Source organism: Pseudomonas sp. Pse1, assembly GCF_024519635.1.
Taxonomy (GTDB): Bacteria; Pseudomonadota; Gammaproteobacteria; order Pseudomonadales; family Pseudomonadaceae; genus Aquipseudomonas.
In genome coordinates, this window is sequence record NZ_JALJRO010000004.1 from 1 (window position 1) to 56,980 (window position 56,980).

Consider the following 56,980-nt stretch of genomic DNA (forward strand, 5'->3'; position numbering starts at 1 on the left):
GAACGTCAGCAGGGTGATGCCGAAGAACGTGGGGATCAGCAGTCCCAGTCGGCGGGCAATAAAACTAAACATCTTCAGGTGTACCTCATCAGCCGGTTAGGCGTACCGGCCAGCCCAGGGTGCGGGTTGGCCGGGGTTTTTTTCTACTTCACCTGGGTGGTGGCGAAGTTATTGTTGGTCAGCGGATTCATGTGATAACCGTCGACATTCTTGCGCATGGCGGTAAACATTTTCGGGTGCGCCTGGTCGATCCACACCACTTCGTCGTGGAGGATGGCCAGGGCTTTTTCATAGAGGGCAGCACGCTCGGCGGTGTCGGTGGTGGACCGAGCCTGGGTGATCAGTTCCTGAAATGGCTGGTTGCACCAGCGGCTGTAGTTTTCGCCGTTTTTGGCGGCTTCGCAACTCAGCAGCGGGGTCAGGAAGTTATCCGGATCACCGTTGTCGCCGCTCCAGCCGGCGGATACCAGGTCGTGTTCGCCTTTCTTCGCGCGCTTGAGCATTTCGGCCCATTCCATGACTCGGATGTCGATCTTGATACCGACTTTGGCCAGGTCAGCCTGGATCAACTGCGCACCCAGTTGCGGGTTCGGGTTGGTCGGCCCACCGGCGTTGCGGGTGTACAGGGTGAAGACCGTACCTGGCGGTACCCCGGCTTCCTTGAGCAGGGTGCGAGCCTTGTCGAGGTCCTGGGGCGGGTTCTGCAGTGCCGTGTTGTAGCCTAGCAGAGCCGGCGGATACGGGTTGACCGCGGTAATCGCGTTGCCTTTGCCGTACAGGGTGTCGACGTAGGTCTGCTTGTCCAGCGCCAACTCGATGGCCTGGCGCACGCGCACATCGCTCAAGTATTTGTGGCTGGTGTTGATCGCGGTGTAGCCGGTGGACATTGAGGCGATACCCACTACTTGCAGGTTCGGATCGGCCTGGATGCTCGGCACGTCATCGGGTTTCGGGTACAGCGCGACCTGGCATTCGTTGGCCTTGAGCTTTTGCAGGCGCGTGTTGTTGTCCGGGGTGATGGCGAAGATCAGTGGATCGGCCGGCGCCTTGCCACGGAAGTATTCCGGGTTGGCCTTGTAGCGGACCTGGGCATCCTTGGCGTAGCGCTGGAAGATGAACGGTCCGGTGCCAATCGGTTTGCTGTTGAGGTCGGCCATTTTATTGGCCTTGAGCAACTGGTCGGCGTACTCGGCCGAGTGGATCGAGGTGAAGGCCATGCCGAGGTCGAGCAGGAATGGCGCCTCGGGACGGTTCAGGGTGAACTTGACCGTCAGATCGTCGACTTTCTCGACGCTTTTCAGCAGGTTCTGAAAGTCCATGCTTTCAAAGTACGGGAAACCGACAGTGGACTGCTTGTGCCACGGGTGGTTCGGGTCCAGCTGGCGCTGGAAGCTCCAGACCACGTCGTCGGCATTCAGTGGCCGCGTCGGTTTGAAATAGTCGGTGGTGTGAAAGGTCACGCCCTGGCGCAAGTGGAAGGTGTACTGCAGGCCGTCCGGGCTGATTTCCCAGCGTTCGGCCAGCGCCGGCTGGATCTCGGCGGTGCCGGGCTTGAAGTCGACCAGACGATTGAACAGGGTTTCCGCTGCCGCGTCGGCGGTCACGGCGGTGGTATAGAGCACCGGGTCGAAACCCTCCGGGCTGGCTTCGGTGCAGACCACCAGGGGTTTTGCCGAAGCGCCGATCGCTGTCGCCAGCAGGGTGGCGGCGAGCGCGGCGCGCAAGGGAAGCATATTCATGTAAACCCTCCGTAACCAATGAGGCAGATTAGTCGTTGAGGCCGATTCGTCGAATTGGCCTCGGTGTTGTTGCGACTTACAGGATGTTGAACGGAATGGTGGTGACCAGACGGAACTCGTTGATGCTGCCGTCAGCCTGGTTCTCGCTCGCCCGGTGCGCGGTGTAGGTGCCGCGTACGGTGGTGGCTTTCAGCGGACCGCTCTGCACCGCGTAGGTTGCACCGATGCCATATTCATAGTGGTGCTCGCCGTCCTGCGCCTGGATGCCGTCGTAGCCGGTACCGGTGTAGTGCGTGCCGTCGATGCCCCAGCCGCGCGCCTGGTAGATGTTGAACTTCAGGCCCGGTACGCCGTACTCGGCCATGTTCAAGCCGTAGGCAACCTGGAAGGATTTCTCGTTCGGGCCGTTGAAGTCCGACAGCAGGGAGTTGGCCAGGTAGATGCCGTTGGTTTCGTGCAGATAGTCGAAGTACTCGTTACCGTTCACTTGCTGGTAGGAGAAGGTCAGGGTGTGTGCCTGGTGGGTCAGGCCGAACGACAGCGAGTAGGTGTCGTTGTCGATGTTGCCCAGCTTGGCTTTGCCTTCTTCCTGGGTCTTGTAGTAGTTCAGGCCGGTGGTCAGGCTCACGACCGAGCTGTCGCCCAGCACGTGGGTAGCGCCGAAGTAGTACTGGTTCCACAGGTCTTCAGCCTGGGTCGCCCAGAGGCTGGTGGTCAGGCTGGCCAGCGGCGAGTAGCTGATGCCGGCGGTGTTGACGTGATCGGCTTCGGCATTGATGTCGCCGTATTCGGAGCGGAATTTGCTCAGACTCTCTTCGGTACGCGGTGAGTTGCGATCGAAGGTGGCGAGGTCAAAGGCCAGGTTGTTCAGCTCTTCGCTGTGCAGCGCCACGCCCTGGAAACTCGAGGGCAGGGCACGGTTGCCGATCACGTCGACCTGCGGGCTGCTGAAGTTCATGCGGCCGGCGGTCAGGGTGGTGTTGGACATGCGTGCCTTGACGTTGGCCAGGCCCAGCTTGCTCCACTGGCCCTGGGCGTCGCCGCCTTCCTTGGTCAGGGTGCGGTTGTTGCCCGCGCCTGGACGAGTGCCCGGTGCGCCGCCGTTGTTCGAAGCGAGGTTTTCCCGATCACGTTCCAGGGCGATGGCGTTGTACGCCGCCAGCTCGGTGCTGAAGCCCACGGTGCCTTCGGTGAAACCGGAGTTGTATTTGATGATGGTGCCCTGGACCCAGTTGATACGACGATCAGTCGGGGTCGAAACACCATCTTTCTTGTAGGCGAACTTGCCGCCGCGCTTCAGTTGTTCGTTGGCGTACCAGTTACGGGTACTGCCGTCGATCTTCTGGCCTTCGACGAAGCCGGTGGCCTCGGATTGGGCGTTGCCGGTGTTCACAGTCACCGGGTTGAACGCCTGGCTTTGTGGTTCGGCGTAAGCGGTGGCGGTGATGCTGCTGATGGCCAGGGCCAGCAGTGCGGTGTTGCTCAGTTTCATCAGTGAAGCTCCTTACTTTCTTTTTATAAACACCGGTCTTTGTGGTTGATCCGGTTAGGTGGTTAACGCATACAAGGCATCGCAAACGTTTGCATGAGGGCAGATCGCCGATTTCAGGCAGCAGTGTGGCGTGAGGGCGAATTTCGCCCCCAGGTTTGGTTAATGGTTTATTGGTCTATACCGACACCGGAGAACACGTTACGGCCGAAGGGACTGACCTTGAAGCCTTCGACTTTGGCGCTCAAGGGCTGGTTGACCGTCGAGTGGGCAACCGGGGTGATCGGCACTTGCTGCTTGAGCAACTGCTGGGCCTGTTTGTAGAGCACCGTGCGCTGGTCACGGTCGGTGACGATCTTGGCTTGCTTGATCAGCTTGTCGTACTGGGGGTCGCACCACATGGAGTAGTTGTTGCCGCCAATCGCGTCGCAGCTGTACAGGGTGCCCAGCCAGTTGTCCGGGTCACCGTTATCGCCGGTCCAGCCGATCAGGCTGATGTCATGCTCGCCGTTCTTGGTGCGCTTGATGTACTCGCCCCATTCGTAGCTGACGATCTTCACTTTCAGGCCGATTTTTGCCCAGTCGGCCTGGAGCATTTCCGCCATCAGTTTGGCGTTGGGGTTGTACGGACGCTGCACCGGCATGGCCCACAGGGTGATCTCGGTGCCTTCCTTGACACCGGCAGCGCGGAGCATTTCCTTGGCTTTTTCCGGGTTGAAGGCGGCGTCCTTGATGGTCTCGTCGTAGGACCACTGGGTTGGCGGCATGGCGTTGACCGCCAACTGGCCGGCGCCCTGGTACACGGCATTGAGGATGCCTTGCTTGTTCACCGCCATGTCCAGCGCCTGGCGCACTTCGAGCTGGTCGAACGGCTTGTGGCGCACGTTGTAGGCGATGTAGCCGAGGTTGAAGCCGGGTTTTTCGATCAGTTGCAGTTTCGGGTCTTTCTTCAGAGCCTCGACGTCCGCCGGGCGCGGATGCAGGGTGACCTGGCATTCACCGGCCTTGAGTTTCTGCACGCGCACCGAGGCGTCGGTGTTGATCGCAAAAATCAGCTGGTCGAGCTTGACCCGGCTTGGGTCCCAGTACTGTTTGTTGCCCGCGTAGCGGATCTGCGAATCTTTCTGGTAGCGCTGGAACACGAACGGCCCGGTACCGACCGGCTTCTGGTTGATTTCGCTGGGTTTGCCGGCGGCGAGCAACTGGTCGGCGTATTCGGCAGATAGGATCGAGGCGAAACTCATGGCGATGTTCTGGATGAACGCGGCGTCTACCGTATTCAGGGTCATGACCACCGTCAGCGGCCCGGTCTTCTCGACCTTGGCGATGTTCTTGTTCAGGCTCATCCCGTTGAAGTAGGGGAACTCGGTGGGGTAAGCCTTGCGGAAGGGGTGCTCGGCATCGAGCATGCGGTTGAAGGTGAAGAGCACGTCGTCGGCATTGAAGTCGCGGCTCGGTGTGAAGTACTTGGTGGTGTGAAACTTCACCCCTTCGCGCAGGTGGAAGGTGTAGGTCAGGCCATCCTCGGATATATCCCAGTTGGTCGCCAGGCCCGGCACCACGGTGGTCGCGCCTTTTTCGAACTCGACCAGGCGGTTGTACAGCGGCTCGGCGGCATCGTTGTCGGTCGCGGTGGTGTATTGCGCGGTGTCGAAACCGGCCGGGCTGCCCTCGGAGCAGAACACCAGGCTGTTGCTTGCAGCGTGACTGATGGATGTGGCGGCCAACAGGCCGGTGCCCAACAGGGCGGATAAAACCAGTTGATGGCGCATGACGCTCCCTCTCTTATTCGATGTAAACCCTTGTCCCGTCCGGGGGACGTGCGGGTACAGATCCATGGATTCAGCAAAACCGGCTCCAATACGATACGACCGGTCGTCGACGGTAGTCAGTCGAGGCTCGGGTAGTAAATGCGTAAGGTCCGAAAGACAGGTAAGAAAAGTCGACGCGTCGTAGCCCTGCGAAGTAGTTCGCAATGCTATGGATGTGTAGGCAAAGTCCGCTGTCTGGGCAGGTTGCGCCGTGGCGACGTCATTGACGTCGCCACGGCTGACCCTTACTTGCTGACGCTGACGCCGTAGAAGGAGTTCAAGCCAAACGGGCTGATCTTGAAGTCCTGCACGGTGTTGCGCATGGGTTGATACACCGTCGAGTGCGCGATAGGTGTCATCGGGACTGCATCTTTGAGGAGGTGCCTGCTTGTACAGCTCGGTGCGTTTTGCAACGTCGGTGGTCGCCTTGGCTTCCTTGATGATGGTGTCGTACGGCTTGTCACACCATTTCGAGAAGTTGTTACCGCTCAGGGAGTCGCAGCCGAACAGCACGTTCAGCCAGTTGTCCGGGTCACCATTGTCACCGCTCCAGCCAATGATCATGGCCTGGTTCTCGCCACCTTTGGAACGCTTGATGTACTCGCCCCACTCGTAGCTGACGATGTTGACCTTGAGGCCGATCTTCGCCCAGTCCGACTGCAGCATTTCAGCCATCAGCTTGGCGTTCGGGTTGTACGGACGCTGGACCGGCATGGCCCACAGGGTGATTTCGGTGCCCGGCTTGATGTCGGCCTTTTTCAGCAGTTCCTTGGCCTTTTCCGGATCGTACTTGGCGTCCTTGATGGTGTCGTCATAGGACCACTGGGTCGGCGGCATGGCGTTGACCGCCAGCTGGCCGGCGCCTTGGTAAACCGAGTCGATGATCTGCTGTTTGTTCACCGCCATGTCCAGCGCCTGGCGAACTTCGAGCTTGGCCAGCGGGTTGGCGTCGGTGCGGCCCTTGAGCACCGGCATCACGTTGTAGGCGATGTAGCCGAGGTTGAAGCCGGCCTGGTGCGGCAGTTGCAGGTTCTTGTCTTCGCCCAGGGCCTTGAGGTCGGCCGGACGCGGGAACAGGGTGACCTGGCACTCGTTTTTCTTCAGCTTCTGGATACGCACCGACGGGTCGGTGGTGATGGCGAAGATCAGGTTGTCGATCTTCACGTCTTCAGGCTTCCAGTAGTCCTTGTTGCCGGTGTAGCGGATGTTGGAGTCTTTCTGGTAACTCTTGAACACGAACGGACCAGTGCCGACCGGCTTCTGGTTGATGTCGCCGGGCTTGCCTTCCTTCAACAGTTGCGCGGCGTATTCGGCGGACTGGATCGAGGCGAAGCTCATGGCCATGTTCTGGATGAATGCGGCATCGACAGTGCCCAGGGTGAACTTGACGGTCTTATCGTCGATTTTCTCGATGTTCTTGATGTTGGTGTCCATCCCCATGTCCGTGAAGTACGGGAACTCGGTGGGGTAGGCTTTGCGGAACGGCATGTCCTTGTCGATCATGCGGTTGAAGGTAAACAGCACGTCGTCGGCGTTGAATTCACGGGTCGGCTTGAAATACGGTGTGGTATGGAACTTGACCCCTTCGCGCAGGTGGAAGGTGTAGGTCAGGCCATCCGGGGACACGTCCCAGCTGGTCGCCAGGCCAGGCACCACGGCGGTGCCGCCACGTTCGAACTGGCTCAGGCGGTTGAACATGGTTTCTGCCGAGGCGTCGAAGTCGGTTCCGGTGGTGTACTGGCCTGGGTCAAAACCGGCCGGGCTCCCTTCGGAGCAGAACACCAGGTTAGTCGCAGCGGAGGCGAAGGGTGCGCTAGCTAGCAAGCTGGCGCCGACTAAAAACGGAATGACCGCGTGTTTGAGCATGGTGGCCTCATGATTTGTTGTCATTTTTGGAATTAGAGGACGACCTCGTGAGTCGACCTGCGGATACTTATGCAGGGGCTATACCCAATGCAAGATGCAGAGCGGCTACAAGGATTAAACAGTGGTACGAACGTACCTTAATGTCGCATATGTATAAACTTTGCCGCATTTGACCGTTTGCGCAGGGTTTTTTCAGTGCAATGGTCGCACCAATATGGTGCCTGGGCGGTAGCGCTCGCCCCCTGTTGGAGCGGTGGTGTTACCGAACTATACGTACAGCCTAGACGGCTTTTTCGTGTTGGCGAGAGGGAAAACAAACCCGCAGGAGGCCCTGCAGGTTTTGTCGCACGAGGGGTTACGGCATCAGTACTTCAATCGAGCCATCGGCGGTCATGCTCACCTGGCTGGTGCCGGCTTCGACATCCGGGGTGACCGGTGCTGAATCCATGGCGGCGGCCTTCATCATCATCGGCGCGCGCATGTAGGGCTGTGGATAACCGTTGGTGTTGAGGTTCAGGTTGACGATCTTGTAACCCTTGCCGCCCAGGGCTTCGGTGGTCAACTGGGCGCGAGCCTTGAACGCGTTCACCGCCTGCTTGAGCAGGGCATCTTCGCTGGCCTTGCGGGTCGGGTCGGCAATGGCGAAGTCCATGCCGGCCATTTTCAGTCCGGTGAGCAATTCGCCGGTGAGCTTGGACAGCGCGGCGAAGTCCGAGCTTTCCAGGCGCAGTTCGGCGCGCTCACGCCAGCCGGTGATTTTCTGGCCCTTGTCGTCGTAGATCGGGTAGCTGTTGCGGCTGCCCTGGCGCAGGGTCACGTCCTTGACCTGGCGGGCCTGGCCGAGGGCCTTGTTCATGGTGGTGCTGATGTCGGCGGCGAGCTTGGCCGGATCGGTGTTCTGCTCTTCGGTGTAGAGCGTCACGATCATCAGGTCGCGGGCCACTTCCTGGCTGACTTCGGCGCGCAGGGAAATCTGGTTGTAGTGCAGTTCGTCCGCGGCCAGGGTCGGGAGGCTGGCCACGGTGCCGGCGCTGAGGGCGAGAAGGGCGACGCTGCGGCGAAAAGTGTGCATGAAAGCTCCTTGGATAATGCGCAGGGATAATGGTCCGAGCCTGCGTTGACCCATCAGACTCTAGCTTTTAATGTCCGGTTCACCCAGTTACAACTTCTATACAGATCTGAACGTGGCGGCGGAAAAAACCTCGTAGGAGCGAGCGTGCTCGCGAAAAACGTAAACGATAACGCGGTCCTTCTGAACAAACGTGGCGCTCTCAAGTTTTTCGCGAGCGGGCTCGTTCTTACAGACCTGTGGCGCTTTGCCGCACTTTTGCCTGTCGGCGCCCCTGCTTGGTTATACTCGACGCGATCCGCCTGGAGCGCTCATCAGGAGAGCTCATGCTCGCCCCCGTACAACTGCTATCCGCAACGCGCCAGAACCTCTGGCGTCTGACTTTCATCCGCACCCTGGTGCTGGCCGCCCAGGCCGGTTCGGTCGGGCTCGCCTATTGGTTCGATCTGCTGCCGCTGCCCTGGCTGGAGCTGGCGGCGACCCTCGGTTGTTCGATGCTGCTGTGCGCGTTCACCGCCATCCGCTTGCGCACCTCCTGGCCAGTGACTGAGCTGGAGTACGCCGTGCAGCTGGCCTGCGACCTGTTTATCCACAGTGCGCTGCTGTACTTCTCGGGCGGCTCGACCAACCCGTTCGTTTCCTATTACCTGGTGCCGCTAACCATCGCCGCGGTGACCTTGCCCTGGCGTTATTCGGTGATCCTCTCGGGCATCGCCCTGACCATGTACACCTTGCTCCTGGCGCAGTTCTATCCGCTGGAAACCTTCCCGATGTACCGGGAAAAAATGCAGATCTACGGAATGTGGCTGAGCTTCGCCCTGGCGGCGGCGGTGATCACCTTCTTTGCCGCGCGCATGGCCGAAGAGTTGCGACGCCAGGAAGAGTTGCGCGCGATCCGCCGTGAAGAGGGCCTGCGCGACCAGCAACTGCTGGCCGTGGCGACCCAGGCGGCCGGTGCCGCCCATGAATTGGGCACACCGCTGGCGACTATGAGCGTGCTGCTCAACGAGATGCAGCAGGATCATCAGGATCCCTTGCTGCGCGAGGACCTGGGCGTGCTGCAGGACCAGGTCAAGCTGTGCAAACAGACCTTGCAGCAACTGGTGCGCGCCGCCGAGGCCAATCGCCGGCTGGCGGTGGAGATCCAGGACGTGAGTGTCTGGCTCAAGGAGGCGCTGGATCGCTGGCACCTGATGCGCCCGGAGGCGACCTACCGCCTGCTGCACATGGGCATGGGCGAGGAACCGCGCCTGGCGCCACCTCCGGATCTGACCCAGGCGCTGCTGAACCTGTTGAACAACGCCGCCGATGCCTGCCCCGAAGGGCTGGAAGTGACGCTCGACTGGGACGCCCTCGAGCTGACCATCAGCATTCGCGACCACGGTGCCGGCGTGCCATTGGCGATTGCCGAGCAAATCGGCAAGCCATTTTTTACCACCAAGGGTAAAGGTTTCGGCCTCGGCCTGTTTTTGAGCAAAGCCAGCGTGACACGCGCCGGTGGCTCAGTGAAACTCTATAGTCATGAGGAAGGCGGTACGCTCACCGAGCTGCGCCTGCCCCGTGCCGCACGAGGAGACGAACATGAGTGAAGAGATCCAAGTCGAAGGCGAAGACCTGCCGCATCTGTTGCTGGTAGACGACGACGCCACATTTACCCGGGTCATGGCTCGCGCCATGAGCCGTCGCGGTTTTCGCGTGAGCACCGCCGGCTCGGCCGAGGAAGGCCTGGTCATCGCCCAGCAGGACCTGCCGGACTACGCCGCGCTCGACCTGAAGATGGACGGCGATTCCGGGCTGGTGCTATTGCCCAAGCTGCTGGAACTCGACCCGGAAATGCGCGTGCTGATTCTCACCGGCTATTCGAGCATTGCCACCGCCGTCGAGGCGATCAAGCGCGGCGCCTGCAATTACCTGTGCAAACCAGCCGACGCCGACGACGTGCTGGCCGCCTTGCTCTCCGAACATGCCGACCTCGACACCCTGGTGCCGGAAAACCCGATGTCGGTGGACCGCCTGCAATGGGAGCACATCCAGCGCGTCCTCACCGAGCATGAAGGCAATATCTCCGCCACTGCCCGAGCCCTGGGCATGCACCGCCGCACCTTGCAGCGCAAGTTGCAGAAGCGCCCCGTGCGCCGCTGAACCTGCGCTGAACGAAATTTGCCGGCCTTCGCGACAAACCGAACCGATCATCTATGATCGGTTCGTACATCCTGTATTTTCTACCGAGCCTGAACCATGAATCAGAACGCTGAATATTCCGCGGTCAACGATGCGGTGCGCGGTGATTTTTTCCGCCGTGTCTGGCAGATGATCACGCCGTACTGGCGCAGTGAAGAAAAGGGCAAGGCCTGGGTGCTGTTGATTGCGGTGATCGGCCTGTCGCTGTTCAGCGTAGCGATTTCGGTGTGGATCAACAGTTGGTACAAGGACTTCTACAACGCCCTGCAGAAGAAAGACGACGCGGCGTTCTGGAGCCTGATCCTGTATTTCTGCGGGATCGCTGCGGTGGCGATTCTCGGCGCGGTCTACCGCCTGTACCTGACGCAGATGCTGACCATCCGCTGGCGGGCCTGGCTCACCGAAAAGCACTTCAGCCGTTGGCTGGCGCACAAGAACTACTACCAACTGGAGCAGGGCGGCTACACCGACAACCCGGACCAGCGGATCTCCGAAGACCTCAACAACTTCACCAGCAACACCCTGAGCCTGGGCCTCGGACTGATCCGCACCGTGGTCAGCCTGGTGTCGTTCTCGATCATTCTGTGGGGCGTGTCCGGCAGCATTGAAGTGTTCGGCTACACCATCCCCGGCTATATGTTCTGGTGCGCCTTGGTCTATGCCCTGGTGGGCAGCTGGATCACCCACTTGATCGGCCGCCGGCTGATCGGCCTGAACAACCAACAACAACGCTTTGAAGCCGACCTGCGTTTCTCCATGGTTCGCGTGCGCGAGAATGCCGAGAGCATCGCCCTGTACAACGGCGAGGCCAATGAAAACCAGCGTCTGAGCACGCGTTTCGGCAGGGTCTGGCACAACTTCTGGGACATCATGAAAGTGTCCAAGCGCCTGACCTTCTTCACTGCCGGTTACGGCCAGATCGCGATCATCTTCCCGTTCATCGTTGCCGCGCCGCGCTACTTTGCCGGCAAAATCGAGCTCGGTGAGCTGATGCAAATCAACTCGGCCTTCGGCAACGTCCAGGAGAACTTCAGTTGGTTCATCAGCGCTTACGCCGACCTCGCGTCCTGGCGCGCCACCTGTGACCGACTGCTGAGTTTCCGCCAGGCTATGAGCGAAAACGAAGAGCGTGCGCCGGCCATCGATGTGCAGCAGCAAGGACATGAACTGAAAGTGCAGCACGTTGGCCTCGATCTGGCGGACGGCCGGCATCTGTTGACCAGCGCCGACATGACCGTGGAGCAGGGCGACCGGCTGATGCTCAGCGGCCGCTCCGGCAGTGGCAAAAGCACCTTGCTGCGGGCCATGGGTGGCTTGTGGCCGGCCGGGCATGGGGCGATTCGCCTGCCCAGCGCGCGCTATCTGTTCCTGCCGCAAAAGCCTTATTTGCCGATCGGTACCCTGCGCGAGGCCCTGAGTTATCCACAAGCGGGTGATACCTATGCCGCCGAGCGCTATGAGCAGGTGCTGGAAACCTGCCGACTGCCGCACCTGATCCCCCGCCTGGACGAAGCCAACCACTGGCAGCGTCTGCTGTCGCCCGGTGAACAGCAACGTCTGGCCTTCGCTCGCGCCCTGTTGTACGCGCCGCAATGGCTGTACATGGATGAAGCCACGTCGGCGATGGATGAGGAGGACGAAGCCAGCCTGTACCAGGCGCTGATCGATCAACTGCCGGGCTTGAGCATCGTCAGTGTCGGCCACCGCAGCAGCCTCAAGCGCTTCCACCCACGGCATGTGCGGATCGAAAACGGCCATTTGCAGGAACAGGCCGTGATCGCCTGAACCGGCGATTGACCTGCAATGCACGCATAAAAAACGCGGACATTGCAGGTCAGCAGTGATCGTACAACTTCGCTGCGCTATGATGTGTCAATCACTGCTCGCCTGAGACCGATGTTGCCATGGAAAACCCGATCGACACCCCCCGTCTGCCCCGCAAGCGCCGCAGCCTCGCGCAGGAGCTGGTGACGGTGCTGACCGAGCAGATCCGCGATGGGTTGCTCCAGCGTGGCGACAAACTGCCCACCGAGTCAGCGATCATGGAAGCCCATGGCGTCAGTCGCACGGTGGTGCGTGAAGCGATCTCGCGCTTACAGGCGGCGGGCCAGGTGGAAACCCGTCATGGCATCGGCACCTTCGTCCTCGACACCCCGAGCCCGAGCGGATTTCGCATCGATCCGGCCACCGTGGTGACCCTGCGCGATGTGCTGGCGGTTCTTGAACTGCGCATCAGCCTTGAAGTGGAGTCCGCTGGCCTGGCCGCGCAACGCCGCAGCCCCGAGCAACTGGCACTGATGCGCGCAGCCCTGGATGCGCTGAACGAAAGTGCGGCCCATGCCAGCGACGCGGTGGCCTCGGACTTCCAGTTCCACCTGCAGATTGCCCTGGCCACCGGCAACCGCTATTTCACTGACATCATGACCCACCTGGGCACCAGCATTATCCCGCGCACTCGCCTCAACTCGGCGCGCCTGGCCCATGATGACCACCAGCACTACATGAGCCGCCTGGCCCGTGAGCACGATGAAATCTACGACGCCATCGCCCGCCAGGACTCCGACGCCGCCCGTGCCGCCATGCGCCTGCATCTGACCAACAGCCGCGAACGCCTGCGCCACGCCCATGAAGAAGCCCAGGCGCAGCACGGCTAAGCGCCTTTTCCGGCCCATCGTTGCGCATTGATCAGCAGTCGAGCCCTCGACTGCTGAGTGTCGGACATCTCATGACTCTCTCGATGATCACGTCCTGTGGTGCATGAAATCGAATTTCCAATTCGATTTATTTATTCTTTTAAAATCAATTAGATATCTAAAATTTAGGCGCGTGATCGGGAGAAATATCCCGACGGCGGATGAAATGCAGTTGACGGTTGTATTTTAAGTTGTACGATGACATACAACTTCAGCCAAGGCTGAGCGGCTTTTCATCACAACGTGCAACCCAGGGTGTTCGAATAATGAATCCACAAGAACTGAAGTCCATCCTCTCTTCCGGTCTGCTGTCCTTCCCGGTCACCGACTTCAATGCGCAAGGCGATTTCAACCGCGACGGCTACATCAAGCGTCTGGAATGGCTGGCGCCGTATGGTGCATCGGCGCTGTTCGCCGCCGGTGGTACGGGCGAGTTTTTCTCCCTGGCCGCCAGCGAGTACTCGCAGATCATCAAGACCGCCGTCGACACTTGCGCCACCAGCGTGCCGATCCTCGCCGGTGTCGGTGGTTCGACCCGCCAGGCCATCGAATACGCACAAGAAGCCGAGCGCCTGGGCGCCAAGGGCCTGTTGCTGCTGCCGCACTACCTGACCGAAGCCAGCCAGGACGGGGTTGCCGCCCACGTTGAAGCCGTGTGCAAATCGGTAAAAATCGGCGTAGTGGTCTACAACCGCAACGTCTGCCGCCTGACCGCACCATTGTTGGAACGCCTGGCCGAGCGCTGCCCGAACCTGATCGGTTACAAGGACGGCCTGGGTGACATCGAGTTGATGGTGTCGATCCGTCGCCGCCTCGGTGATCGCTTCAGCTACCTCGGCGGCTTGCCAACCGCAGAAGTCTACGCCGCGGCCTACAAGGCCCTGGGTGTGCCGGTTTACTCCTCGGCGGTGTTCAACTTCATTCCGAAAACCGCGATGGACTTCTACCACGCTATTGCCCGAGAAGATCACGCCACCGTTGGCAAGATCATCGACGACTTCTTCCTGCCGTACCTGGACATCCGTAACCGCAAGGCAGGTTATGCCGTGAGCATCGTCAAGGCCGGGGCAAAAATCTCCGGCTACGACGCAGGTCCGGTACGTGCGCCGCTGACCGATCTGCTGCCTGAAGAATACGAAGCACTGGCCGCCTTGATCGACAAGCAAGGTGCGCAGTAACAACTTGATCAAACAAGGCCGCTGAGCAATCAGCGGCCTTTTGCGTAAGGAGACTGCCGTGGCAGACGTAAAGCGATTCGACAACTACATTGGCGGCCAATGGGTAGCCGGTGCCGACTACTCGACCAACATCAACCCATCGGAGTTGTCCGATGTGATTGGCGAGTACGCCAAGGCTGACCTGGCTCAGGTCAACGCGGCCATCGATGCGGCTCGCGCAGCCTTTCCCGCCTGGTCGACCTCGGGTATCCAGGCGCGCAGCGACGCGCTGGACAAGATTGGCAGCGAAATCCTCGCCCGTCGTGAAGAACTCGGCACCCTGCTGGCCCGGGAGGAGGGCAAGACCCTGCCCGAAGCGATTGGCGAAGTGTCGCGTGCCGGCAACATATTCAAGTTTTTCGCCGGTGAGTGCCTGCGTCTGTCCGGCGACTACCTGCCGTCGGTGCGTCCGGGGGTGAACGTCGAAGTCACTCGCGAAGCCCTGGGCGTGGTCGGCCTGATCACCCCGTGGAACTTCCCGATTGCCATTCCTGCCTGGAAGATCGCCCCGGCCCTGGCCTACGGTAACTGCGTGGTACTGAAGCCGGCCGACCTGGTACCGGGCTGTGCCTGGGCCCTGGCGGAAATCATCTCCCGAGCCGGCTTCCCGGCGGGCGTGTTCAACCTGGTAATGGGCAGCGGCCGGGTGGTTGGCGAGGCGCTGGTCAACAGCCCGAAAGTCGACGGCATCAGCTTCACCGGTTCGGTGGGTGTCGGCCGGCAGATCGCGGTCAATTGCGTGTCGCGCCAGGCCAAGGTGCAGTTGGAGATGGGCGGCAAGAATCCGCAGATCATTCTCGATGACGCCGACATCAAGCAGGCGGTCGAGCTCTCGGTGCAAAGCGCGTTTTATTCCACCGGCCAGCGCTGCACCGCGTCGAGCCGGTTGATCGTCACTGCCGGGATTCACGATCAATTCGTCGAGGCCATGGCCGAGCGAATGAAGTCGATCAAGGTCGGCCATGCGCTGAAATCCGGTATCGACATCGGTCCGGTGGTGTCCCAGTCCCAGCTTGAGCAAGACCTGAAGTACATCGACATCGGCCAGTCCGAAGGTGCGCGTCTGGTCAGCGGCGGTGGCCTGGTGACCTGCGACACCGAGGGCTACTTCCTCGCGCCAACGCTGTTTGCCGACAGCGAAGCCGCGATGCGCATCAGCCGCGAAGAGATTTTCGGCCCGGTGGCGAACATCGTTCGGGTTGCCGATTACGAGGCGGCGCTGGAAATGGCCAACGACACCGAGTTCGGCCTGTCGGCGGGCATCGCCACCACGTCGTTGAAATACGCCAACCACTTCAAACGCCATTCCCAGGCCGGGATGGTGATGGTCAACCTGCCGACCGCCGGCGTGGATTACCACGTTCCGTTCGGTGGGCGAAAAGGTTCATCCTATGGATCTCGTGAGCAAGGTCGCTATGCACAAGAGTTTTACACGGTCGTAAAAACTTCCTACATCGGATCGTAATTCACGCAATACCTGTGGGAGCTGGCTTGCCAGCGATAGCATTATCCCGGGGTGACTGACACCCCGAGTCGCCTGGATCGCTGGCAAGCCAGCTCCCACAAAAACAAGATTTACCCGCGCATAAAAATAATCAGTGGGAGTACTTTTACATGCAAGCGACCAAGCCGACCCACGTCCGCTATTTGATCCTGCTCATGCTGTTCCTGGTGACCACGATCAACTACGCCGACCGTGCCACTATCGCAATCGCAGGCTCCAGCCTGCAAAAAGACCTCGGCATCGACGCGGTCACCCTCGGCTATATCTTCTCTGCCTTCGGATGGGCCTACGTCGCCGGACAAATTCCCGGAGGCTGGCTGCTGGACCGTTTCGGCTCGAAAAAAGTCTACGCCCTGAGTATTTTCACCTGGTCCCTGTTCACCGTGCTGCAAGGCTTTGTCGGTGAATTCGGCATGTCCACTGCGGTGGTCGCACTGTTCATGCTGCGCTTCCTGGTCGGCCTGGCCGAGGCGCCATCCTTCCCCGGCAATGCGCGTATCGTCGCCGCCTGGTTCCCCACCGCTGAACGCGGCACCGCCTCGGCGATCTTCAACTCGGCGCAATACTTTGCCACCGTGTTGTTCGCCCCGCTGATGGGCTGGATCGTCTATTCCTTCGGCTGGGAACATGTGTTCATCGTCATGGGTATCCTCGGCATTATCTTCTCGCTGGTCTGGCTGAAAGTGATCTACAGCCCGCGTGAACACCCGCGGATCAACGACGCCGAGTTCAAGCACATCGCCGACAACGGCGGCATGGTCGACATGGATCAGAAGGGTAAGAAGTCCGACGGTCCAAAATGGGATTACATCCGCCAGTTGCTGACCAACCGCATGATGCTCGGCGTGTACCTGGGCCAGTACTGCATCAATGGCATCACCTACTTCTTCCTGACCTGGTTCCCGGTATACCTGGTGCAGGAGCGCGGCATGACCATCCTCAAGGCTGGCTTCATCGCCTCGTTGCCAGCGATCTGCGGCTTTATCGGCGGCGTGTTGGGCGGGGTAATTTCCGACTACTTGTTGCGCAAGGGGCACTCCCTGACCTTCGCCCGTAAGGCGCCGATCATCGCTGGCCTGCTGGTGTCCAGCAGCATCGTGGCTTGCAACTATGTCGAAGTGGAATGGATGGTGGTCGGCTTCATGGCCCTGGCCTTCTTCGGCAAAGGCGTTGGCGCACTGGGTTGGGCGGTGGTTTCCGACACCTCGCCGAAACAGATCGCCGGGCTCAGCGGTGGTTTGTTCAACACCTTCGGTAACATTGCCTCGATCACCACGCCTATCGTCATCGGCTACATCATCAGCTCCACCGGTTCGTTCAAGTGGGCCCTGGTGTTTGTTGGCGCCAACGCCCTGGTCGCGGTATTCAGTTACCTGGTGATCGTCGGCCCGATCAAGCGGGTGGTGCTCAAAGAGCCACCAACCAACGGCGGTTCCGAAGCCGCTGGCAAATTGTCTCAAGCGCATTCCTGAGGAGCGGCGTCATGCAGTTGATTGAACATTCCGACTCGCCGCGCTACATCCGCCTGCACGAGCGGGACAACGTGGTAGTAGTGGTCAACGACCAGGGCGTACCGGCGGGGACGGAGTTCCCCGACGGCCTGGTGACCGTGGATTTCGTACCGCAGAGCCACAAGGTGACTCTGCAGGACATTCCCGAAGGCGGCCAGGTGATTCGTTACGGCCAGGTCATCGGTTATGCCTTGCAGCCGATTCCCCGTGGCAGCTGGGTCAAGGAAGATCAACTGCGTATGCCCACCGCGCCGCCGCTGGATAGCTTGCCGCTGTCCACCGAAGTGCCGGCGGCGCAGGCGCCACTCGAAGGCTTTACTTTCGAGGGTTATCGCAACGCCGACGGCACGGTCGGTACCCGCAACATTCTCGGGATCACCACCACCGTGCAGTGCGTCACCGGCGTCCTCGATCACGCGGTCAAGCGGATCAAGGACGAGTTGTTGCCGCGCTACCCCCATGTCGATGACGTGATCGCCCTGACCCACAGCTACGGCTGTGGCGTGGCGATCACCGCCACCGATGCCTACATCCCGATTCGCACCGTGCGCAACCTGGCGCGTAACCCGAACCTGGGCGGCGAAGCGCTGGTGATCAGCCTCGGTTGCGAGAAGTTGCAGGCCGGGCAAGTGATGCATGACAACGACAGCTCGGTGGATCTGAGCGAGCCGTGGTTGTATCGCCTGCAGGACGCCAGTCACGGTTTCAGCGAAATGATCGAGCAGATCATGGAGCTGGCCGAAGTACGCCTGAAGAAACTCGACCAGCGTCGCCGGGAAACAGTGCCGGCCTCGGAATTGATTCTCGGCATGCAGTGCGGCGGCAGCGATGCGTTCTCCGGCATTACCGCCAACCCGGCCCTGGGCTTTGCCTCGGACCTGTTGCTGCGGGCCGGGGCGACGGTGATGTTTTCCGAAGTCACTGAAGTGCGCGATGCCATCTACCTGCTGACCTCGCGGGCGGAAACCGAAGCGGTGGCCGAGGAGCTGGTGCGGGAAATGGACTGGTACGACCGTTACCTGGCCAAGGGCGAAGCCGACCGCAGCGCCAACACCACGCCGGGCAACAAGAAGGGCGGGTTGTCGAATATTGTCGAGAAGTCCCTGGGCTCGATCGTCAAGTCCGGCAACAGCGCGATCAACGGCGTGCTCGGTCCGGGCGAGCGCTTCAAGCGCAAGGGCCTGATCTTCTGCGCGACGCCGGCCAGCGATTTTGTCTGCGGCACCTTGCAACTGGCCGCCGGGATGAACCTGCATGTGTTCACCACCGGTCGGGGCACGCCTTACGGCCTGGCCATGGCGCCGGTGGTCAAGGTCTCGACCCGCAGCGAACTGGCGCAACGCTGGCCGGACTTGATCGACATCGATGCCGGACGGATTGCCACCGGACGGGCATCCATCGAGGAGCTGGGTTGGGAGCTGTTCCACTTCTATCTGGACGTGGCCAGCGGGCGCAAGGAAACCTGGGCGCAGCGGCACAAGCTGCATAACGACATCACCCTATTCAATCCGGCGCCGATTACCTGAGACCTGTGGGAGCGAGCCTGCTCGCGATGAGGCCATTAGCAACACCGTGGCGCCTGAATCGCTGGCAGGCCAGCTCCCACAGGGTCATCAGCGTAATCCTGGGCGCTGGCTTGTCGGGACACCGCACCGGAACGATCCAGCAGACGCCAATGTCCCCGGTGGCTTATCATTAGCCACCTAACGACACCTCTATCCCCAAGGTCCCCGGCATGCTGGCAATTTTCCTGCAAACCCTGAGCATCACCGCCCCGGTGTTTGCCATGTTGTTCCTCGGGGTTTTGCTCAAACGCATTAACTGGATCGACGACAACTTCATCCACGTTGCCTCCTCGCTGGTGTTCAACGTCACCATGCCGGCGCTGCTGTTTCTCGGGATCCTCCACGCCGACCTGCATTCGGCGCTCAAGCCCGACCTGCTGATCTATTTTTCCCTCGCCACCCTGGTCGGTTTCGCGATCGCCTGGGGCTGGGCTATTTTCCGTTGCCCCCGTGAAGATCGCGGGATCTACACTCAGGGCGCGTTTCGCGGCAACAACGGAGTGATTGGCCTGGCGCTGGCGGCGAGCATGTACGGCGCCTACGGGATTTCCCTCGGGGCGATTCTCGCGGCGCTGGTGATCCTGTTCTACAACACCCTGTCGACCATCGTCCTGGCGGTGTACAGCCCGGTGATCAAGTCCGATCCGTGGAGCATCTGCAAAAGCGTGGTGAGCAATCCGTTGATCATCAGTGTGCTTGCGGCGGCGCCGTTCGCCTACTTCCAGATCCCTTTACCGGGTTGGCTGGAAACCTCCGGCAGCTACCTGGCGCAAATGACCCTGCCGCTGGCGCTGATCTGCATCGGCGGCACGCTGTCGCTGGCGGCGTTGCGCAAAAGTGGTGGGATGGCCCTGAGTGCGAGCCTGGTGAAGATGATCGGCTTGCCGATCCTGGCCACGGTGGGCGCCTGGTTCTGGGGCTTTCGCGGGGCGGAACTGGGGATCCTGTTCCTTTACTTCGGCAGCCCGACCGCCGCAGCCAGTTTTGTCATGGCCCGGGCGGCCAATGGCAATCATGAACTGGCGGCAGCGATCATTGTGATCACGACGTTGATGGCGGCGATCACCACCAACATCGGCATTTTCGTACTGCAGTGGGGCGGCTGGATCTAGCGCGCTTCGGCGCTGTAGCTGTCGATCACTTCCTGCGCCGCACGGAAGGCTTCCATCGCCGCTGGCACGCCGGCGTACACCGCGCAATGCATCAGGGTTTCGCGAATCTCGTCGACCGTGCAGCCGTTGTTCAGCGCGCCGCGCACGTGGCCCTTGAGCTCCTGCGGGCACTTGAGCGAAGTCAGCGCGGCCAGGGTGATCAGGCTGCGGGTCTTGAGTTCCAGCCCGCCACGATTCCACACCGCGCCCCAGGCGTGCTCGTTGACGAAGTCCTGGAAGGGCCGGGTCAGCTCGGTGGCGTTGCCCATGGAGCGGTCGACGAACGCGTCGCCCATGACCTGGCGACGTACTTCGATGCCGGTCGGTTTGCTGGAGCTGGATTGATCGGTCATGGCGATTCTCTTTTGTTGTGTTGGCGGCGCCAGGCGCGCAATGACGTGAACAGCAAAAATGCCAGCAGTGCCGGCAGGACATACAGCAGCATCAGCCGCTCGAGTCGGCCGGCCAGCGGCATGCCCATGGTGAACGACACCACGTGCAGACCGTAGACCGCGTACAGGGCCAGCAGCAGCAAGCCTTCGGCGCGGGTGATGCGGTAGCCGGTGTAGAACATCGGCAGGCACAGCACGGTGACGCCGAGCATCACCGGCAGATCGAAATCCAGGGCGTTAGGGGAGACCGACAAGGGTGTGGGTGCCAGCAGCGCGGTGATGCCCAGCACCCCGAGCAGGTTGAACAGGTTACTGCCGATGATGTTGCCCACCGCCAGGTCGCGTTGGCCGCGCAGGGCGGCGATCAGCGAGGTGGCGAGGGCCGGCAGTGAGGTGCCGACGGCGACGATGGTCAGGCCGATGATGCGTTCCGAGAGGCCCAGTTCGACCGCCACGTCCACCGCCGCCGCGACCAACAGGCGACCGGCCACGATCAGCAGGGCCAGGCCGACCAGCATCAGCAGGACGCTGCTATTCCAGGGTTTTCCCGTCGACGCAGATACGCGGAGGGCTTGCTGCGGATCCGCTGCGTGCCGGGACTGGCGCCACAGCAGTCCGAGATACACCACCAGCACGCCAAGCAGGAGTGCGCCGTCGAAGGCGCTGAGTTGTTCATTCCAGGCCAGACCGAAGACCAGCGCGCTGGCGCCGATCAGCAGCGGGATGTCGAGGCGCAGCAGGTGCCGAGACACTCGCAGCGGGATGATCAGTGCGGACAGGCCAAGTGTTACCAACAGGTTGAAGATGTTGCTGCCCATCACGCTGCCGACGGCGATGTCGCTGTTCTGCGCGAAAGTCGCTTGCAGGCTCACGGCCATCTGCGGTGCGCTGCTGCCCAGGGCGACGATGCTCAGGCCAATGATCAGCGGACGTACCTTGAGGTGGGCTGCCACGCGTACTGCCGCGCGTACCAGCATTTCCGCGCCGATGATCAACAGCAGCAGGCCGCTGAGCAGTTGCAGGACGCTGGGCAGGGGCAGGTTGGCTAAAGCGGAAATGGTCGAGGCTCCCGGTCAGTTGTTCAGCGCTTGCACGCGGACTCGGGCGGTGCCGCTGCGGAGCATGCCCAACTGGCTGGCAGCGGCCTGCGACAGGTCGATCAGGCGACCCCGGGTGTGCGGGCCACGGTCGTTGATGCGGACCACGACGCTCTTGTCATTGTTCAGGTTGGTGACCTTCACCCGCGTGCCGAACGGCAGTTGGCGGTGGGCGGCGGTCAGCGAATTCTTGTCGAAACGTTCGCCACTGGCGGTACGTTTGCCTTGGTGTTTGCTGCCGTAATAGGAGGCGGTACCGGTTTCGTCGTAGCCGCGGGGATCGACGTCGTAACTGGCGCAGCCGGCGAGCAGCGAAAACAGGGCGCAGGCACCGAGGAGGCGTTTCATGGAGGGGATTCCGGAGAGCAATTGTGGGCGCGAGGCGGCTCGCGATGACTGTTCAGTGACATTGATGTCGGCTGGCAGTTCATCGCGAGCGGGCTCGCTCCTACAAAAGAAGGGTGAGCCAGATAGAGCAACTGGCTCCATACCCATTAGCCTTCGAGCTTGCTTTTCAGCAGTTCGTTGACTTGTTGCGGATTGGCCTTGCCTTTGGAGGCTTTCATGGCCTGGCCGACGAAGAAGCCAAACATTTTGCCGCGTTTGGCTTCGTCCGCCGCGCGGTATTGCTCGACCTGCTCGGCGTTGGCCGCGAGCATTTCATCGAGAACGGCCGAGATTGCGCCGCTGTCGGTGACTTGCTTGAGGCCACGCTTTTCGATGATCTCGTCAGCGCTGCCTTCGCCGTTGGCCATGGCTTCGAACACGGTCTTGGCAATCTTGCCGGAGATGGTGTTGTCCTTGATCCGCAGGAGCATGCCGCCCAGTTGCTCGGCGGACACCGGCGCCTCGTCGATTTCCAGGCCCTGCTTGTTCAACAGGCTGCCCAGTTCGACCATGACCCAGTTGGCTGCGAGCTTGGCGTCGCCGGCAATGCTCACGACCTTCTCGAAGTAGTCGGCTTGTTCGCGGCTCGACGCCAGGACGCTGGCATCGTAGACCGACAGGCCGAACTGCTCCTGGAAGCGCTCGCGTTTCTGCGGTGGCAGTTCCGGCAGTGTGGCGCGGATGTCGTCGAGGTAGGCATTTTCGATGACCACCGGCAGCAGGTCCGGATCGGGGAAGTAACGGTAGTCGTTGGCTTCCTCTTTGCTGCGCATGGCGCGGGTTTCGTCTTTGTTCGGGTCGTACAGGCGGGTCTGCTGGATCACCTTGCCGCCGTCTTCGATCAGTTCGATCTGCCGGCGTACTTCAGTATTGATCGCCTTCTCGATGAAGCGGAACGAGTTGACGTTCTTGATCTCGCAGCGCGTACCGAACTCGACTTGGCCTTTTGGTCGGACCGACACGTTGCAGTCGCAACGCAGCGAACCTTCGGCCATGTTGCCGTCGCAGATGCCCAGGTAGCGCACCAGCGCGTGGATCGACTTGACGTAGGCCACGGCTTCCTTGGCGCTGCGCATGTCCGGCTCGGAGACGATCTCGAGCAGCGGGGTGCCGGCACGGTTCAGGTCGATGCCGGTGGCGCCGTTGAATTCTTCGTGCAGGCTCTTGCCGGCGTCTTCTTCCAGGTGCGCGCGGGTGATGCCGACGCGCTTGACCGTGCCGTCCTCGAGCGGGATGTCCAGGTGGCCCTTGCCGACGATCGGCAGTTCCATCTGGCTGATCTGGTAGCCCTTGGGCAGGTCAGGGTAGAAGTAGTTCTTGCGCGCAAACACGTTGTGCTGACCGATTTCGGCGTCAATCGCCAGGCCGAACATCACCGCCATGCGCACCGCTTCCTGGTTCAACACCGGCAGCACGCCGGGCATGCCCAGGTCTACCAGGCTGGCCTGGGTGTTCGGCTCGGAGCCGAAGGTGGTGGCGCTACCGGAGAAAATCTTCGATTGGGTGGCGAGCTGGGTATGAATCTCCAGCCCGATCACGACTTCCCATTGCATGTGTTTCTCCTCAGAAGCCTGTCGGGGTGCGGGTGTGCCAGTCAGTGTTGAGCTGATACTGGTGCGCAACGTTGAGCAGGCGGCCTTCCTGGAAATAAGGGGCGAGCAGTTGCACGCCGACCGGCAAGCCATCGACAAAACCGGCTGGCATCGACAGGCCCGGCAGGCCCGCGAGGTTGGCGGTGATGGTGTAGACGTCTTCCAGGTACGCAGCGACCGGGTCGCTGTTCTTGGCGCCGAGTTTCCAGGCCGGGTTCGGCGTGGTTGGGCCGAGGATGATGTCGACCTCATTAAAGGCAGCCATGAAGTCGTTCTTCACCAGGCGACGGATCTTTTGCGCCTTCAAGTAGTACGCATCGTAGTAACCGGCCGACAGGGCGTAGGCACCGACCATGATCCGGCGCTGAACCTCGGCACCGAAACCCTCACCGCGTGAGCGCTTATAGAGGTCGGTCAGGTCTTTCGGGTCTTCGCAGCGATAGCCGAAACGCACGCCGTCGAAACGCGACAGGTTGGAAGAAGCCTCGGCCGGGGCGATCACGTAGTACGCCGGAATCGCGTGCTGCATGTTCGGCAGGCTGATTTCCTTGACCACGGCGCCGAGCTTCTGCAGCTCCTTGACGCTGTTGTGGATCAGCTCGGCAATACGTGGGTCGAGACCGGCGCTGAAGTACTCTTTTGGCACGCCGATGCGCAGGCCCTGCAAAGAACCATTGAGGCCGGCGCTGTAGTCCGGAACCGGCTCGTCGATGCTGGTGGAGTCGTTCGGATCGAAGCCTGCCATACCTTGCAACAATATTGCGCAGTCTTCAGCGGTGCGCGCCAAAGGGCCACCCTGATCGAGACTGGACGCGTAGGCGATCATGCCCCAGCGCGAAACACGACCGTACGTCGGTTTCAGGCCTGTCAGGTTGGTAAAGGCTGCCGGCTGTCGGATCGAGCCGCCGGTGTCGGTGGCGGTGGCCGCCGGCAACAGACGAGCGGCAACGGCCACTGCCGAACCGCCGGACGAACCGCCTGGCACGTGCTCCAGGTTCCACGGGTTCTTCGCGGGGCCGTAGTAGCTCGATTCGTTGGCCGAGCCCATGGCGAACTCATCCATGTTGGTCTTGCCCAGGGTCACGGCGCCGGCGGCAGCCAGCTTGGCGACCACGGTGGCGTCGTACGGGGCCTTGAAGTTGTCGAGCATCTTCGAGCCGCAGCTGGTGCGGATGCCCTGGGTGCAGAACAGGTCCTTGTGGGCAATCGGCGCGCCCAGCAGGGCACCGCTCTCACCTTTGGCGCGGCGGGCGTCGGCGGCTTGCGCCTGCTGCAGTGCCAGCTCTTCGGTGAGGCTGATGAAGCTGTTGAGCTGCGGGTCGAGCTGGGCAATACGCGCCAGCAGGACGCGGGTCAGCTCTTCGGAGGAAAATTTCTTGTCGGCGAGTCCGCGGGCGATCTCGGCCAGAGTCAATTGATGCATTGCAGGCTCTTTCCCTTTAGTCGATGACTTTCGGAACCAGATACAGGCCGTTTTCGACCGCTGGTGCGATGGACTGATAGGCCTCGCGGTGATTGGACTCGGTGACAACGTCTGCACGCAGGCGCTGGCTGGCTTCCAGTGGGTGGGCGAGGGGCTCGATACCGTCGGTATCGACCGCCTGCATTTCGTCGACCAGCCCGAGAATGCTGTTCAGGGCCGAAGTGATGTGTGGAAGATCGGCTTCATCGAGGCCGAGGCAGGCCAGGTGAGCGATTTTTTCCACGTCGGAGCGTTCAAGCGCCATGGGATTCTCCAGTGGAAAACAAAACGGATCTCGTCCGTGTGTTAGATTGTCGGAACACTACCGCATTTCTACGGTCATAAGGCCGCGATTGTGGGGGTTGGTGCACGGAAAAGCGGCCAATTTAACATATTGGCGCCTTGCCCAAAATCCCTGTCGTTGTTAGAGTTTGCCGCACTTTTTTACCCACGCGTTGCCTAGGGTCCCTTTCCCATGTTCAAGAAACTGCGTGGCATGTTTTCCAGCGATCTATCCATCGACCTGGGCACTGCCAACACCCTTATTTACGTGCGTGAGCGCGGTATCGTCCTGAATGAACCCTCGGTTGTGGCCATTCGGACGCACGGTAACCAGAAAAGTGTTGTTGCCGTCGGTACCGAAGCCAAGCGCATGCTCGGTCGTACCCCGGGCAATATCGCTGCCATTCGTCCGATGAAGGACGGCGTGATCGCCGACTTCAGCGTCTGCGAAAAAATGCTCCAGTACTTTATCAACAAGGTTCACGAAAACAGCTTTTTGCAGCCAAGTCCTCGTGTGTTGATCTGCGTTCCGTGCAAATCCACCCAGGTTGAGCGTCGCGCCATTCGTGAATCGGCCCTGGGTGCCGGTGCCCGTGAAGTGTTCCTGATCGAAGAGCCAATGGCTGCAGCGATCGGTGCCGGCCTGCCGGTAGAAGAAGCCCGTGGTTCGATGGTCGTCGATATCGGCGGTGGTACCACCGAAATCGCGCTGATCTCCCTGAACGGTGTGGTTTATGCCGAATCCGTGCGGGTTGGCGGCGACCGCTTCGACGAAGCGATCATCACCTACGTGCGTCGCAACTACGGCAGCCTGATCGGTGAATCCACTGCCGAGCGCATCAAGCAGGAAATCGGTACTGCCTACCCAGGCGGCGAAGTGCGTGAAGTCGATGTACGTGGCCGTAACCTGGCCGAAGGCGTGCCACGTGCCTTTACCCTGAACTCCAACGAAGTGCTGGAGGCGTTGCAAGAGTCGCTGGCGACCATCGTTCAGGCGGTCAAGAGCGCCCTGGAGCAATCTCCGCCGGAACTGGCGTCGGATATCGCCGAGCGTGGCCTGGTGCTGACCGGTGGTGGCGCCTTGCTGCGTGACCTCGACAAGCTGCTGGCCCAGGAAACCGGCCTGCCGGTGATCGTTGCCGAAGATCCTCTGACCTGTGTGGCTCGCGGCGGTGGCCGTGCACTGGAAATGATGGACAAGCACACCATGGACCTGCTCTCCAGCGAGTAATTTCGCCGCAGGCTTCTATGCTGTTCGCGCACAGGCAGCACTTTGCAGTGCTGCCTGTTGGCGTTTATCTTCTGTCAATCTGCATCCAGGCCGGTTTGATGCCGTATGAATAAACAGAACATTTGCCTGGGAGGAGCGGCTTATTAAACCGCTCTTCACCAAAGGTCCCTCGTTGGGTGTGCGCTTTCTGGTGCTGGCCGTGCTATCGGTCGCATTGATGGTGGTGGATGCCCGCTTCGACGCCCTCAAGCCTGCGCGCAGTCAGATGTCGCTGGTGTTGATGGACGCCTATTGGATCACCGACCTGCCCGAGCGTTTGTGGCAAGGAGTGAGCAGCCAGTTTGGCAGCCGCACCGAGTTGGTCGCCGAGAACGAAAAACTCAAGACCGAAAACCTGCTGTTGCAGGGCCGCATGCAGAAGCTCGCGGCCCTGACCGAGCAGAACGTGCGGTTGCGCGAGTTGCTCAACTCTTCGGCACTGGTGAATGAAAAGGTTGAGGTAGCCGAGTTGATCGGCGTCGATCCCAACCCGTTTACCCATCGAATCATCATCAACAAGGGCGAACGCGACGGCGTGGTTCTTGGCCAGCCGGTGCTCGACGCCCGTGGCCTGATGGGCCAGGTAGTCGAGTTGATGCCGTACACCTCGCGGGTGTTGCTGCTGACCGACACCACCCACAGCATCCCTGTGCAAGTGAATCGTAATGGCTTGCGGGCAATTGCCAGCGGCACCGGCAATCCGGAACGCCTGGAATTGCGCCATGTTGCGGACACGGCGGATATCAAGGAAGGCGACCTGCTGGTGAGCTCCGGTCTTGGTCAGCGTTTCCCGGCGGGCTACCCGGTCGCCACGGTCAAGGAAGTCATTCACGACTCCGGCCAGCCTTTCGCTATTGTCCGCGCAGTGCCGACGGCCGCGCTCAATCGCAGTCGCTACATGTTGCTGGTGTTCAGTGATAGCCGCACGCCGGAAGAGCGGGCCAATGAGGCTGCCCAGGCTCAGGATGCCCAGGATCAGCACGCCGGCAACGCTGTGGTGGTGCCGGCGGCCGTGCCTGCGCCTGCCGCAGCAGCACCTGTGACGACCACTGCCCCGGTAACCGTTCCGGCCGCAGCGAAACCGGTGACACCGGCCAAGCCTGCTGCCCACGCCACCCCGGCCAAGCCGGTGGCGACTCCGGTCAAGCCGGCAGCGACCAAGCCGCCCGCGACGACGCCCGCAGCCACTCCTCAGGGTAGAGAATAATGGTCAGTACCCGCTCGCGTAATGGCTGGATGATCTGGATGACCTTCGCCATTGGCATGCTGCTCAGCGTCGTGCCATTTCCCCATGTCGAGATCCTGCGACCGATGTTCCTCGCGCTGCCCCTGGCCTACTGGGCCCTGGAAATGCCGCACAAGATCGGTATGGCCAGCGCGTTTTGCCTGGGCCTGGCACAAGACGTACTGTTCGGCACCCTGCTCGGACACAACGCGTTGATCCTGACCTTGATCACCTTCCTGATCCTGTCGCTGCAGCAGCGGGTGCGGATGTTTCCAATGTGGCAGCAAAGCCTGGTGATCCTGGTGGTGCTCGGGCTCGCACAACTGTTGCAACTGTGGCTCAGCGCCCTGACCGGTAACCGGCAGACGCTGGCGGTTTTGTTGCCCGCGCTGATCAGCGCCTTGCTCTGGCCCTGGGTCAGCTTCGGATTGCGTGGGTTGAGCCGCCGCTACAAAATCAACTAATCATTCGGTCAGGCATTGGCCCGCACCTCGACAGGGAGATGTCTTGATGAATCCGCTTTTCCTCGCCTCAGGTTCACCACGCCGGCGTGAGCTGCTGACGCAGATCGGCGTGGCGTTCAGCGTCATCGGCGCCGAAATCGATGAAACCCCTCTGCCAGATGAATCCCCAGCGGCCTATGTCGAGCGGCTCGCACGGGGCAAGGCCCAGGCCGGTCGTGCGCGACTGAATGCCAATGCCCAGGCTTGTGTGCTGGGTGCCGACACCGCCGTGGTGCTCGACGGAAAAATCCTCGGCAAGCCCCTCGACGAAGCCAACGCGCTGGCGATGCTGATGAGCCTTTCGGGCCAGGAGCATGAGGTGCTGACCGCGATTGCCTTGCTCGACGGCGAGCGCTGCGAATCGCGGGTGGTGCGTAGCCTGGTACGTTTTCGCCCCATCAACGCGGCCGAGGCCAGTGCTTACTGGGCCAGCGGTGAACCCCGGGACAAGGCCGGCGGCTATGGCATCCAGGGGCTTGGTGCGGTGTTCGTCAGCGGCCTCAATGGCAGTTATTCCGCGGTCGTCGGCCTGCCTTTATGCGAAACCGCAGAACTGCTCGGCCATTTCGGCATACCCTGTTGGCAAACCCCAAGCGCGCCCAGCGCCGTACTGACTTGATGCGGCCATAATCGTGAACATGCCTGAACGAGATCCTGCCATGAGTGAAGAGATTCTGATCAACATCACGCCGATGGAGTCACGCGTGGCGGTGGTCGAAAACGGTGTCCTGCAAGAAGTGCACGTCGAGCGCACGCAGAAGCGCGGGATCGTCGGCAACATCTATAAAGGCAAGGTGGTGCGGGTGCTGCCGGGCATGCAGGCGGCGTTCGTCGACATCGGGCTGGATCGCGCGGCGTTTATTCACGCTTCGGAAATCTCTCTGCGCGAAGGGCCTGCGGTGGAAAGCATCAGTGCCCTGGTACATGAAGGGCAGAGCCTGGTGGTGCAGGTCACCAAGGACCCGATCGGCTCCAAGGGCGCGCGCCTGACTACCCAGCTGTCGATTCCTTCGCGTTACCTGGTGTACATGCCGCGTACCGCCCACGTTGGCATTTCCCTGAAAATCGAGGACGAAGCCGAGCGCGAACGCCTCAAGCAAGTGGTCACCGATTGCGTGGCCAAGGAAGGCATCAAGGAATCCGGCGGCTTTATCCTGCGTACCGCCGCCGAGGGTGCGGGTGCCGACGAAATCCTCATGGACATCCGCTACCTGCGCCGTTTGTGGGATCAGATCGGCGCGCAGATCAAGACCATTGGCGCGCCCAATGTGATCTACGAAGACCTGGGCCTGGCCTTGCGCACCCTGCGCGACCTGGTGAGTCCGAAAATCGAGAAGATCCGCATTGATTCCCGGGAAACCTTCCAGAAAACCACGCAGTTCGTTGCCGAGTTGATGCCGGAGATCGCCGACCGCCTGGAGCACTACCCGGGTGAGCGGCCGATTTTCGATCTGTACGGGGTCGAGGACGAAATCCAGAAAGCCCTGGAGCGCAAGGTGCCACTCAAGTCCGGCGGCTACCTGGTGGTCGACCCGGCCGAAGCCATGAGCACGATTGACGTTAATACCGGCGCTTTCGTCGGGCACCGCAACCTTGAAGAGACTATCTTCAAGACTAACCTTGAGGCAGCGACGGCGATTGCCCGGCAACTGCGCCTGCGCAACCTGGGCGGGATCATCATCATTGACTTCATCGACATGGAAGACGAGGAGCATCAGCGCCAGGTCCTGCGCACGCTGGAAAAGCAGTTGGAGCGCGATCACGCCAAGACCAACATCATCGGCATCACCGAGTTGGGCCTGGTGCAGATGACGCGCAAGCGCACCCGCGAAAGTCTTGAGCAGGTGCTGTGCGAGCCGTGCAGCAGTTGCCAGGGCCGAGGCAAGTTGAAGACTCCGGAAACCGTGTGTTATGAGATTTTCCGAGAGATTCTGCGTGAGGCGCGTGCCTATCAGGCGGAAGGCTATCGCGTACTGGCCAACCAGAAAGTGGTGGATCGCCTGCTGGACGAGGAGTCGGGCAATGTCGCCGAACTCGAGGGATTTATCGGGCGCACCATTCGCTTCCAGGTGGAGACCATGTATTCCCAGGAACAATACGACGTGGTGCTGCTCTGAATCGCTGTGTTCCATTCCTCATGGCTGGCCTGTGCTCGCTGAACCTGTTTTCTTTGGGAGCCAACTGACATGGAGCGTCTGATGCGCATTCTGGGCACGCTGACCCGCTGGGGCCTGGGGTTGTGCGCGTTGCTGCTGGTGCTGATCGCGCTCTACGTCAACCTGGGTCGTGAGTTGATCCCGCTGGTCGCCGAGTACCGTGCCGAGGCGCAGGCCAAGGCTCGGGAAGCGCTGGACATGCCGTTGGAGATCGGCAGCCTGGAAGGGCGCTGGAGCGGCATGGCCCCAGTGTTGTTGGCCCATGACGTGACCGTGGGTGAGGGTGCCAATGCCCTGCATCTGGAGCAGGTGCGCGTGGTTCCGGATATTTGGGGCAGCCTGCTGGCGCGCGCGGTGCGTATCGAACACCTCGAGCTCAACGGCCTCAAGCTCAGCCTCAAGGAAGGCGCCGACGGCCAATGGGCGCTGGAAGGTGTGCCGGTGCAGCAGAACAAACCGCTGGATCCCACGCAACTGTTCAATCAGATGCAGATGGTCAGCCGCCTGTCGGTGCTCGACAGTCAGGTCACCCTGCAACCGCTGGACCATGCGCCGCTGACCCTGACCTACGTCGGCCTGACCCTCAAGACCGGCCCCAGTCGCCAGCGTCTCGACGCCCGCCTGACCCTGCCCGATGGCCAGCCTCTGGCGCTGAGCCTGCGCAGCCGGATGCGCGCCGATCAGTGGCAGGATGCTGAAATCGAAAGCTACCTGAGCCTGCCGCAAAGTGACTGGGCGCGCTGGGTGCCGGCCAGGGTGACCCAGCAATGGAAGCTCTCTGAGCTCAAGGCCGGTGGCGAGTTCTGGGTGAGCTGGGCCAAGGGCACCCTGCAAAGCGCTGCAATCCGCCTGAACGCCCCGCAATTCAAGGGCGCCTACGCCGAGCGCAAGCCGGTGCAGATCAATAACCTGGCACTCAATGCCTACTTCAAGCGCAGCGGCGAAGGTTTCCAGCTGTCCCTCGATTCGCTGGCGATGAACCTCGGCAAGACCCGCTTCGATACCCGTCTGCAGCTACAGACTACAAACACCGAGAAAGAAGGGGAGCGCTGGCACCTGCAGGCCGATCGCCTTGACCTCACGCCACTGACCCCCATCATCAATGCCCTGGGGCCTTTGCCGGAAGGGGTGGCGACCACCATCGAACGCCTCAAGGTCACCGGTACTCTGCGTAACGTGCTGATCGACATTCGGCCCAATGCCACCGATGACAGCAAATTCAGTTTCGCCGCCAATCTGGAACAGGTCGGTTTTGACGCCTACCACGGCGCACCAGCGGCGCGTAACGTCAGCGGCAGCATCAGCGGCGACCTGGGTCAGGGCGAGCTGCGCATGGACAGTAAGGATTTCATGCTGCACCTGGACCCGATCTTCGCCAAGCCCTGGCAGTACTTGCAGGCTAACGCGCGGCTGACCTGGAAGCTCGACAAGCAAGGCTTCACCCTGATCGCGCCGTACCTGAAGGTGCTGGGTGAGGAGGGCAAGATTGCCGGCGACTTCCTGATTCGTCTGCATTTCGACCACAGCCAGGAAGACTACATGGACCTGCGGGTCGGCCTGGTGGAGGGCGACGGCCGCTACACCAGCAAATACCTGCCCAAGGTCCTCAGTCCTGGGCTGGACGAGTGGCTGCGTACGGCCATTCTCAAAGGCGCGGTCGATGAAGGTTTCTTCCAGTACCAGGGCTCGCTGAGCCACGACGCGGGCGAGGCTGATCGCAGCATCAGCCTGTTTTTCAAGGTGCACGATGCCGAGCTGGCGTTTCAACCGGGCTGGCCGCACCTGAGCAAGATCAATGGCGATGTGTTCGTCGAAGACAGCGGCGTGCGTATCGTTGCCAGCCAGGGGCAGTTGCTCGACACCCAGGTGCGCGATGTTTTCGTCAACATCCCCCATGTGCCGGCCGAGAAAAACACCCATATGTACATCGATGGCGCCTTCGCCGGCGGCCTGGGCGACGGGGTGAAGATTCTCCAGGAGGCGCCGATCGGCACCGGTCCGACCTTTGCTGGCTGGCAGGGCGAAGGGGAGTTGCAGGGCAAGCTGAAACTCGACATTCCGCTGGAAAAAGGCGAAGAGCCGAGAATCCTGGTGGACTTCAAAACGGCCAAGGCGCGCCTGAAACTCAGCGAGCCGGAGCTTGAACTGACCCAGCTCAAGGGCGATTTCCGTTTCGACAGCGCCAAAGGCCTGAGCGGTCAGGGAATCAGCGCACGGGCCTTTGATCGACCGGTGACGGCGCAGATCTTCGCCGACGGCAGCGCCGGCAAACTCAACACCCGTGTCACCGCCTCGGGCCAGGTCACGGTGAAGAAACTCACTGAATGGATGAAGGTCACCCAGCCGTTGCCGGTTTCCGGAGATATCCCTTATCAGTTGCAAGTCACCCTCGATGGCGCCGACAGCCAGTTGATGGTCAGCTCCAGCCTCAAGGGCGTTGCCGTGGATTTGCCAGCGCCATTCGGCATGCCCGCCGAGCAGGGGCGCGACACGGTGTTCCGCATGACGTTACAAGGCAGCGAGCGACGCTACTGGCTGGACTATGGTGACCTCGCAGACTTCACCTTTGCGGCGCCGAGCAACAATTTTGCCGACGGCCGTGGTGAGCTGTTCCTTGGCAGCGGCAATGCCGTATTGCCGGGCAACAAAGGCCTGCGCGTGCGTGGGGTGTTGTCGGAGCTGGATGTCGAGCCGTGGAAAAACCTGGTGGACAAGTATGCCGGGCAAGATCCGGGCGGGAGTGCCAAGCAATTGCTCAGTGGCGCAGACTTCAAGGTCAACAAGCTCACTGGCTTTGGTACCACCCTGGATCAGGCGCGCGTGCAACTGGATCGCAAGCCCGGTGCCTGGGCCCTGCAGCTCGACAGCCAGCAGGTCAAGGGCAACGTCGGGCTGCCTGATGCCAAGGGGGCGCCGATTGCGGTGAATCTGCAGTACGTGCGCCTGCCGGCACCGGACCCAAAGGTGCAAGCCGACGAAAATGCGCCGGATCCGCTGGCCTCGGTTGATCCGACCAAGGTGCCAGCGCTGGATATCAATATTGCGCAGTTGTTCCAGGGCAAGGACCTGGTGGGCGCCTGGACGCTGAAGGTGCGGCCAACGGCTAAAGGCCTGGCGTTCAATTCCATGAGCCTGGGGCTCAAGGGCATGCAGTTGCAGGGCGCGGGCGGCTGGGAGGGCGTGCCGGGCGCGAGTAGCAGTTGGATCAAGGGTCGCCTGGAAGGCAAGAACCTGGCGGATGTACTTCAGGGTTGGGGTTTTGCACCCACGGTCACCAGTGAAAACTTCCATGTCGATATCGACGGTCGCTGGCCTGGCTCACCAGCCTGGGTCGGGTTGAAGCGCTTTTCCGGCAGCCTCGATGCGTCGCTGAACAAGGGCCAGATGGTCGAAGTCGAAGGCGGTGCCCAGGCCCTGCGGGTGTTTGGTTTGCTCAATTTCAACTCGATCGGCCGGCGCCTGCGCCTGGACTTCTCCGACCTGTTCGGCAAAGGCCTGAGCTACGACCGGGTCAAGGGCCTGCTGGTCGCCAGCAACGGGGTGTTCGTCACCCGCGAGCCGATTATCCTGACTGGCCCTTCGAGCAACCTGGAGCTCAACGGCACGCTGGACATGGCCGCCGACCGCATCGACGCAAAGCTGTTGGTGACCCTGCCGCTGACCAATAATCTGCCCATCGCCGCGCTGATCGTCGGCGCGCCCGCAGTAGGCGGTGCGTTGTTCCTCATCGACAAGTTGATCGGCGATCGCGTGGCCCGCTTTGCCAGTGTCAAATACACCGTCCAGGGACCGGTCAAAGAACCGAAAATCACCTTCGAGAAACCCTTTTGAGGCGATTTTTCACAACCGCCGCCTATGGAGTAGCATGGCTGCATACCTGATACGGAGCGCACCATGTCCCTTGCGGTGATTCAAATGGTCAGCCAGAGCGATGTGCTGGCCAATCTGACCCAGGCGCGACGCCTGCTGGAACAAGCGGCGGCCGCAGGCGCACAGCTGGCAGTGCTGCCGGAGAACTTCGCGGCCATGGGCCGGCGCGACGTGGCTGACATCGGGCGTGCCGAAGCCCTGGGCGAGGGGCCGATCCTGCCGTGGTTGAAACAGACCGCGCGCGACCTCAAGTTATGGATTGTGGCCGGCACGCTGCCGTTGCCACCGGTCGACCAACCTCATGCCAAGTCCAACGCCTGTTCGCTGTTGATCGACGAGCACGGCGAAACCGTGGCGCGTTACGACAAATTGCACCTGTTTGATGTCGATGTTGCGGACAATCGCGGGCGCTACCGTGAATCCGATGACTATGCTCATGGCAGTGCCGTGGTGGTGGCCGACACGCCAGTTGGCCGGGTTGGCCTGAGTGTTTGCTACGACTTGCGTTTCCCCGAGCTGTACAGCGAATTGCGCGCTGCCGGCGCCGAGCTGATTACCGCGCCGTCGGCCTTTACCGCGGTGACCGGGGCGGCGCATTGGGAGGTATTGATCCGCGCACGCGCCATCGAGACCCAGTGCTACCTGCTGGCGGCGGCGCAAGGCGGCACCCATCCGGGGCCGCGCGAGACCTTTGGTCACGCGGCGATTGTCGATCCCTGGGGGCGGATCGTCGCGCAGCAGGATCAAGGTGAGGCCGTGCTGCTGGCCGAGCGCGACAGCAGCGAACAAGCGTCCATCCGGGCGCGGATGCCGGTGTCCAGTCACCGGCGCTTTTTCTCGCAGGGCGCCCAGCGACCTGCTTCAGAACGTTGAATTAAGGCGTAAACCTATGAGCGAGTTGTTGTCCTCAGTCAGTGAACATTTACTAGCGCCGGGCGGCGTGACCCTCGACAACCTGCAAAGTGTGCTGGGTGACCTGGCCGGGCCGGGCATTGATGCCGCCGACTTGTATTTCCAGGGGCAGATTTCCGAGTCCTGGGCGCTGGAAGACGGCATCGTCAAGGAAGGCAGCTTCAACCTCGACCAGGGTGTCGGCGTGCGCGCGCAATCCGGTGAGAAAACCGGTTTTGCCTACAGCAATGCCATCACCCTCGAAGCCCTCGGCGCCGCAGCCAGGGCGGCCCGTTCGATTTCCCGCGCCGGACAGCACGGCACGGTTCAGGCCTTCACCAGCCAGGACGTGGCTCAGCTGTATGCGCCGGACAATCCCCTGGAAGTACTGACGCGCGCTGAGAAGGTGGAATTGCTCAAGCGTATCGACGTTGCGACTCGTGCGCTCGATCCGCGTATCCAGCAGGTGACCGTGAGCATGGCCGGGGTCTGGGAGCGCATCCTGGTGGCAGCCACCGATGGCAGCCTTGCGGCGGATGTACGGCCGCTGGTGCGCTTCAACGTCAGCGTGATTGTCGAGCAGAACGGTCGGCGTGAGCGCGGTGGCCATGGCGGCGGCGGTCGTACCGATTACCGTTATTTCCTCGCCGAAGACCGCGCCATGGGTTATGCCCGTGAGGCGTTGCGCCAGGCCTTGGTGAACCTGGAAGCGATTCCGGCGCCGGCAGGGACTTTGCCAGTGGTACTGGGCTCGGGGTGGTCCGGTGTGCTGTTGCACGAAGCAGTCGGCCATGGCCTGGAAGGTGACTTCAACCGTAAGGGCAGCTCCGCCTACAGCGGGCGCATGGGTGAGATGGTCGCCTCGAAACTCTGCACCATCGTCGATGACGGCACCTTGGCCGGCCGTCGTGGCTCGCTGAGCGTCGACGACGAGGGGACCCCGACCGAGTGCACTACGCTGATCGAAAACGGTGTGCTCAAGGGCTACATGCAGGACAAGCTCAACGCGCGGCTGATGGGCGTTGCACGCACGGGCAACGGTCGTCGCGAATCCTATGCGCACCTGCCGATGCCACGCATGACCAATACCTACATGCTCGGTGGCGAAAGCGATCCGGCAGAAATCATTGCTTCGGTGAAGAGGGGCATCTACTGCGCCAACCTCGGCGGTGGCCAGGTCGACATCACCAGCGGCAAGTTTGTGTTCTCCACCAGCGAGGCGTACCTGATCGAGGACGGCAAGATTACCGCGCCGGTCAAAGGTGCAACGTTGATCGGCAACGGGCCGGAAGCCATGAGCCGGGTGTCGATGGTCGGCAACGACCTGTCGTTGGACAGCGGTGTGGGGACGTGTGGCAAGGATGGTCAGTCGGTGCCGGTGGGTGTCGGTCAGCCAACCTTGAAAATCGACGCGATCACCGTCGGTGGCACGGGCGCGTAAGGGATGGAGCTGCGGGTGGGCTGCGTCGCAGTCCCACCCGGTCGAGGATCAACGCAGGCCGCGTTGAGTCTCGTCCAGCTCACGGATGTACTTGAAGATTTTCCGGCTGGAAGCAGGCGGTTTGTTATGCGCCGTTTCGTGCTGGGCCTGACGGATCAGCGAACGCAGTTGCTGGCGATCAGCTTCCGGGTAGTCGACGACGAACTTTTCCAGAACGGCGTCGTCGCCGGCGATCAGCCGATCGCGCCAGCGTTCCAGACCGTGGAAGCGTTCGTTGTACTGTTTGGTGGAGGCATCGAGTTGATCGAGCAAGACCAGAATGGCGTCAGTGTCCTGATCGCGCATCAGTTTGCCGATAAAGCTCAGGTGCCGTTTACGCGCGATATTCGCGGTGTGCTTGGGCGCATCGGCCAAGGCCCGGCGCATGGCGTCGGTCAACGGCAGTTTTGCCAGCAAGTCAGGCTTGAGTGTTGTAAGGCGCTCGCCGAGGTCAACCAGAGCATGCAGCTCGCGTTTGACCTGGGATTTGCTTTTTTCTCCCCCGTAGAGGGAGTCGTCGTAAGAATCAACCATGGTGGCAGTCCGCAAAGAAACGCCGCCATGATAACCAGTCGGGGGCCGCTTGTCCGGCCCGGTCGCTCGATGGCCTTAACCGAAAGCAGAATTTGAGTGGAGAACAGCATGAGTGCAGTTGAAAGCGTCGGCCCACAAGCGTTGCCGGCACTGCAGGAGCAAGTCGAGCAGATCATCGCCGAAGCCAGGCGCCAGGGCGCCAGTGCCTGCGAAGTGGCAGTGTCGCTGGAGCAGGGTCTGTCGACCTCGGTACGTCAGCGCGAAGTGGAAACGGTCGAGTTCAACCGCGACCAGGGCTTCGGCATCACCCTCTACGTTGGTCAGCGCAAAGGCTCGGCCAGCACCTCGGCCAGTGGCGCCGAAGCCATTCGTGAAACTGTCGCTGCCGCCCTGGCGATCGCCAAACACACCTCCGAAGACGAGCACTCGGGCCTGGCCGACGCGGCCTTGATGGCTCGCGATCTGCCGGACTTCGATTTGTTCCACGCCTGGGACATCACTCCGGAACAGGCCATCGAAAAAGCCCTGGCCTGCGAAGCCGCTGCCTTTGATGCCGACAGCCGAATCAAGAACGCCGACGGTACTACGCTGAATACGCACCAGGGTTGTCGCGTGTATGGCAACAGTCACGGCTTTATCGGTGGCTATGCCTCGACCCGGCACAGCCTCAGTTGCGTGATGATTGCCGAAGCCGATGGCCAGATGCAGCGTGACTACTGGTATGACGTCAATCGCCAGGGCAGCCTGTTGATGGATTCGCTCACTATCGGCCAGCGCGCCGCGCAGCGTGCCGCCAGTCGTCTGGGCGCGCGCCCGGTACCGACCTGCGAAGTGCCGGTGCTGTTCTCCGCGGAGTTGGCAGGCGGTTTGTTCGGCAGCTTCCTCGGGGCGATTTCCGGCGGCAACCTGTACCGCAAGTCATCCTTCCTTGAAGGCGCGCTGGGCCAGAAGCTGTTTCCCGAGTGGCTGACCATCGACGAGCGCCCGCACCTGATGCGTGCCATGGGTAGCTCGGCGTTCGACGGTGATGGCCTGGCGACCTATGCCAAGCCATTCGTCGAAAATGGCGAACTGGTGTCTTACGTGCTGGGCACCTATTCCGGACGCAAGCTGGGCATGCCGAGCACCGCCAATGCTGGCGGCGTGCATAACTTGTTCGTCACCCATGGCGACGAGGACCAGGCTGCGCTGCTCAAGCGCATGGGGCGTGGTTTGCTGGTGACCGAACTAATGGGCCATGGCCTGAATATGGTGACCGGCGATTACTCGCGCGGCGCGGCGGGCTTTTGGGTTGAAAACGGCGAAATTCAGTTCGCCGTGCAAGAAGTGACCATTGCCGGCAACATGCGCGACATGTTCAAACAGATCGTCGCGGTAGGTAACGACCTTGAGTTGCGCAGCAACATCCGCACCGGCTCAGTACTGATCGAGCGCATGACTGTCGCTGGCAGCTAAGCCTTCTAACTGTTGGAAAAAAGCGCGTCATCTCTTGGGTGACGCGCTTTTTTTACGTCTTGAAAACGGCTCTTCATCAATCAGCCTGATTTCGAGCTCTTGTTTTGGTTCTCATTATCATCTAATAATAAATCTCATTATCGAATGAGCCCTGGGTCATGAGTTCTGCCTTGCACGAGCAGCCCTACCTTGAAAGCTGGCGTTGGATGAGTCGCCAGATCCGTTGCGCGCTGGATCCTGACGAGCCGCGCCTGATCGAACATTATCTGGCCGAAGGCCGTTACCTCTCTTGCTGCACCGCTACCTCGCCGTGGACGGTCGCAGAAACCACCTTCCGTTTGCTGCTCGACACCGCTGCCGATGTCGCCTTGCCCTGGCATTGGCGCAGCCACTGCCTGGATCAGGCCTGGCGCCCGCTGCGCGACCTGGAGCGCCTGGCGTTGTGCAAGTGCCGGCTCAAGCGCTGGCAACGCTACACCTGGCAACTGGCGACCTGCGAGTTGCAGCCCTCGATCCCTCTTATTGAACTGGTGCAAGGATTTCCCGATGAGTAATACCCGTATCGAACGTGACAGCATGGGTGAGCTGCAAGTCCCGGTGGACGCCCTGTACGGCGCCCAGACCCAACGTGCAGTGGATAATTTTCCCATCAGCGGCCAGCGCATGCCGGCACAGTTCATTCGTGCACTGATCCTGGCCAAGGCGGCAGCGGCCAGGGCCAACGTCGAGCTCCAGCAGTTGAGCGAAGCCCAGGGCAAGGCGATTGTCGATGCGGCCCAGGGCTTGCTGGAAGGCGAGTTCATGGCCCATTTCCCGGTGGATATCTTCCAGACCGGGTCCGGCACCAGTTCCAACATGAACGCCAACGAAGTGCTGGCAACCCTGGCCAGTCGTTTGCTGGGCGAGACGGTCAACCCGAACGATCACGTCAACTGCGGGCAAAGCAGCAACGACATCATCCCGACCACCATTCACGTCAGCGCCGCGCTGGCGCTGCATGAGCAATTGCTGCCGGCGCTCAAGCACCTGATCCAGGTCATCGAGCACAAGGCCGAGCAGGTTCACCCTTTCGTCAAGACCGGGAGAACACACTTGATGGACGCCATGCCGGTGCGCATGAGCCAGGTGTTGAACGGCTGGGCGCAGCAGCTAAAGGCCAATCTCGGGCATCTGGAGAATTTGTTGCCGGCCCTGCAATCCCTGGCGCAAGGCGGCACGGCGGTTGGTACCGGGATCAATGCGCATCCTCAGTTCGCGGCACGTTTCAGCCAGCAGTTGAGCGCCTTGACCCATGTTCCGTTTACCCCAGGCCAAGACCTGTTCGCCCTGATCGGCTCCCAGGACACCGCCGTTGCGCTTTCCGGCCAGCTCAAGGCCATTGCGGTGTCGCTGATGAAAATCGCCAACGACCTGCGCTGGATGAACTCGGGGCCATTGGCCGGCCTGGGTGAAATCGAGCTGGAAGGTTTGCAGCCCGGGTCCTCGATCATGCCGGGCAAGGTCAATCCGGTGATTCCGGAGGCGACAGCGATGGTCGCTGCGCAAGTGATCGGCAATGACAGCGTGATCACTGTGGCGGGCCAGTCGGGCAACTTCGAGCTCAACGTGATGCTGCCTATCATCGCTCACAATCTGTTGAGCAGCATCGAGTTGCTGGCCAATTCCAGCCGGCTACTGGCGGACAAGGCCATCGCCAGCTTCAAGGTCAACGAGGCCAAACTGAAGGAAGCACTGTCGCGCAATCCGATTCTGGTGACTGCGCTCAACCCGATCATTGGTTACCAGAAGGCCGCCGAAATCGCCAAGACCGCTTACAAGCAGGGGCGGGCGGTAATTGATGTGGCCCTCGAACACACTGATTTGTCCCGCAGCCAACTGGAAGAGCTGCTAAATCCGGAAAAACTCACTGCCGGCGGCGTGTAATCCCCTCAGCGCATTGGAGGCTCACCATGGAGCATTGGAAACGCACGATCGAAAGGGCCAACCGCTGCTTTATGCTGGGCGAGCTGGTCGATGCCCGCGAGGCTTACTTGCAGGCCCTGGCGCTGGCTCAGGTGCTATTCGAGCGCTGGTCGGACGCCGACGAGGCGGTGGCCGCCTGCGTGATTTCCCATCACAACCTCGCCGACCTGCATTTGCGCCTGAACCAACCCGAGGAGAGCGCCGAGTACCTGTGCGCCATCCACCAACTGTTGCTGCAGACCATGCAGGACCCGCGCCTGGCTCCGGCCCTGCGCGAGGCGGCCTTGCATCAGAGCAGCAAGACTTACGTCGAACTGCTGAATTTCATCAGCGAACACGGCGAATACCCACGTACCCATCGCTTGCTGCACATCGGTACCGCGGCACAGCCGCATGATGCGCGCACCCAATACGGAGTTCATTGAAATGGCTTTTACCCTGCCTGCATTGCCTTACGCCTACGATGCCCTGGAGCCGCATATCGATGCGCAAACCATGGAAATCCACTACACCAAGCACCACCAGACCTACATCAACAACCTCAATGCCGCGGTCGAAGGCACCGAGTATGCCGAATGGCCAGTGGAGCGCTTGGTGGCCAATGTCCAGCAGTTACCGGAAAAACTGCGCGCGGCGGTAATCAATCAGGGCGGCGGACATGCCAACCATTCGTTGTTCTGGGCCGTCATGGTGCCCAATGGTGGCGGTGCGCCGAGCGGCGACCTGGGCCGGGCCATCGATGAGCAACTGGGCGGCTTCGACAGTTTCAAGGAGGCGTTTACCAAGGCCGCACTGACGCGCTTCGGCAGCGGCTGGGCCTGGCTCAGCGTGACCCCGCAAAAGAGCCTGGTGGTGGAAAGCAGCGGTAACCAGGACAGTCCGCTGATGAATGGCAACACGCCGATCCTCGGTCTCGATGTCTGGGAGCACGCCTATTACTTGCGCTACCAGAACCGCCGTCCTGAATACATCAACGCGTTCTACAACGTGATCCATTGGCCCGAGGTCGCTCAGCGTTATCAGGCGGCACTGGCTTGAGTCTTCACTGTCATAAAGCAATCAAGGCGTTCTATGGGCACTGAGACACTGGCGATCAACAGCGGGCGAATGTTTCGATATGCACTGGGTTCGCTCCTGCTGTTGGCGGGAACCACCTTGCTGGTAGCGCACGGCCTGGCGTGGTTGAACCTTGAGCCGAGGTTGATGCGTGCGCTGCAGGGCGGGGCCATCTGTGCCTTGGGCACGGCCCTGGGTGCGGTGCCGGTGCTGGTGATTCGACGGATGCCCTTGGCGCTCAGCGATACCTTGTTGGGGTTTGGTGCCGGGGTGATGCTGGCCGCCACTGCCTTTTCGCTGATCGTGCCCGGGATTGCCGCCGCCGAGAGCCTGGGGCTAACGCCGTGGGCGGCCAGCGGGCTGATTTGCTTCGGCATCATGCTCGGGGCGATCGGCTTGTTCCTGGTGGATCGCCAGGTGTCCGGTGCATCGCCTGAGATGTTGGTGGGCACCCCGGAACGACCGGTGATCCCGCCGCGCATTTGGCTGTTTGTGTTCGCCATCATTGCTCACAACATTCCCGAAGGCATGGCAGTGGGCGTTTCGGCAGGCGGCGGCATGCCGGACGCCGACAGCCTGGCCATGGGCATTGCCTTACAGGACGTGCCGGAAGGGCTGGTGATCGCTTTAGTGTTGGCCGGGGCAGGGATGTCGCGGTTCAAGGCGTTTTTGATCGGCGCGGCATCAGGCTTGGTCGAGCCGGTTTTCGCCTTGTTATGTGCCTGGCTGGTGAGCTTGGCCGAGGTGATTCTGCCGTTGGGGCTGGCCCTGGCTGCCGGGGCGATGTTGCTGGTGGTGACTCACGAGGTGATTCCCGAATCGCGCCGCAATGGTCACGAGAAGCTGGCCAGCCTCGGATTGCTGATCGGGTTTTGCCTGATGATGGTGATGGATATTGCGTTGGGCTAATGAGAAGGAAGGCGAGTTTTACTCGCCTTCGTCGAAGTAGTTGTTGATCAGTTCGGCCAGCGCGTCCAGCGCCTCTTGCTCTTGCTCACCTTCAGTGAACAAGTGAATCTTCGTACCTTTGCCGGCCGCGAGCATCATCATCGCCATGATGCTTTTTCCGTCGACCATCGACTCAGGCGTGCGCCCGGCTCGAATCTGGCAGGGGAATCGACCCGCTACACCTACGAATTTCGCTGAAGCACGGGCATGCAGGCCCAATTTGTTGATGATTTCAATTTCCAGAGCAGGCATCGCGGTGTGAATCCTTTAGCTAAGGTCGCGGTGGCGAACCTGGACGTTCTTCAGGGTTTTTTGCAGGATCTGCCCCAGGCGTTCGGTCAGGTACACGGAGCGGTGATGTCCGCCGGTGCAGCCGATCGCAATGGTGACGTAGGCCCGGTTACTGGCAGCAAATCGCGGCAGCCATTTGAGCAGGTAGCTGGAGATGTCTACAAACATTTCCTCGACATCCGGCTGCGCGGCCAGATAGTCGGCAACCGGTTGGTCCAGGCCTGACTGTGCCCGCAGATCCGGAATCCAGTAGGGGTTCGGCAGGCAGCGCACGTCGAACACCAGGTCGGCATCGACCGGCATGCCGCGCTTGAAGCCGAACGACTCCACCAGAAACGCCGTACCGGGCTCCGGCTGATTGAGCAGGCGCAGCTTGATGGTATCGCGCAACTGGTACAGGTTGAGATTGGTGGTGTTGAGCTTGAGGTCGGCGAGGTCGGCAATAGGCCCCAGCAGGGTGGTCTCATCTTCGATGGCTTCGGCCAGCGAGCGATTGGAGCTGCTTAACGGGTGCCGCCGACGTGTCTCGGAGAAGCGCTTGAGCAGGGTTTCTTCGTCGGCGTCGAGGTACAGCACATCACACTGGATGTGGCGGCTACGTACTTCATCCAGCAATTCCGGGAAACGGGTCAAATGACTGGGCAGGTTGCGCGCGTCGATGGAGACCGCGACCAGTGGCTGGCTCAGTTCATTGTGAATCAGTGCGCGTTCGGCCAACTCCGGCAACAGGCCTGCCGGAAGGTTGTCGATGCAGTAATAGCCGTTGTCTTCGAGGACATTGAGGGCCGTACTTTTGCCGGAGCCGGAGCGTCCGCTGACAATAATCAGGCGCATCATCAGTGACCGTTCTGCTCGTCCAGGACAACCTGGTACAAGTCTTGATTGCTGCTGGCGTTGCGCAGGCGATCACGCACTTCCTTACGGTCCAGCATGCTGGCGATCTGACGTAGCAGTTCAAGGTGCGCATCGGTAGCCGCTTGGGGGACCAGCAGGACGAACAGCAAGTCGACCGGAGCGCCATCGATGGCGTCGAAATCAATTGGGGCGTCGAGGTGCATCAGGGCGCTGATAGGGGATGTGCAACCCTTGAGGCGGCAGTGTGGAATGGCGATGCCGTTGCCAAAACCAGTCGAGCCGAGTTTTTCACGGGCAATCAACGCCTCGAAGACATCTTGCATCTCCAGATCCGGGACTTCCCGGGCGATCAGGTTGGCAATTTGTTCGAGGGCTTTCTTTTTACTGCCGCCCGGCACGTTCACGAGGGAACGGCCGGGGGTCAGGATGCTTTCAAGTCGGATCATGGGATGGGGGTGTTAACGACCGGTTGCGCCCTGGAGGAGGCTCTGGGTCTTTTCCTTATGCTTTTTGAGTTGACGGTCCAGCTTGTCGGTCAGCAGGTCAATGGCGGCATACATGTCGTCATGCTCGGCATTGGCAACCACTTCTCCGCCGGGGATATGCAGCGTGGCTTCGATTTTCTGCTTCAGCTTCTCGACATTCATCGTGACCTGCACGTTGGTGATCTTGTCGAAGTGCCTTTCCAGTCGGTCGAGTTTTTCGCCGATGTAGGTGCGCAGAGGTTCGGTAACTTCCAGTTGGTGTCCACTGATGTTGACTTGCATACAGCTTCTCCTTCGTTGCCAGTGCATAAGGCGGCAGGCTGTGATGCCTGCCACTGGGTGTATCCGGAACAATTCCGAACACACCCTGGAACGCGGTGGCGTGGCCCGTTACATCAAACGCTTGCGTTCGCTCGAAGGCGCGATCCCCAAGGATTCGCGGTACTTGGCGACGGTACGACGGGCCACCTGAATGCCTTGTGCCTCCAGTAAACCAGCGATTTTGCTGTCACTCAACGGCTTTTTCTGATTTTCCGCGGCAACCAGTTTTTTGATGATCGCGCGGATCGCCGTAGACGAGCATTCGCCGCCTTCGGAGGTGCTGACATGACTTGAGAAAAAGTATTTCAGCTCATAAATACCGCGCGGGGTGTGCATGAATTTCTGCGTGGTAACCCGCGAAATGGTCGATTCATGCATACCTACCGCTTCGGCGATGTCGTGCAGGACCAGGGGCTTCATCGCTTCGTCGCCGTATTCGAGGAAGCCGCGCTGGTGCTCGACGATCTGGGTGGCGACTTTCATCAAGGTTTCGTTGCGGCTCTGCAGGCTCTTGATGAACCAGCGGGCCTCCTGCAACTGGTTGCGCATGAAGGTGTTGTCGGCACTGGTGTCGGCACGGCGGACAAACCCGGCGTACTGAGGGTTGACCCGCAGGCGTGGCACAGACTCCTGGTTCAGTTCCACCAGCCAGCGCTCGTTGTCCTTGCGCACGATCACGTCCGGCACCACGTATTCGGCTTCGCTGGACTCGATCTGCGAGCCCGGACGCGGGTTGAGGCTCTGTACCAGCTCAATGACCTGGCGCAGTTCGTCTTCCTTGAGCTTCATGCGGCGCATCAGTTGGCTGTAGTCGCGGCTGCCCAGCAGGTCGATATAGTCGGTGACCAGGCGCTTGGCTTCGGCGATCCACGGGGTCTTGGCGGGCAACTGACGCAATTGCAGAAGCAAGCACTCGCCCAGGTTGCGGGCGCCGATACCGGCCGGCTCGAATTGCTGAATGCGGTGCAGGACGGCTTCGATTTCGTCCAGTTCGATGTCCAGTTCCGGATCGAAGGCTTCGAGGATCTCCTCGAGGGTTTCGTCCAGGTACCCCTGGTTGTTGATGCAGTCGATCAGGGTCACGCCGATCAGGCGATCGGTGTCGGACATCGGGGCCAGGTTCAGTTGCCAGAGCAGATGGCTTTGCAGGCTCTCACCGGCCGAAGTGCGGGTGGTGAAATCCCACTCGTCGTCATCGTTGCTCGGCAGGCTGCTGGCACTGGTCTGGTAGACGTCTTCCCAGGCGGTGTCGACCGGGAGTTCGTTGGGAATGCGCTCGTTCCACTCACCTTCCTCAAGGTTATCCACCGTGGGGGCGGTTTCCTGGTAGGAAGGTTCCTGGACGTCGGTGTTGGGTTTCTGCTCGATATTGTCGGCCATCGGGTCGGCGTTATCGAAGTCGTCGCCTTCTTCCTGGCGTTCAAGCATTGGATTGGATTCCAAGGCCTCCTGGATTTCCTGTTGCAGGTCCAGGGTCGACAATTGGAGCAGACGGATGGCCTGTTGCAGCTGCGGTGTCATCGTCAGCTGCTGGCCCATTCTCAAGACTAGCGATGGTTTCATGGCTGGGGCTTAACACCTTATTCGCCGGCGCACGTGCGCCATCCACTACAGGGCGCCGGAGCGCCTAACTTAAGCAAATTATATGCCCGAAACTGAAGTGTTTGCCTAGAGCGTCATGACAATAAAAAGATAGATAGTTTTATTGACATTACGCCCCGGCGGCGTCCAGACGCCTCGTCGCTTACAGGCGGAACTCGTGGCCCAGGTAAACCTCCTTGACCAGTTCATTGGCCAGGATGGTCTCGGCATCACCTTCGGCAATCAGCTGGCCGTCGTTGACGATATAGGCAGTTTCGCAGATATCCAGGGTCTCGCGTACGTTGTGGTCGGTGATCAGTACACCGATACCCTTGGCCTTGAGGTGATGGATGATTTGCTTGATGTCGCCCACCGAAATCGGGTCGACGCCTGCGAAAGGTTCGTCGAGCAGGATGAATTTCGGTGCGGTGGCCAATGCGCGGGCAATCTCGACGCGACGGCGCTCGCCACCGGACAGGCTCATGCCGAGGTTGTCGCGAATGTGGTTGATGTGGAACTCCTGCAGCAGGCTTTCCAGCTCCTTGCGACGGCCTGCCTTGTCGAGTTCCTTGCGGGTTTCGAGGATGGCCATGATGTTGTCGGCAACCGACAGTTTACGGAAGATCGACGCTTCTTGCGGAAGATAGCCGATGCCTGCTCGTGCACGGCCGTGCATCGGCTGATGGCTGACATCGAGGTCGTCGATCAGCACGCGGCCCTGGTCGGCGCGCACCAGGCCGACGATCATGTAGAAGCAGGTGGTCTTGCCGGCGCCGTTGGGGCCGAGCAAGCCGACGATCTGGCCGCTGTCGATGGACAGGCTGACGTCACGCACGACCTGGCGGCTCTTGTAGCTCTTGGCCAGGTGCTGGGCTTTCAGAGTTGCCATTTACGGGGCCTTTTGCTCGTCGGTTTTCTTTTTCGGCTGGATGACCATGTCGATCCGTGGGCGTGCTTCAGTCACCTTGCTGCCGGTGGCGCGGCCGGCACTGGCGAGCTTTTTCTCGGTGTCATAGACAATTTTCTCGCCCTGGGTGACGTTGCCGTCCTTGTCGATGACCTTGGCGCGGTCGATCAATACGACACGGTTTTGCTGGGCGTGGTACTGGATGGTCACGCCGTAGCCCTGGACCGGTTTGGTATCGCCAGCGGTCTGCATCTGTTCGAAGTAGGCCAGGTTGCCCACTGAAGTGACCACGTCGATGTCACCGTTCGGGGCGCGGGTCATGGTCACGGTATTACCGGTCACCTTCATCGAGCCTTGAGTGATGATCACGTCGCCTTTGTAGGTGGCGATGCCATTGCGGTCATCCAGCTGCGCATCGTCAGCCTGAATGCGGATAGGTTGCTGGCTATCGGATGGCAGGGCCCAGGCGCTCACGCTTCCCAGTGCTGCGCCCAGACTGAGCAAAATAGGGAGGGTTTTAACGAGCGTCATACTGTCCTCTTACGTTCGATAGCAGGTGTATCCTGCTTTCTTTCAAATACGCTTTCATGCCGGTACCCGTCGATACGCCGCCAGCGCCGTCGATTTTAACGGGTTGCTGGGTCTGCGCATATTGCTGCTCCGGGAATACGGTCATGCGGGTGGTGGTGATGAGCATTGGGCGGTTCTTTTCGTCCGTGCGCGAAATGCGTACCGAGTCGATCAGTTCGACCTCGGTGCCGTCCGAATTGACCTCGCCGCGCTCGCTCTGCACGTGCCACGGAAACTCGGTGCCGCGATACATTTTCAGGTCGGGGTTGGTCAGTTGCGTCACTTCACTGGTCTTGACGTGCTCGAGCTTGTCCGACGTCATGTCGTACTGCAGCTTGCCGTCGGGCAGGAACTGCACGCTGTGGGCGTTGATTGCGTAATAGTCGATCTCGCTTTCATTGACGGCCGCTACCGGCTTGTCGAGAAAACGCTCGGGGCTGATGTTCCAGTATCCAACCGCAGCGAACAGTGCGGCAATGGCACCGAAAAACAGAAAATTGCGAAACTTTTTACTCAGCATAAATGACTCACAGGTACGCGGCTTGGGCGGATTCAAGGTTGCCCTGGGCGCGTAAGATCAATTCACAAAATTCGCGGGCGGCGCCTTCGCCACCTCGGGCCACAGTGATGCCGTGGGCATGTTCGCGGACGAAGCTCGCGGCATTGGCGACCGCCATGCCCAAGCCTGCGCGGCGAATCACCGGCAAGTCCGGCAGGTCGTCACCCAGGTAGGCGACCTGCTCATAGCTTAGGCCCAGTTGCGCGATAAGCTCGTCGAGCACCACAAGTTTGTCTTCGCGGCCTTGGTAGAGGTGCGCTATCCCGAGGTTTTTCGCCCGTCGCTCCACTACCGGCGTTCTTCGACCGCTGATAATGGCTGTTGTTACACCGCTGGCCATCAACATTTTGATGCCCTGACCGTCCAGTGTATTGAAAGTCTTGAATTCGCTGCCGTCTTCGAGGAAGTACAGGCGGCCATCAGTCAGCACGCCGTCGACGTCGAAGACCGCCAGCTTGATCAACTTGCCCCGCTCGAGCAGGTCCTCGTGCATTACATCACTCCCGCACGCAGCAGGTCATGCATGTTCAGGGCGCCGACCGGGCGGTCCTCGTCATCGACCACGACCAGGGCGTTAATCTTGCTGTCTTCCATGATTTTCAGCGCCTGGGCGGCGAGCATTTCGGCGCGAACGGTCTTGCCATGGGGCGTCATGACGCTGTCGATGTCTGCTTGCCGCAAATCCACCGAGCGATCGAGGGCGCGGCGCAAGTCTCCGTCTGTGAAGATGCCGGCCAGTTTGCCGTCGGTCTCCAGAACCACCGTCATCCCCAAGCCCTTGTGGGTCATTTCCAGCAAGGCATTTTTCAGTGAAGTGCCGCGTAGTACCTGCGGCAAGCCGTCGCCGCTATGCATGACGTCTTCGACTTTCAGCAGCAGGCGGCGACCCAGTGCACCGCCTGGATGCGAAAACGCGAAATCCTCGGCGGTAAAACCGCGGGCTTCGAGCAGCGCGACGGCCATAGCGTCGCCCATGACCAGTGCTGCAGTCGTCGATGAGGTTGGGGCGAGGTTCAACGGGCAAGCCTCATGCTCGACACGGACGTTGAGGTTCACGTCGGCGGCACGCGCCAGGGGCGAGTCAGGGTTGCCGGTCATGCTGATCAGCGTGATGCCCATGCGTTTGATCAGCGGCAGCAGGGTAATGATTTCCTGGGTAGAGCCGGAATTGGAGAGCGCCAGCAGGGTATCGTCGCGGGTAATCATGCCCATGTCGCCGTGGCTGGCTTCAGCGGGGTGAACGAAAAACGCCGTGGTGCCGGTACTGGCCAAAGTTGCGGCAATTTTGTTGCCGATGTGTCCGGATTTGCCCATGCCGACCACGACCACCCGACCTTTGCTTGCCAGAATCAACTCGCAGGCGCGGACGAAATCTGCGTCGATCTGGCCCAGCAAGCCTTTTACGGCGTCCAGCTCGAGGCGGATCGTTCGTTGTGCCGATTTGATCAGGTCGCTGGATTGGCTCATGTCTAAAATCGAATAGCCCGGGAAAAGGTGACGATTATAACGGTAATGATCGATTCCCTCACGCTAGTTCGTAGGGGATTTGTGCGCTCTGCGTCACGGCAAGTCCTCAATTAAGCGTTTTTAAGCTTAATTGAAGCTGAATGCTGCGGTCTTCGGCCTTGGGCGCTTTGCGTGGGCAGTGATATAGTTCGTCGCCAGTTCGGCCTGCCCAGGAGGTTTTGTGCTCTCCCACGAGATCACGACGTCCGAGTGAGAGGCTTGCATCGCAAGGAGTTTAGATGAGTGCCGATAACGCCTATGCGGTCGAGCTGAAGGGAGTGTCCTTCAAGCGCGGCGCGCGTAGCATTTTCAATAATGTCGATATTCGCATACCGCGCGGTAAGGTTACCGGCATCATGGGGCCTTCCGGGTGCGGAAAAACCACGCTGCTGCGCCTGATGGGCGCGCAATTGCGCCCTTCCAGTGGCGAGGTGTGGGTCAACGGACAGAATTTACCGAGTTTGTCACGCAGCGATTTATTCGATGCGCGCAAGCACATGGGAGTTCTGTTTCAGAGCGGCGCCCTGTTCACCGACCTCGATGTGTTCGAGAACGTCGCGTTTCCGCTGCGTGTGCATACCGAGTTGCCGGATGAAATGATCCGCGACATCGTCCTGATGAAGCTGCAGGCCGTGGGCTTGCGCGGGGCCACTGAGCTGATGCCCGACGAGCTTTCCGGCGGCATGAAGCGTCGTGTGGCGCTGGCTCGGGCAATCGCCCTGGACCCCGGTATTCTCATGTACGACGAGCCTTTCGTGGGCCAGGACCCGATCGCTATGGGCGTGTTGGTGCGCCTGATCCGCCTGCTCAACGATGCCCTCGGGATCACCAGTATCGTGGTTTCCCATGACCTCGCCGAAACGGCAAGCATCGCCGATTACCTGTACGTGGTCGGTGACGGGCAAGTGCTGGGGCAGGGCACGCCGGCCGAACTGATGGATTCCGACAACCCGCGGATTCGCCAATTCATGACTGGCGATCCGGATGGGCCGGTACCGTTTCATTTTCCAGCGACGGATTACCGCGCAGATCTACTGGGGAAGCGCTGATGCGCAAGACTTCAATTCTGGAGAGAGTTCGCCGATTCGGCCTCGCCGCCATCGACAGCGTCGCGGTGCTCGGTCGCTCCTCCCTGTTCCTGTTTCATGCCTTGCTCGGGCGTGGCGGCATTGGCGGCGGCTTCGGCCTGCTGGTCAAGCAGCTGCATTCGGTAGGCGTGATGTCCCTGGTGATCATTGTGGTTTCGGGGATATTCATCGGCATGGTGCTCGCGCTGCAAGGCTTCAACATTCTCTCCAGCTACGGCTCGGAGCAGGCGGTCGGGCAGATGGTGGCATTGACCCTGTTGCGTGAGCTGGGACCGGTGGTGACCGCACTGCTGTTCGCCGGGCGCGCCGGTTCGGCGTTGACCGCGGAAATCGGCAACATGAAATCCACCGAGCAGTTGTCCAGTCTGGAGATGATTGGTGTCGACCCCCTGAAGTACATCATTGCCCCCCGGTTGTGGGCCGGCTTCATTTCCCTGCCGCTGCTGGCGATGATTTTCAGCGTGGTCGGAATCTGGGGCGGTTCCTGGGTGGCTGTCGATTGGCTGGGGGTATATGAAGGTTCCTACTGGTCGAACATGCAAAACAGCGTGACGTTCAACGGTGACGTGCTCAATGGCATCATTAAGAGCATGGTTTTTGCCTTTGTCGTGACCTGGATCGCCGTATTCCAAGGCTATGACTGTGAGCCCACTTCAGAAGGGATCAGTCGCGCCACCACCAAAACCGTGGTGTATGCCTCATTGGCCGTTCTCGGCCTGGACTTTATTCTGACCGCCTTGATGTTTGGAGATTTCTGATGCAAAACCGCACCCTGGAGATCGGTGTCGGCCTTTTCCTGCTGGCCGGCATTCTGGCTTTGCTGTTGCTTGCGCTGCGGGTCAGTGGACTGTCCCCGGTTTCGAGCACCGACAGTTATAAACTTTATGCCTACTTCGACAATATCGCCGGTTTGACGGTCAGATCGAAAGTGACCATGGCCGGTGTGACCATCGGCAAGGTCACGGCAATCGATCTGGATCGCGACAGTTTCACCGGGCGAGTCACGCTGCAGCTGGAAAAACGTGTGGATAACCTCCCATCCGACTCCACTGCATCTATCCTCACCGCGGGGTTGCTGGGCGAGAAATACATCGGTATCAGCGTCGGTGGCGAGGAGTCGTTGCTCAAGGATGGCGGGACTATCCATGACACGCAGTCGTCGCTGGTGCTCGAAGACCTGATCGGTAAATTCCTGCTCAATACTGTCAGTAAAGAAGCCAAATAAGGAGTTTCTCCATGATCTCTACCTTGCGACGTGGCCTGCTGGTCCTGTTGGCGGCATTGCCGCTGGTGGCTAACGCCGTGACCGGGCCTTCAGCGCATGATCTGGTCGAAGATACGACCAAACGCCTGCTCCAGGACTTGGCAGCCAACAAGGAACAGTACAAGAAGGATCCGCAAGGTTTCTACGATGCGTTGAATACCATCGTCGGACCCGTAGTGGACGCCGAAGGCATTTCCAAAAGCATCATGACCGTCAAGTACTCGCGTAAAGCTACGCCGGCGCAGATGAAAACCTTTGAAGAAAATTTCAAGAAGGGTCTGTTCCAGTTCTATGGCAATGCTTTGCTCGAATACAACAACCAGGGCATCACCGTGGACCCTGCCAAGGATGAGTCGGGCGACCGTACCAGCGTTGGCATGACGGTCAAGGGCAGCAGCGGCGCGATCTACCCGGTGTCCTATACCCTCGAGAAGATCGGTGGCGAGTGGAAGCTGCGTAACGTGATCATCAACGGTATCAACATTGGCAAGCTGTTCCGCGACCAGTTCGCTGACGCCATGCAACGCAACGGCAACGACCTGGACAAGACTATCAATGGTTGGGCGGGTGAGGTCGCCAAGGCTAAGGACGCAACCGAGAAGCAAAGCCAATGAGTGAGTCGGCAGTGCGTTTGGGTCAGGCCGGCGAGCTGATGCTCAGTGGTGTACTCGATTACCGCTCCGGGCCAGGTCTGCGCAAGCAGGGCCAGGCTCTGATCAAGTCGAGTGGCGCGACTGCCGTCGTGCTCGATTGCTCGGGCGTGGTCAAGTCCAGCAGCGTCGGCTTGTCGTTGCTGTTGTCGTTCATTCGCGATGCGGCGGCGGCCGGCAAGGCGGTGAGCATCCGCGCGCTGCCCGATGATATGCGTGAAATTGCTGAGGTCAGTGGTTTGACCGAGCTTTTGACGCACCCTTAACCCTCATCTATAGATAAGCCCCCCGTCAGAGTCCTGCTTCGCGGGGTTCGCAGGCGCGGGGCTTTTTTGTATGATGTCCGACCCGTGCGCACAGGGCGCCGATTGAGGTTGAGCATGCAGGCCGTAGAAGTGAAGAGCTTTCTTGAAGGAAAGCTGTCCGAGACTCTTTCACAAGTGCAGATTGAAGTTGAAGGCGAAGGCTGCAACTTCCAGCTGAACGTGATTAGTGATGAACTGGCGGCGTTAAGCCCGGTCAAGCGTCAGCAGAGCGTCTATGCCCATTTGAACCCATGGATCGCCGATGGCAGCATCCACGCGGTCACTATGAAATTTTTCAGCCGCGCGGCCTGGGCCGAGCGCACCTGAGCCCAAGGGCGTCGAGATTCTTATGGATAAATTGATTATTACCGGCGGTGCTCGTCTTGATGGCGAAATCCGCATCTCCGGGGCGAAGAACTCTGCCCTGCCGATCCTCGCGGCAACGCTGCTCTGCGATGGTCCAGTGACAGTCGCCAACCTGCCGCACCTGCACGACATCACCACGATGATCGAGCTGTTCGGTCGCATGGGCATCGAGCCGGTGATCGACGAGAAACTCAGCGTCGAAATCGACCCGCGTACCATCAAGACCCTGGTCGCGCCGTACGAGCTGGTGAAAACCATGCGTGCCTCGATCCTGGTACTGGGACCGATGGTTGCACGCTTCGGTGAAGCCGAAGTTGCCTTGCCTGGCGGTTGCGCCATTGGTTCGCGTCCGGTCGACCTGCACATCCGTGGCCTTGAAGCCATGGGCGCGAGCATCGACGTGGAAGGCGGCTACATCAAGGCCAAGGCGCCTGAAGGCGGCCTGCGTGGGGCCAACTTCTTCTTCGATACCGTCTCCGTGACCGGTACCGAGAACATCATGATGGCCGCCGCCCTGGCCAATGGCCGCAGTGTGCTGCAGAACGCCGCTCGTGAGCCTGAAGTCGTCGACCTGGCGAACTTCCTCAACGCCATGGGCGCCAACGTCCAGGGCGCGGGTACCGACACCATCACCATCGACGGTGTGAAGCGTCTGCACTCGGCGACCTACAAGGTAATGCCGGACCGTATCGAAACCGGCACCTACCTGGTCGCTGCTGCCGTGACCGGTGGCCGGGTGAAGGTCAAGGACACCGATCCGACCATCCTCGAGGCCGTTCTCGAAAAACTGCGCGAAGCCGGTGCTGAAATCACCACGGGCGAAGACTGGATCGAGCTCAACATGCACGGCAAGCGGCCCAAGGCGGTCAACGTGCGTACTGCTCCGTACCCGGCGTTCCCGACCGACATGCAAGCGCAGTTCATCTCCCTCAACGCCATCGCCGAAGGCACTGGCGCGGTGATCGAGACGATCTTCGAAAACCGTTTCATGCACGTCTACGAGCTGCACCGCATGGGCGCGCATATCCAGGTCGAAGGCAACACCGCGATCGTCACTGGTATCGACAAGCTCAAGGGCGCGCCAGTCATGGCCACCGACCTGCGCGCTTCCGCCAGCCTGGTGATCTCGGCGCTGGTTGCCGAAGGCGACACCCTGATCGATCGCATCTACCACATAGACCGTGGTTACGAGTGCATCGAAGAGAAGCTGCAGATGCTCGGCGCCAAGATCCGCCGCGTACCGGGCTAATCGTTGCTTCAGGGCGCAGGGACGCGCCCACAGATTTGTTCCAGTCGAGCCTGTTTCAGGCTCGATGTGTGTCCGGCGTCGTTTGCGACCGGGCATCAGTAGCCTGAATTAAGGACTGACGTTTCCCATGTTGACCATCGCACTGTCCAAGGGCCGCATCCTTGACGACACCCTGCCGCTTCTGGCTGAAGCGGGCATCGTGCCGACCGAGAATCCGGACAAGAGCCGCAAGCTGATCATCCCCACGACCCAGGCCGATGTGCGCTTGCTGATCGTACGCGCCACCGATGTGCCGACCTACGTCGAGCATGGTGCCGCGGACCTGGGCGTCGCCGGTAAAGATGTGCTGATGGAATACGGCGGCCAGGGCCTTTACGAGCCGCTGGACCTGCAGATTGCCCAGTGCAAGCTGATGACCGCTGGCAAGGTCGGCGCGGTCGAGCCCAAGGGTCGTCTGCGTATCGCCACCAAGTTCGTCAACGTGGCCAAGCGTTATTACGCCGAACAGGGTCGTCAGGTCGACATCATCAAGCTGTACGGCTCGATGGAACTGGCGCCGCTGATCGGCCTGGCCGACAAGATCATCGACGTGGTCGACACCGGTAACACGCTGCGGGCCAACGGCCTGGAGCCACAGGAATTCATCGCCGCCATCAGTTCCCGACTGATCGTCAACAAGGCTTCGATGAAAATGCAACACGCCCGTATCCAGGCACTGATCGACACCCTGCGCAAAGCAGTGGAGTCGCGACACCGCGGCTGATTCACCTGCGCGACGTTAAGTCGCGCCCGTCTATCCGCCTCATAGCCAGTATTCTCAGGTGCCCAAGCGGAACGACTGACGGGGAAGGTGCGCTGACGTTTAATAACGGTCGCGCCTTACTCCAAAAGGCAACTTGTAGCAGTAGAAAAAACTTCTCTCAGAAGTAAGAATCGCGCAGCGGCCTGCCTTTTGGGGCAAGGCCCTGCGGGTTGGCCCTGTGGCCGCGCCATGCTGCGTTGCAGGACTTGGTAAGGAAACAACCCTGACCTACGTCCTGCGCCTTGCCTGGCACGACCACCGCACCAACGCGATCGTTATTAAACGTCAGCGCACCTTCGGGCGCCTGAGTTTTCGCCAATCCTATGAGGCTCTCGCTATGACCGCACCGACTGCAATTCGCCGACTCAACGCTGCTGACCCGGATTTCGCGCATCATCTGGATCATCTGCTGAGCTGGGAAAGTGTGTCTGACGACTCGGTCAATCAGCGCGTGCTGGATATCATCAAGGCCGTGCGTGAGCGTGGCGATGCGGCGCTGGTGGAATTCACCGAGAAATTCGACGGCTTGCAGGTTGCCTCGATGGCCGACCTGATCCTGCCGCGCGAGCGCCTGGAACTGGCCTTGACTCGCATCACCGTGGCCCAGCGCGAAGCCCTGGAAAAAGCCGCGGCCCGTGTGCGCAGTTACCACGAAAAGCAGAAACAGGATTCCTGGACCTACACCGAAGCGGACGGCACCGTGCTGGGCCAGAAGGTCACGCCGCTGGATCGCGCCGGCCTGTACGTACCCGGCGGCAAGGCCTCGTACCCGTCTTCGGTACTGATGAATGCGATTCCGGCCAAGGTGGCCGGGGTCAGCGAAGTGGTCATGGTGGTGCCCACGCCGCGCGGCGAAATCAACGAGTTAGTGCTGGCTGCGGCCTGCATTGCCGGGGTTGATCGGGTGTTCACCGTTGGTGGTGCGCAGGCGGTTGCGGCGCTTGCGTATGGAACCGAAAGCGTGCCGAAGGTCGACAAGATCGTCGGCCCCGGCAACATCTATGTGGCCACTGCCAAGCGCCACGTGTTTGGCCAAGTCGGCATCGACATGATTGCCGGTCCTTCGGAAATCCTCGTGGTCTGCGATGGCCAGACCGATCCGGACTGGATCGCCATGGACCTGTTCTCTCAGGCCGAGCACGACGAAGACGCCCAGGCCATCCTGGTCAGCCCAGATGCCGAATTTCTCGATCAGGTGGCGGCGAGCATCGCCAAGTTACTGCCAACCATGGAGCGCGCCGGGATTATCGAGACCTCGATCAATGGCCGTGGCGCCCTGATCCAGGTGCGTGACATGCAGCAAGCCATCGAGGTGGCGAACCGCATTGCGCCGGAACACCTTGAGTTGTCAGTGGCCGACCCGCAAGTCTGGTTGCCGCAGATTCGCCACGCTGGTGCGATCTTCATGGGCCGTCATACCTCCGAGGCCCTGGGCGACTACTGCGCCGGCCCCAACCATGTGCTGCCGACTTCCGGCACCGCGCGCTTCTCCTCGCCGCTGGGGGTCTACGACTTCCAGAAGCGTTCATCGATCATCTTCTGCTCCGAAGCCGGTGCCAGCGAACTGGGCAAGACCGCCTCGGTGCTGGCCCGTGGCGAGTCGCTGACCGCGCACGCGCGCAGCGCCGAATACCGCATCGTGGCCGATAAGGAAGGGAATTGAACATGAGTAAGTTCTGGAGTTCGTTCGTCAAGGACCTGGTGCCGTACGTGCCGGGCGAGCAGCCGAAGCTGACCAAACTGGTCAAGCTCAACACCAACGAAAATCCCTACGGCCCGTCGCCGAAAGCCTTGGCTGCGATGCAGGCCGAGCTGAATGACAA

The 56,980-nt window shown here is 60.7% G+C and carries 55 protein-coding genes and 1 pseudogene (1 of these 56 cut by a window edge); 33 read left to right on the forward strand and 23 right to left on the reverse strand.

Annotated features, from left to right (window positions below):
• The 6 genes and pseudogenes from NR126_RS07420 to NR126_RS07445 all read right to left on the reverse strand — a co-directional run.
• Positions 1-72: hypothetical protein (locus tag NR126_RS07420; protein ID WP_256830053.1), on the reverse strand; the 72-nt coding region annotated here is incomplete at its 3' end.
• A gap of 71 nt (positions 73-143) precedes the next feature.
• Entirely contained in the window at positions 144-1,739 is a 1,596-nt protein-coding gene (locus tag NR126_RS07425; protein WP_256829965.1) for an ABC transporter substrate-binding protein, read from the reverse strand.
• Between the two features lie 76 nt (positions 1,740-1,815).
• Positions 1,816-3,231: an OprD family porin gene (locus tag NR126_RS07430; RefSeq protein WP_027618487.1), complete on the reverse strand. Its 1,416-nt coding sequence runs from the start codon at positions 3,229-3,231 to the stop codon at positions 1,816-1,818.
• A 167-nt stretch (positions 3,232-3,398) separates the two neighbouring features.
• The gene (locus NR126_RS07435) at positions 3,399-5,000 is read right to left on the reverse strand and encodes an ABC transporter substrate-binding protein (protein WP_027618488.1); all 1,602 of its coding nucleotides are present in this window, start codon (positions 4,998-5,000) and stop codon (positions 3,399-3,401) included.
• Between the two features lie 284 nt (positions 5,001-5,284).
• A pseudogene (locus NR126_RS07440) lies at positions 5,285-6,905 on the reverse strand (ABC transporter substrate-binding protein).
• A 355-nt stretch (positions 6,906-7,260) separates the two neighbouring features.
• A complete protein-coding gene (locus NR126_RS07445; RefSeq protein WP_027618490.1) occupies positions 7,261-7,977 on the reverse strand; it encodes an SIMPL domain-containing protein in 717 nt (238 codons plus the stop codon).
• Positions 7,978-8,300: 323 nt separating this feature from the next.
• On the opposite strand from NR126_RS07445, the gene NR126_RS07450 reads away from it, so the two are divergent.
• The 9 genes from NR126_RS07450 (at position 8,301) to NR126_RS07490 (ending at position 19,757) form a co-directional block, all read left to right on the forward strand.
• A complete protein-coding gene (locus NR126_RS07450; RefSeq protein WP_027618491.1) occupies positions 8,301-9,563 on the forward strand; it encodes an ATP-binding protein in 1,263 nt (420 codons plus the stop codon).
• The gene (locus NR126_RS07455; RefSeq protein WP_027618492.1) at positions 9,556-10,116 is read left to right on the forward strand and encodes a response regulator transcription factor; all 561 of its coding nucleotides are present in this window, start codon (positions 9,556-9,558) and stop codon (positions 10,114-10,116) included. Before NR126_RS07450 ends, NR126_RS07455 begins: the two co-directional genes overlap by 8 nt.
• Before the next feature lie 96 nt (positions 10,117-10,212).
• A complete protein-coding gene (locus NR126_RS07460; RefSeq protein ID WP_027618493.1) occupies positions 10,213-11,940 on the forward strand; it encodes an ABC transporter ATP-binding protein/permease in 1,728 nt (575 codons plus the stop codon).
• 119 nt (positions 11,941-12,059) lie between these two features.
• Entirely contained in the window at positions 12,060-12,809 is a 750-nt protein-coding gene (locus tag NR126_RS07465; RefSeq protein WP_027618494.1) for a FadR/GntR family transcriptional regulator, read from the forward strand.
• 305 nt (positions 12,810-13,114) lie between these two features.
• The gene (kdgD, locus tag NR126_RS07470; protein ID WP_027618495.1) at positions 13,115-14,026 is read left to right on the forward strand and encodes a 5-dehydro-4-deoxyglucarate dehydratase; all 912 of its coding nucleotides are present in this window, start codon (positions 13,115-13,117) and stop codon (positions 14,024-14,026) included.
• A gap of 58 nt (positions 14,027-14,084) precedes the next feature.
• On the forward strand, positions 14,085-15,530 hold the full coding sequence (locus NR126_RS07475; RefSeq protein ID WP_105755063.1) for an aldehyde dehydrogenase family protein: 1,446 nt from the start codon (positions 14,085-14,087) through the stop codon (positions 15,528-15,530).
• A 149-nt stretch (positions 15,531-15,679) separates the two neighbouring features.
• Complete coding sequence (locus tag NR126_RS07480) at positions 15,680-17,041, forward strand: MFS transporter (RefSeq protein WP_027618497.1); 1,362 nt, start codon at positions 15,680-15,682, stop codon at positions 17,039-17,041.
• An 11-nt stretch (positions 17,042-17,052) separates the two neighbouring features.
• Positions 17,053-18,606, forward strand: coding sequence for a galactarate dehydratase (gene garD / locus NR126_RS07485; RefSeq protein WP_027618498.1), 1,554 nt, complete (start codon positions 17,053-17,055; stop codon positions 18,604-18,606).
• A gap of 209 nt (positions 18,607-18,815) precedes the next feature.
• Entirely contained in the window at positions 18,816-19,757 is a 942-nt protein-coding gene (locus NR126_RS07490) for an AEC family transporter (protein WP_027618499.1), read from the forward strand.
• On the opposite strand, the gene NR126_RS07495 is transcribed toward NR126_RS07490, so the two are convergent.
• From NR126_RS07495 to gatC, 6 genes are all read right to left on the reverse strand, one after another.
• Positions 19,754-20,149, reverse strand: a complete 396-nt coding sequence (locus tag NR126_RS07495; RefSeq protein ID WP_027618500.1) for a carboxymuconolactone decarboxylase family protein — start codon at positions 20,147-20,149, stop codon at positions 19,754-19,756. The genes NR126_RS07490 and NR126_RS07495 overlap by 4 nt on opposite strands.
• Positions 20,146-21,228, reverse strand: coding sequence for a calcium/sodium antiporter (locus NR126_RS07500; RefSeq protein WP_256830054.1), 1,083 nt, complete (start codon positions 21,226-21,228; stop codon positions 20,146-20,148). Before NR126_RS07500 ends, NR126_RS07495 begins: the two co-directional genes overlap by 4 nt.
• A 33-nt stretch (positions 21,229-21,261) precedes the next feature.
• On the reverse strand, positions 21,262-21,633 hold the full coding sequence (locus NR126_RS07505) for a septal ring lytic transglycosylase RlpA family protein (protein WP_027618502.1): 372 nt from the start codon (positions 21,631-21,633) through the stop codon (positions 21,262-21,264).
• A gap of 146 nt (positions 21,634-21,779) precedes the next feature.
• Positions 21,780-23,225, reverse strand: a complete 1,446-nt coding sequence (gene gatB / locus NR126_RS07510) for an Asp-tRNA(Asn)/Glu-tRNA(Gln) amidotransferase subunit GatB (protein WP_027618503.1) — start codon at positions 23,223-23,225, stop codon at positions 21,780-21,782.
• Between the two features lie 10 nt (positions 23,226-23,235).
• Entirely contained in the window at positions 23,236-24,687 is a 1,452-nt protein-coding gene (gene gatA / locus NR126_RS07515; RefSeq protein ID WP_027618504.1) for an Asp-tRNA(Asn)/Glu-tRNA(Gln) amidotransferase subunit GatA, read from the reverse strand.
• Positions 24,688-24,703: 16 nt separating this feature from the next.
• A complete protein-coding gene (gene gatC / locus NR126_RS07520) occupies positions 24,704-24,991 on the reverse strand; it encodes an Asp-tRNA(Asn)/Glu-tRNA(Gln) amidotransferase subunit GatC (protein ID WP_027618505.1) in 288 nt (95 codons plus the stop codon).
• Between the two features lie 210 nt (positions 24,992-25,201).
• Here gatC and mreB point away from each other — a divergent pair, with 210 nt between their 5' ends.
• From mreB to tldD, 8 genes are all read left to right on the forward strand, one after another.
• Positions 25,202-26,239: a rod shape-determining protein MreB gene (mreB, locus tag NR126_RS07525; RefSeq protein ID WP_002555108.1), complete on the forward strand. Its 1,038-nt coding sequence runs from the start codon at positions 25,202-25,204 to the stop codon at positions 26,237-26,239.
• A 142-nt stretch (positions 26,240-26,381) separates the two neighbouring features.
• Positions 26,382-27,485 carry a rod shape-determining protein MreC gene (mreC, locus tag NR126_RS07530; protein WP_256830055.1) on the forward strand — a complete coding sequence of 368 codons (1,104 nt, stop codon included), beginning with the start codon at positions 26,382-26,384 and terminating at the stop codon, positions 27,483-27,485.
• The gene (gene mreD, locus NR126_RS07535; protein ID WP_027618507.1) at positions 27,485-27,967 is read left to right on the forward strand and encodes a rod shape-determining protein MreD; all 483 of its coding nucleotides are present in this window, start codon (positions 27,485-27,487) and stop codon (positions 27,965-27,967) included. The genes mreC and mreD overlap by 1 nt, the downstream gene beginning before the upstream one ends.
• A gap of 46 nt (positions 27,968-28,013) precedes the next feature.
• Positions 28,014-28,625, forward strand: coding sequence for a nucleoside triphosphate pyrophosphatase (locus NR126_RS07540; RefSeq protein ID WP_027618508.1), 612 nt, complete (start codon positions 28,014-28,016; stop codon positions 28,623-28,625).
• Positions 28,626-28,665: 40 nt separating this feature from the next.
• Positions 28,666-30,123: a ribonuclease G gene (gene rng, locus NR126_RS07545; RefSeq protein ID WP_027618509.1), complete on the forward strand. Its 1,458-nt coding sequence runs from the start codon at positions 28,666-28,668 to the stop codon at positions 30,121-30,123.
• 69 nt (positions 30,124-30,192) lie between these two features.
• Positions 30,193-33,993, forward strand: a complete 3,801-nt coding sequence (locus NR126_RS07550; protein WP_256829966.1) for a YhdP family protein — start codon at positions 30,193-30,195, stop codon at positions 33,991-33,993.
• Positions 33,994-34,056: 63 nt separating this feature from the next.
• The gene (locus NR126_RS07555) at positions 34,057-34,905 is read left to right on the forward strand and encodes a carbon-nitrogen hydrolase family protein (protein WP_256829967.1); all 849 of its coding nucleotides are present in this window, start codon (positions 34,057-34,059) and stop codon (positions 34,903-34,905) included.
• Positions 34,906-34,921: 16 nt separating this feature from the next.
• Entirely contained in the window at positions 34,922-36,364 is a 1,443-nt protein-coding gene (tldD, locus tag NR126_RS07560) for a metalloprotease TldD (RefSeq protein WP_027618512.1), read from the forward strand.
• A gap of 48 nt (positions 36,365-36,412) precedes the next feature.
• Here the strand turns inward: tldD and yjgA are convergent, their stop codons facing one another.
• Entirely contained in the window at positions 36,413-36,937 is a 525-nt protein-coding gene (gene yjgA, locus NR126_RS07565; RefSeq protein ID WP_027618513.1) for a ribosome biogenesis factor YjgA, read from the reverse strand.
• Positions 36,938-37,045: 108 nt separating this feature from the next.
• Between yjgA and pmbA the strand changes: the two genes are divergently transcribed.
• The 6 genes from pmbA (at position 37,046) to NR126_RS07595 (ending at position 42,319) form a co-directional block, all read left to right on the forward strand.
• Positions 37,046-38,392, forward strand: a complete 1,347-nt coding sequence (gene pmbA / locus NR126_RS07570; protein WP_027618514.1) for a metalloprotease PmbA — start codon at positions 37,046-37,048, stop codon at positions 38,390-38,392.
• A gap of 158 nt (positions 38,393-38,550) precedes the next feature.
• The gene (locus NR126_RS07575; protein ID WP_027618515.1) at positions 38,551-38,946 is read left to right on the forward strand and encodes a hypothetical protein; all 396 of its coding nucleotides are present in this window, start codon (positions 38,551-38,553) and stop codon (positions 38,944-38,946) included.
• The gene (locus NR126_RS07580) at positions 38,939-40,315 is read left to right on the forward strand and encodes an aspartate ammonia-lyase (RefSeq protein ID WP_105755070.1); all 1,377 of its coding nucleotides are present in this window, start codon (positions 38,939-38,941) and stop codon (positions 40,313-40,315) included. Before NR126_RS07575 ends, NR126_RS07580 begins: the two co-directional genes overlap by 8 nt.
• Positions 40,316-40,341: 26 nt before the next feature.
• On the forward strand, positions 40,342-40,779 hold the full coding sequence (locus tag NR126_RS07585) for a hypothetical protein (protein WP_027618517.1): 438 nt from the start codon (positions 40,342-40,344) through the stop codon (positions 40,777-40,779).
• A 1-nt stretch (position 40,780) separates the two neighbouring features.
• On the forward strand, positions 40,781-41,392 hold the full coding sequence (locus NR126_RS07590) for a superoxide dismutase (RefSeq protein ID WP_027618518.1): 612 nt from the start codon (positions 40,781-40,783) through the stop codon (positions 41,390-41,392).
• Positions 41,393-41,425: 33 nt separating this feature from the next.
• A complete protein-coding gene (locus NR126_RS07595) occupies positions 41,426-42,319 on the forward strand; it encodes a ZIP family metal transporter (protein ID WP_027618519.1) in 894 nt (297 codons plus the stop codon).
• Positions 42,320-42,337: 18 nt separating this feature from the next.
• Here NR126_RS07595 and NR126_RS07600 read toward each other — a convergent pair whose 3' ends face one another.
• From NR126_RS07600 to NR126_RS07645, 10 genes are all read right to left on the reverse strand, one after another.
• Positions 42,338-42,610, reverse strand: a complete 273-nt coding sequence (locus tag NR126_RS07600; protein WP_027618520.1) for an HPr family phosphocarrier protein — start codon at positions 42,608-42,610, stop codon at positions 42,338-42,340.
• Positions 42,611-42,625: 15 nt separating this feature from the next.
• Complete coding sequence (rapZ, locus tag NR126_RS07605; RefSeq protein ID WP_027618521.1) at positions 42,626-43,483, reverse strand: RNase adapter RapZ; 858 nt, start codon at positions 43,481-43,483, stop codon at positions 42,626-42,628.
• A 2-nt stretch (positions 43,484-43,485) separates the two neighbouring features.
• On the reverse strand, positions 43,486-43,950 hold the full coding sequence (gene ptsN, locus NR126_RS07610; RefSeq protein ID WP_027618522.1) for a PTS IIA-like nitrogen regulatory protein PtsN: 465 nt from the start codon (positions 43,948-43,950) through the stop codon (positions 43,486-43,488).
• A 12-nt stretch (positions 43,951-43,962) separates the two neighbouring features.
• The gene (gene hpf / locus NR126_RS07615) at positions 43,963-44,271 is read right to left on the reverse strand and encodes a ribosome hibernation-promoting factor, HPF/YfiA family (RefSeq protein WP_027618523.1); all 309 of its coding nucleotides are present in this window, start codon (positions 44,269-44,271) and stop codon (positions 43,963-43,965) included.
• Positions 44,272-44,379: 108 nt separating this feature from the next.
• Positions 44,380-45,873 carry an RNA polymerase factor sigma-54 gene (locus tag NR126_RS07620; RefSeq protein ID WP_027618524.1) on the reverse strand — a complete coding sequence of 498 codons (1,494 nt, stop codon included), beginning with the start codon at positions 45,871-45,873 and terminating at the stop codon, positions 44,380-44,382.
• 181 nt (positions 45,874-46,054) lie between these two features.
• Positions 46,055-46,780: an LPS export ABC transporter ATP-binding protein gene (gene lptB / locus NR126_RS07625; RefSeq protein WP_027618525.1), complete on the reverse strand. Its 726-nt coding sequence runs from the start codon at positions 46,778-46,780 to the stop codon at positions 46,055-46,057.
• Positions 46,781-47,329, reverse strand: a complete 549-nt coding sequence (gene lptA, locus NR126_RS07630; RefSeq protein ID WP_027618526.1) for a lipopolysaccharide transport periplasmic protein LptA — start codon at positions 47,327-47,329, stop codon at positions 46,781-46,783. It abuts the gene before it with no gap.
• Positions 47,316-47,888 (reverse strand): LPS export ABC transporter periplasmic protein LptC, encoded by a 573-nt coding sequence (gene lptC, locus NR126_RS07635; RefSeq protein WP_105755073.1) that lies wholly within the window; start codon positions 47,886-47,888, stop codon positions 47,316-47,318. Before lptC ends, lptA begins: the two co-directional genes overlap by 14 nt.
• 7 nt (positions 47,889-47,895) lie before the next feature.
• Complete coding sequence (locus NR126_RS07640) at positions 47,896-48,420, reverse strand: HAD family hydrolase (protein ID WP_027618528.1); 525 nt, start codon at positions 48,418-48,420, stop codon at positions 47,896-47,898.
• Entirely contained in the window at positions 48,420-49,394 is a 975-nt protein-coding gene (locus NR126_RS07645) for a KpsF/GutQ family sugar-phosphate isomerase (RefSeq protein ID WP_027618529.1), read from the reverse strand. The genes NR126_RS07640 and NR126_RS07645 overlap by 1 nt, the downstream gene beginning before the upstream one ends.
• 278 nt (positions 49,395-49,672) lie before the next feature.
• Here NR126_RS07645 and NR126_RS07650 point away from each other — a divergent pair, with 278 nt between their 5' ends.
• The 10 genes from NR126_RS07650 to hisC all read left to right on the forward strand — a co-directional run.
• Entirely contained in the window at positions 49,673-50,482 is an 810-nt protein-coding gene (locus NR126_RS07650; protein WP_027618530.1) for an ATP-binding cassette domain-containing protein, read from the forward strand.
• Positions 50,482-51,279 carry a lipid asymmetry maintenance ABC transporter permease subunit MlaE gene (mlaE, locus tag NR126_RS07655; RefSeq protein ID WP_027618531.1) on the forward strand — a complete coding sequence of 266 codons (798 nt, stop codon included), beginning with the start codon at positions 50,482-50,484 and terminating at the stop codon, positions 51,277-51,279. The genes NR126_RS07650 and mlaE overlap by 1 nt, the downstream gene beginning before the upstream one ends.
• Positions 51,279-51,746: an outer membrane lipid asymmetry maintenance protein MlaD gene (gene mlaD, locus NR126_RS07660; protein WP_027618532.1), complete on the forward strand. Its 468-nt coding sequence runs from the start codon at positions 51,279-51,281 to the stop codon at positions 51,744-51,746. Before mlaE ends, mlaD begins: the two co-directional genes overlap by 1 nt.
• Before the next feature lie 11 nt (positions 51,747-51,757).
• Positions 51,758-52,399, forward strand: coding sequence for a phospholipid-binding protein MlaC (locus tag NR126_RS07665; RefSeq protein ID WP_027618533.1), 642 nt, complete (start codon positions 51,758-51,760; stop codon positions 52,397-52,399).
• Entirely contained in the window at positions 52,396-52,701 is a 306-nt protein-coding gene (locus NR126_RS07670) for a lipid asymmetry maintenance protein MlaB (protein ID WP_027618534.1), read from the forward strand. The genes NR126_RS07665 and NR126_RS07670 overlap by 4 nt, the downstream gene beginning before the upstream one ends.
• Positions 52,702-52,815: 114 nt before the next feature.
• Complete coding sequence (locus NR126_RS07675; RefSeq protein WP_027618535.1) at positions 52,816-53,067, forward strand: BolA family protein; 252 nt, start codon at positions 52,816-52,818, stop codon at positions 53,065-53,067.
• 22 nt (positions 53,068-53,089) lie between these two features.
• Positions 53,090-54,355 carry a UDP-N-acetylglucosamine 1-carboxyvinyltransferase gene (murA, locus tag NR126_RS07680; RefSeq protein ID WP_027618536.1) on the forward strand — a complete coding sequence of 422 codons (1,266 nt, stop codon included), beginning with the start codon at positions 53,090-53,092 and terminating at the stop codon, positions 54,353-54,355.
• Positions 54,356-54,482: 127 nt separating this feature from the next.
• Positions 54,483-55,118 (forward strand): ATP phosphoribosyltransferase, encoded by a 636-nt coding sequence (hisG, locus tag NR126_RS07685; protein WP_027618537.1) that lies wholly within the window; start codon positions 54,483-54,485, stop codon positions 55,116-55,118.
• 376 nt (positions 55,119-55,494) lie between these two features.
• A complete protein-coding gene (gene hisD / locus NR126_RS07690; RefSeq protein WP_256829968.1) occupies positions 55,495-56,820 on the forward strand; it encodes a histidinol dehydrogenase in 1,326 nt (441 codons plus the stop codon).
• A 2-nt stretch (positions 56,821-56,822) separates the two neighbouring features.
• On the forward strand, positions 56,823-56,980 hold the start of the coding sequence (gene hisC, locus NR126_RS07695; RefSeq protein ID WP_256829969.1) for a histidinol-phosphate transaminase. It continues 895 nt past the right edge of the window; only the first 158 of its 1,053 coding nucleotides appear in the window; it begins with the start codon at positions 56,823-56,825; its stop codon lies beyond the right edge, outside the window.

Coding starts and splice junctions, on each gene's coding strand:
- NR126_RS07425 (WP_256829965.1), bottom strand. CDS start 1,739: ATGAATATGCTTCCCTTGCGCGCCGCGCTCGCCGCCACCCTGCTGGCG.
- NR126_RS07430 (WP_027618487.1), bottom strand. CDS start 3,231: ATGAAACTGAGCAACACCGCACTGCTGGCCCTGGCCATCAGCAGCATC.
- NR126_RS07435 (WP_027618488.1), bottom strand. CDS start 5,000: ATGCGCCATCAACTGGTTTTATCCGCCCTGTTGGGCACCGGCCTGTTG.
- NR126_RS07445 (WP_027618490.1), bottom strand. CDS start 7,977: ATGCACACTTTTCGCCGCAGCGTCGCCCTTCTCGCCCTCAGCGCCGGC.
- NR126_RS07450 (WP_027618491.1), top strand. CDS start 8,301: ATGCTCGCCCCCGTACAACTGCTATCCGCAACGCGCCAGAACCTCTGG.
- NR126_RS07455 (WP_027618492.1), top strand. CDS start 9,556: ATGAGTGAAGAGATCCAAGTCGAAGGCGAAGACCTGCCGCATCTGTTG.
- NR126_RS07460 (WP_027618493.1), top strand. CDS start 10,213: ATGAATCAGAACGCTGAATATTCCGCGGTCAACGATGCGGTGCGCGGT.
- NR126_RS07465 (WP_027618494.1), top strand. CDS start 12,060: ATGGAAAACCCGATCGACACCCCCCGTCTGCCCCGCAAGCGCCGCAGC.
- kdgD (WP_027618495.1), top strand. CDS start 13,115: ATGAATCCACAAGAACTGAAGTCCATCCTCTCTTCCGGTCTGCTGTCC.
- NR126_RS07480 (WP_027618497.1), top strand. CDS start 15,680: ATGCAAGCGACCAAGCCGACCCACGTCCGCTATTTGATCCTGCTCATG.
- garD (WP_027618498.1), top strand. CDS start 17,053: ATGCAGTTGATTGAACATTCCGACTCGCCGCGCTACATCCGCCTGCAC.
- NR126_RS07490 (WP_027618499.1), top strand. CDS start 18,816: ATGCTGGCAATTTTCCTGCAAACCCTGAGCATCACCGCCCCGGTGTTT.
- NR126_RS07495 (WP_027618500.1), bottom strand. CDS start 20,149: ATGACCGATCAATCCAGCTCCAGCAAACCGACCGGCATCGAAGTACGT.
- NR126_RS07505 (WP_027618502.1), bottom strand. CDS start 21,633: ATGAAACGCCTCCTCGGTGCCTGCGCCCTGTTTTCGCTGCTCGCCGGC.
- gatB (WP_027618503.1), bottom strand. CDS start 23,225: ATGCAATGGGAAGTCGTGATCGGGCTGGAGATTCATACCCAGCTCGCC.
- gatA (WP_027618504.1), bottom strand. CDS start 24,687: ATGCATCAATTGACTCTGGCCGAGATCGCCCGCGGACTCGCCGACAAG.
- gatC (WP_027618505.1), bottom strand. CDS start 24,991: ATGGCGCTTGAACGCTCCGACGTGGAAAAAATCGCTCACCTGGCCTGC.
- mreB (WP_002555108.1), top strand. CDS start 25,202: ATGTTCAAGAAACTGCGTGGCATGTTTTCCAGCGATCTATCCATCGAC.
- mreD (WP_027618507.1), top strand. CDS start 27,485: ATGGTCAGTACCCGCTCGCGTAATGGCTGGATGATCTGGATGACCTTC.
- NR126_RS07540 (WP_027618508.1), top strand. CDS start 28,014: ATGAATCCGCTTTTCCTCGCCTCAGGTTCACCACGCCGGCGTGAGCTG.
- rng (WP_027618509.1), top strand. CDS start 28,666: ATGAGTGAAGAGATTCTGATCAACATCACGCCGATGGAGTCACGCGTG.
- NR126_RS07550 (WP_256829966.1), top strand. CDS start 30,193: ATGGAGCGTCTGATGCGCATTCTGGGCACGCTGACCCGCTGGGGCCTG.
- NR126_RS07555 (WP_256829967.1), top strand. CDS start 34,057: ATGTCCCTTGCGGTGATTCAAATGGTCAGCCAGAGCGATGTGCTGGCC.
- tldD (WP_027618512.1), top strand. CDS start 34,922: ATGAGCGAGTTGTTGTCCTCAGTCAGTGAACATTTACTAGCGCCGGGC.
- yjgA (WP_027618513.1), bottom strand. CDS start 36,937: ATGGTTGATTCTTACGACGACTCCCTCTACGGGGGAGAAAAAAGCAAA.
- pmbA (WP_027618514.1), top strand. CDS start 37,046: ATGAGTGCAGTTGAAAGCGTCGGCCCACAAGCGTTGCCGGCACTGCAG.
- NR126_RS07575 (WP_027618515.1), top strand. CDS start 38,551: ATGAGTTCTGCCTTGCACGAGCAGCCCTACCTTGAAAGCTGGCGTTGG.
- NR126_RS07580 (WP_105755070.1), top strand. CDS start 38,939: ATGAGTAATACCCGTATCGAACGTGACAGCATGGGTGAGCTGCAAGTC.
- NR126_RS07585 (WP_027618517.1), top strand. CDS start 40,342: ATGGAGCATTGGAAACGCACGATCGAAAGGGCCAACCGCTGCTTTATG.
- NR126_RS07590 (WP_027618518.1), top strand. CDS start 40,781: ATGGCTTTTACCCTGCCTGCATTGCCTTACGCCTACGATGCCCTGGAG.
- NR126_RS07595 (WP_027618519.1), top strand. CDS start 41,426: ATGGGCACTGAGACACTGGCGATCAACAGCGGGCGAATGTTTCGATAT.
- NR126_RS07600 (WP_027618520.1), bottom strand. CDS start 42,610: ATGCCTGCTCTGGAAATTGAAATCATCAACAAATTGGGCCTGCATGCC.
- rapZ (WP_027618521.1), bottom strand. CDS start 43,483: ATGCGCCTGATTATTGTCAGCGGACGCTCCGGCTCCGGCAAAAGTACG.
- ptsN (WP_027618522.1), bottom strand. CDS start 43,950: ATGATCCGACTTGAAAGCATCCTGACCCCCGGCCGTTCCCTCGTGAAC.
- hpf (WP_027618523.1), bottom strand. CDS start 44,271: ATGCAAGTCAACATCAGTGGACACCAACTGGAAGTTACCGAACCTCTG.
- NR126_RS07620 (WP_027618524.1), bottom strand. CDS start 45,873: ATGAAACCATCGCTAGTCTTGAGAATGGGCCAGCAGCTGACGATGACA.
- lptB (WP_027618525.1), bottom strand. CDS start 46,780: ATGGCAACTCTGAAAGCCCAGCACCTGGCCAAGAGCTACAAGAGCCGC.
- lptA (WP_027618526.1), bottom strand. CDS start 47,329: ATGACGCTCGTTAAAACCCTCCCTATTTTGCTCAGTCTGGGCGCAGCA.
- lptC (WP_105755073.1), bottom strand. CDS start 47,888: ATGCTGAGTAAAAAGTTTCGCAATTTTCTGTTTTTCGGTGCCATTGCC.
- NR126_RS07640 (WP_027618528.1), bottom strand. CDS start 48,420: ATGCACGAGGACCTGCTCGAGCGGGGCAAGTTGATCAAGCTGGCGGTC.
- NR126_RS07645 (WP_027618529.1), bottom strand. CDS start 49,394: ATGAGCCAATCCAGCGACCTGATCAAATCGGCACAACGAACGATCCGC.
- NR126_RS07650 (WP_027618530.1), top strand. CDS start 49,673: ATGAGTGCCGATAACGCCTATGCGGTCGAGCTGAAGGGAGTGTCCTTC.
- mlaE (WP_027618531.1), top strand. CDS start 50,482: ATGCGCAAGACTTCAATTCTGGAGAGAGTTCGCCGATTCGGCCTCGCC.
- mlaD (WP_027618532.1), top strand. CDS start 51,279: ATGCAAAACCGCACCCTGGAGATCGGTGTCGGCCTTTTCCTGCTGGCC.
- NR126_RS07665 (WP_027618533.1), top strand. CDS start 51,758: ATGATCTCTACCTTGCGACGTGGCCTGCTGGTCCTGTTGGCGGCATTG.
- NR126_RS07670 (WP_027618534.1), top strand. CDS start 52,396: ATGAGTGAGTCGGCAGTGCGTTTGGGTCAGGCCGGCGAGCTGATGCTC.
- NR126_RS07675 (WP_027618535.1), top strand. CDS start 52,816: ATGCAGGCCGTAGAAGTGAAGAGCTTTCTTGAAGGAAAGCTGTCCGAG.
- murA (WP_027618536.1), top strand. CDS start 53,090: ATGGATAAATTGATTATTACCGGCGGTGCTCGTCTTGATGGCGAAATC.
- hisG (WP_027618537.1), top strand. CDS start 54,483: ATGTTGACCATCGCACTGTCCAAGGGCCGCATCCTTGACGACACCCTG.
- hisD (WP_256829968.1), top strand. CDS start 55,495: ATGACCGCACCGACTGCAATTCGCCGACTCAACGCTGCTGACCCGGAT.